Source organism: Paeniglutamicibacter antarcticus (genome assembly GCF_039544305.1).
Taxonomy (GTDB): domain Bacteria; phylum Actinomycetota; class Actinomycetes; order Actinomycetales; family Micrococcaceae; genus Paeniglutamicibacter; species Paeniglutamicibacter antarcticus_C.
In genome coordinates this window covers 112962-169395 of record NZ_BAABLK010000022.1, presented here as the reverse complement: position 1 = coordinate 169395, position 56434 = coordinate 112962, and the positions used below count along the sequence as shown (strand labels likewise).

Annotated in this window: 54 protein-coding genes, 1 pseudogene and 1 riboswitch (2 of these 56 only partly in view); of the genes and pseudogenes, 30 read left to right on the top strand and 25 right to left on the bottom strand. The window is 63.9% G+C overall.

Features of this window, described 5'->3' with window-relative positions:
* The 3 genes from ABEA12_RS05800 to ABEA12_RS05790 form a co-directional block, all read right to left on the bottom strand.
* Positions 1-1264 carry the 5' portion of an APC family permease gene (locus ABEA12_RS05800; RefSeq protein WP_210099662.1) on the bottom strand. Its footprint begins 263 nt before the window's first position, so only the first 1264 of its 1527 coding nucleotides appear in the window; the start codon lies at positions 1262-1264; its stop codon lies off the left edge, out of view.
* An 84-nt stretch (positions 1265-1348) separates the two neighbouring features.
* Entirely contained in the window at positions 1349-2221 is an 873-nt protein-coding gene (locus tag ABEA12_RS05795; protein WP_210099661.1) for a universal stress protein, read from the bottom strand.
* Between the two features lie 12 nt (positions 2222-2233).
* Positions 2234-3652: a flavin monoamine oxidase family protein gene (locus tag ABEA12_RS05790; RefSeq protein ID WP_210099660.1), complete on the bottom strand. Its 1419-nt coding sequence runs from the start codon at positions 3650-3652 to the stop codon at positions 2234-2236.
* Between the two features lie 110 nt (positions 3653-3762).
* Here ABEA12_RS05790 and ABEA12_RS05785 point away from each other — a divergent pair, with 110 nt between their 5' ends.
* Positions 3763-4437, top strand: coding sequence for a TetR/AcrR family transcriptional regulator (locus ABEA12_RS05785; protein WP_345466926.1), 675 nt, complete (start codon positions 3763-3765; stop codon positions 4435-4437).
* 62 nt (positions 4438-4499) lie between these two features.
* A complete protein-coding gene (locus ABEA12_RS05780; RefSeq protein ID WP_210099658.1) occupies positions 4500-4715 on the top strand; it encodes a LapA family protein in 216 nt (71 codons plus the stop codon).
* Between the two features lie 695 nt (positions 4716-5410).
* Here ABEA12_RS05780 and ABEA12_RS05775 read toward each other — a convergent pair.
* Positions 5411-5800, bottom strand: coding sequence for a hypothetical protein (locus ABEA12_RS05775; RefSeq protein ID WP_210099657.1), 390 nt, complete (start codon positions 5798-5800; stop codon positions 5411-5413).
* A 188-nt stretch (positions 5801-5988) separates the two neighbouring features.
* Positions 5989-6489, bottom strand: a complete 501-nt coding sequence (locus tag ABEA12_RS05770; protein WP_210099656.1) for a DUF456 domain-containing protein — start codon at positions 6487-6489, stop codon at positions 5989-5991.
* 161 nt (positions 6490-6650) lie between these two features.
* Here ABEA12_RS05770 and ABEA12_RS05765 point away from each other — a divergent pair, with 161 nt between their 5' ends.
* From ABEA12_RS05765 to ABEA12_RS05750, 4 genes are read left to right on the top strand one after another with little or no spacing between them, the layout of a single operon-like run.
* Positions 6651-7409: a LamB/YcsF family protein gene (locus ABEA12_RS05765; RefSeq protein ID WP_210099655.1), complete on the top strand. Its 759-nt coding sequence runs from the start codon at positions 6651-6653 to the stop codon at positions 7407-7409.
* Positions 7406-9058 carry a 5-oxoprolinase subunit B/C family protein gene (locus ABEA12_RS05760; protein ID WP_210099654.1) on the top strand — a complete coding sequence of 551 codons (1653 nt, stop codon included), beginning with the start codon at positions 7406-7408 and terminating at the stop codon, positions 9056-9058. Before ABEA12_RS05765 ends, ABEA12_RS05760 begins: the two co-directional genes overlap by 4 nt.
* Positions 9055-10797, top strand: coding sequence for an acetyl/propionyl/methylcrotonyl-CoA carboxylase subunit alpha (locus tag ABEA12_RS05755; protein WP_210099653.1), 1743 nt, complete (start codon positions 9055-9057; stop codon positions 10795-10797). Before ABEA12_RS05760 ends, ABEA12_RS05755 begins: the two co-directional genes overlap by 4 nt.
* A gap of 41 nt (positions 10798-10838) precedes the next feature.
* On the top strand, positions 10839-11525 hold the full coding sequence (locus ABEA12_RS05750) for a GntR family transcriptional regulator (RefSeq protein ID WP_210099652.1): 687 nt from the start codon (positions 10839-10841) through the stop codon (positions 11523-11525).
* 14 nt (positions 11526-11539) lie between these two features.
* Here ABEA12_RS05750 and ABEA12_RS05745 read toward each other — a convergent pair whose 3' ends face one another.
* Entirely contained in the window at positions 11540-12304 is a 765-nt protein-coding gene (locus tag ABEA12_RS05745; protein WP_210099651.1) for a SurA N-terminal domain-containing protein, read from the bottom strand.
* Between the two features lie 200 nt (positions 12305-12504).
* On the opposite strand from ABEA12_RS05745, the gene ABEA12_RS05740 reads away from it, so the two are divergent.
* From ABEA12_RS05740 to ABEA12_RS05715, 7 genes are all read left to right on the top strand, one after another.
* The gene (locus tag ABEA12_RS05740) at positions 12505-12987 is read left to right on the top strand and encodes an SRPBCC family protein (RefSeq protein ID WP_210099650.1); all 483 of its coding nucleotides are present in this window, start codon (positions 12505-12507) and stop codon (positions 12985-12987) included.
* A gap of 708 nt (positions 12988-13695) precedes the next feature.
* Complete coding sequence (locus tag ABEA12_RS18630; protein WP_210099649.1) at positions 13696-13917, top strand: potassium-transporting ATPase subunit F; 222 nt, start codon at positions 13696-13698, stop codon at positions 13915-13917.
* The gene (kdpA, locus tag ABEA12_RS05735) at positions 13917-15584 is read left to right on the top strand and encodes a potassium-transporting ATPase subunit KdpA (protein ID WP_210099648.1); all 1668 of its coding nucleotides are present in this window, start codon (positions 13917-13919) and stop codon (positions 15582-15584) included. The genes ABEA12_RS18630 and kdpA overlap by 1 nt, the downstream gene beginning before the upstream one ends.
* Before the next feature lie 6 nt (positions 15585-15590).
* Positions 15591-17750 carry a potassium-transporting ATPase subunit KdpB gene (gene kdpB / locus ABEA12_RS05730; RefSeq protein ID WP_210099647.1) on the top strand — a complete coding sequence of 720 codons (2160 nt, stop codon included), beginning with the start codon at positions 15591-15593 and terminating at the stop codon, positions 17748-17750.
* Between the two features lie 48 nt (positions 17751-17798).
* A complete protein-coding gene (gene kdpC / locus ABEA12_RS05725) occupies positions 17799-18413 on the top strand; it encodes a K(+)-transporting ATPase subunit C (protein WP_210099646.1) in 615 nt (204 codons plus the stop codon).
* Between the two features lie 4 nt (positions 18414-18417).
* Positions 18418-20916, top strand: coding sequence for a DUF4118 domain-containing protein (locus ABEA12_RS05720; RefSeq protein ID WP_210099645.1), 2499 nt, complete (start codon positions 18418-18420; stop codon positions 20914-20916).
* Positions 20913-21593, top strand: coding sequence for a response regulator (locus ABEA12_RS05715; RefSeq protein ID WP_210099644.1), 681 nt, complete (start codon positions 20913-20915; stop codon positions 21591-21593). Before ABEA12_RS05720 ends, ABEA12_RS05715 begins: the two co-directional genes overlap by 4 nt.
* Here ABEA12_RS05715 and ABEA12_RS05710 read toward each other — a convergent pair.
* A complete protein-coding gene (locus ABEA12_RS05710) occupies positions 21590-22822 on the bottom strand; it encodes an MFS transporter (RefSeq protein ID WP_345466911.1) in 1233 nt (410 codons plus the stop codon). The two genes, ABEA12_RS05715 and ABEA12_RS05710, sit on opposite strands and share 4 nt — an antisense overlap.
* A 298-nt stretch (positions 22823-23120) precedes the next feature.
* Here ABEA12_RS05710 and ABEA12_RS05705 point away from each other — a divergent pair, with 298 nt between their 5' ends.
* Positions 23121-24110 carry a nucleoside hydrolase gene (locus ABEA12_RS05705; RefSeq protein WP_210099643.1) on the top strand — a complete coding sequence of 330 codons (990 nt, stop codon included), beginning with the start codon at positions 23121-23123 and terminating at the stop codon, positions 24108-24110.
* A 20-nt stretch (positions 24111-24130) separates the two neighbouring features.
* On the opposite strand, the gene ABEA12_RS05700 is transcribed toward ABEA12_RS05705, so the two are convergent.
* From ABEA12_RS05700 to ABEA12_RS05675, 6 genes are all read right to left on the bottom strand, one after another.
* Entirely contained in the window at positions 24131-24946 is an 816-nt protein-coding gene (locus tag ABEA12_RS05700; RefSeq protein ID WP_345466908.1) for a putative hydro-lyase, read from the bottom strand.
* A 42-nt stretch (positions 24947-24988) separates the two neighbouring features.
* Positions 24989-26206: an NRAMP family divalent metal transporter gene (locus ABEA12_RS05695; RefSeq protein WP_210099642.1), complete on the bottom strand. Its 1218-nt coding sequence runs from the start codon at positions 26204-26206 to the stop codon at positions 24989-24991.
* 189 nt (positions 26207-26395) lie between these two features.
* Positions 26396-27244, bottom strand: a complete 849-nt coding sequence (locus ABEA12_RS05690; protein WP_210099641.1) for a DUF1989 domain-containing protein — start codon at positions 27242-27244, stop codon at positions 26396-26398.
* Between the two features lie 53 nt (positions 27245-27297).
* Entirely contained in the window at positions 27298-27792 is a 495-nt protein-coding gene (locus tag ABEA12_RS05685) for an Lrp/AsnC family transcriptional regulator (RefSeq protein WP_210099640.1), read from the bottom strand.
* Positions 27793-28064: 272 nt separating this feature from the next.
* A complete protein-coding gene (locus ABEA12_RS05680; protein WP_210099639.1) occupies positions 28065-28517 on the bottom strand; it encodes a DedA family protein in 453 nt (150 codons plus the stop codon).
* Positions 28518-28635: 118 nt separating this feature from the next.
* Entirely contained in the window at positions 28636-29901 is a 1266-nt protein-coding gene (locus ABEA12_RS05675; RefSeq protein WP_210099638.1) for an MFS transporter, read from the bottom strand.
* Positions 29902-30106: 205 nt separating this feature from the next.
* Between ABEA12_RS05675 and ABEA12_RS05670 the strand changes: the two genes are divergently transcribed.
* Positions 30107-30940 (top strand): hypothetical protein, encoded by an 834-nt coding sequence (locus tag ABEA12_RS05670; RefSeq protein ID WP_210099637.1) that lies wholly within the window; start codon positions 30107-30109, stop codon positions 30938-30940.
* On the opposite strand, the gene ABEA12_RS05665 is transcribed toward ABEA12_RS05670, so the two are convergent.
* The 3 genes from ABEA12_RS05665 to ABEA12_RS05655 all read right to left on the bottom strand — a co-directional run bounded on the left by ABEA12_RS05665 (position 30937) and on the right by ABEA12_RS05655 (position 32993).
* Positions 30937-31311: a non-heme iron oxygenase ferredoxin subunit gene (locus ABEA12_RS05665; protein ID WP_210099636.1), complete on the bottom strand. Its 375-nt coding sequence runs from the start codon at positions 31309-31311 to the stop codon at positions 30937-30939. The two genes, ABEA12_RS05670 and ABEA12_RS05665, sit on opposite strands and share 4 nt — an antisense overlap.
* A 91-nt stretch (positions 31312-31402) precedes the next feature.
* Entirely contained in the window at positions 31403-32614 is a 1212-nt protein-coding gene (locus ABEA12_RS05660; RefSeq protein ID WP_210099635.1) for an NAD(P)/FAD-dependent oxidoreductase, read from the bottom strand.
* A 40-nt stretch (positions 32615-32654) separates the two neighbouring features.
* Positions 32655-32993, bottom strand: a complete 339-nt coding sequence (locus ABEA12_RS05655; RefSeq protein WP_210099634.1) for a bifunctional 3-phenylpropionate/cinnamic acid dioxygenase ferredoxin subunit — start codon at positions 32991-32993, stop codon at positions 32655-32657.
* A gap of 504 nt (positions 32994-33497) precedes the next feature.
* On the opposite strand from ABEA12_RS05655, the gene ABEA12_RS05650 reads away from it, so the two are divergent.
* From ABEA12_RS05650 to ABEA12_RS05635, 4 genes are all read left to right on the top strand, one after another.
* Entirely contained in the window at positions 33498-34814 is a 1317-nt protein-coding gene (locus tag ABEA12_RS05650; RefSeq protein ID WP_210099633.1) for a quaternary amine ABC transporter ATP-binding protein, read from the top strand.
* Positions 34814-35662, top strand: a complete 849-nt coding sequence (locus tag ABEA12_RS05645; protein WP_210099632.1) for an ABC transporter permease — start codon at positions 34814-34816, stop codon at positions 35660-35662. Before ABEA12_RS05650 ends, ABEA12_RS05645 begins: the two co-directional genes overlap by 1 nt.
* 55 nt (positions 35663-35717) lie before the next feature.
* The gene (locus ABEA12_RS05640; RefSeq protein WP_210099631.1) at positions 35718-36629 is read left to right on the top strand and encodes a glycine betaine ABC transporter substrate-binding protein; all 912 of its coding nucleotides are present in this window, start codon (positions 35718-35720) and stop codon (positions 36627-36629) included.
* Between the two features lie 128 nt (positions 36630-36757).
* Positions 36758-37852 (top strand): PQQ-dependent sugar dehydrogenase, encoded by a 1095-nt coding sequence (locus ABEA12_RS05635; RefSeq protein ID WP_345466895.1) that lies wholly within the window; start codon positions 36758-36760, stop codon positions 37850-37852.
* 2 nt (positions 37853-37854) lie between these two features.
* Here ABEA12_RS05635 and ABEA12_RS05630 read toward each other — a convergent pair whose 3' ends face one another.
* The 6 genes from ABEA12_RS05630 to ABEA12_RS05605 form a co-directional block, all read right to left on the bottom strand.
* Complete coding sequence (locus ABEA12_RS05630; RefSeq protein WP_210099630.1) at positions 37855-38247, bottom strand: hypothetical protein; 393 nt, start codon at positions 38245-38247, stop codon at positions 37855-37857.
* Positions 38248-38451: 204 nt separating this feature from the next.
* A complete protein-coding gene (locus ABEA12_RS05625; protein ID WP_210099629.1) occupies positions 38452-39153 on the bottom strand; it encodes a cation efflux transmembrane domain-containing protein in 702 nt (233 codons plus the stop codon).
* A gap of 2 nt (positions 39154-39155) precedes the next feature.
* Entirely contained in the window at positions 39156-39485 is a 330-nt protein-coding gene (locus ABEA12_RS05620; RefSeq protein WP_210099628.1) for an ArsR/SmtB family transcription factor, read from the bottom strand.
* 117 nt (positions 39486-39602) lie between these two features.
* Positions 39603-42290 (bottom strand): multicopper oxidase domain-containing protein, encoded by a 2688-nt coding sequence (locus ABEA12_RS05615; protein ID WP_345466888.1) that lies wholly within the window; start codon positions 42288-42290, stop codon positions 39603-39605.
* On the bottom strand, positions 42287-43495 hold the full coding sequence (locus tag ABEA12_RS05610; RefSeq protein ID WP_210099627.1) for a hypothetical protein: 1209 nt from the start codon (positions 43493-43495) through the stop codon (positions 42287-42289). Before ABEA12_RS05610 ends, ABEA12_RS05615 begins: the two co-directional genes overlap by 4 nt.
* Positions 43492-44202: a helix-turn-helix transcriptional regulator gene (locus ABEA12_RS05605; RefSeq protein ID WP_210099626.1), complete on the bottom strand. Its 711-nt coding sequence runs from the start codon at positions 44200-44202 to the stop codon at positions 43492-43494. Before ABEA12_RS05605 ends, ABEA12_RS05610 begins: the two co-directional genes overlap by 4 nt.
* 134 nt (positions 44203-44336) lie before the next feature.
* Between ABEA12_RS05605 and ABEA12_RS05600 the strand changes: the two genes are divergently transcribed.
* Positions 44337-44657 carry a DUF2249 domain-containing protein gene (locus tag ABEA12_RS05600; protein WP_210099625.1) on the top strand — a complete coding sequence of 107 codons (321 nt, stop codon included), beginning with the start codon at positions 44337-44339 and terminating at the stop codon, positions 44655-44657.
* Here ABEA12_RS05600 and ABEA12_RS05595 read toward each other — a convergent pair.
* The gene (locus ABEA12_RS05595; RefSeq protein ID WP_345466883.1) at positions 44603-45952 is read right to left on the bottom strand and encodes a globin domain-containing protein; all 1350 of its coding nucleotides are present in this window, start codon (positions 45950-45952) and stop codon (positions 44603-44605) included. The two genes, ABEA12_RS05600 and ABEA12_RS05595, sit on opposite strands and share 55 nt — an antisense overlap.
* Before the next feature lie 350 nt (positions 45953-46302).
* Here ABEA12_RS05595 and ABEA12_RS05590 point away from each other — a divergent pair, with 350 nt between their 5' ends.
* The 8 genes and pseudogenes from ABEA12_RS05590 to ABEA12_RS18620 all read left to right on the top strand — a co-directional run.
* Positions 46303-46770, top strand: coding sequence for a DoxX family protein (locus tag ABEA12_RS05590; protein ID WP_345466880.1), 468 nt, complete (start codon positions 46303-46305; stop codon positions 46768-46770).
* Between the two features lie 280 nt (positions 46771-47050).
* Positions 47051-47503 carry a hypothetical protein gene (locus tag ABEA12_RS05585; RefSeq protein WP_210099624.1) on the top strand — a complete coding sequence of 151 codons (453 nt, stop codon included), beginning with the start codon at positions 47051-47053 and terminating at the stop codon, positions 47501-47503.
* 5 nt (positions 47504-47508) lie between these two features.
* Positions 47509-48123: a DUF2238 domain-containing protein gene (locus ABEA12_RS05580; RefSeq protein ID WP_210099623.1), complete on the top strand. Its 615-nt coding sequence runs from the start codon at positions 47509-47511 to the stop codon at positions 48121-48123.
* The gene (locus tag ABEA12_RS05575) at positions 48120-48860 is read left to right on the top strand and encodes a glycosyltransferase family 2 protein (RefSeq protein ID WP_345466876.1); all 741 of its coding nucleotides are present in this window, start codon (positions 48120-48122) and stop codon (positions 48858-48860) included. Before ABEA12_RS05580 ends, ABEA12_RS05575 begins: the two co-directional genes overlap by 4 nt.
* A gap of 81 nt (positions 48861-48941) precedes the next feature.
* On the top strand, positions 48942-49445 hold the full coding sequence (locus ABEA12_RS05570; RefSeq protein WP_210099622.1) for a MarR family winged helix-turn-helix transcriptional regulator: 504 nt from the start codon (positions 48942-48944) through the stop codon (positions 49443-49445).
* A gap of 195 nt (positions 49446-49640) precedes the next feature.
* A riboswitch (SAM riboswitch) is annotated at positions 49641-49759 on the top strand.
* A 40-nt stretch (positions 49760-49799) separates the two neighbouring features.
* Positions 49800-50345, top strand: a complete 546-nt coding sequence (locus tag ABEA12_RS05565; protein WP_210099621.1) for an OsmC family protein — start codon at positions 49800-49802, stop codon at positions 50343-50345.
* Positions 50346-51117: 772 nt separating this feature from the next.
* The gene (locus tag ABEA12_RS18625) at positions 51118-51573 is read left to right on the top strand and encodes an APC family permease (RefSeq protein WP_425571740.1); all 456 of its coding nucleotides are present in this window, start codon (positions 51118-51120) and stop codon (positions 51571-51573) included.
* Positions 51573-52001, top strand: a pseudogene (locus ABEA12_RS18620) (amino acid permease); the annotation flags it as partial. The gene ABEA12_RS18625 and the pseudogene ABEA12_RS18620, both read left to right, overlap by 1 nt.
* A gap of 165 nt (positions 52002-52166) precedes the next feature.
* On the opposite strand, the gene ABEA12_RS05555 reads toward ABEA12_RS18620, so the two are convergent.
* Both ABEA12_RS05555 and ABEA12_RS05550 read right to left on the bottom strand, forming a co-directional pair.
* Positions 52167-53405: an MFS transporter gene (locus ABEA12_RS05555; RefSeq protein ID WP_345466872.1), complete on the bottom strand. Its 1239-nt coding sequence runs from the start codon at positions 53403-53405 to the stop codon at positions 52167-52169.
* 77 nt (positions 53406-53482) lie between these two features.
* Complete coding sequence (locus tag ABEA12_RS05550) at positions 53483-54103, bottom strand: TetR/AcrR family transcriptional regulator (protein ID WP_210099620.1); 621 nt, start codon at positions 54101-54103, stop codon at positions 53483-53485.
* Positions 54104-54309: 206 nt separating this feature from the next.
* Between ABEA12_RS05550 and ABEA12_RS05545 the strand changes: the two genes are divergently transcribed.
* Together ABEA12_RS05545 and ABEA12_RS05540 are read left to right on the top strand one after the other, a co-directional pair.
* On the top strand, positions 54310-55320 hold the full coding sequence (locus tag ABEA12_RS05545) for an NADP-dependent oxidoreductase (RefSeq protein WP_210099619.1): 1011 nt from the start codon (positions 54310-54312) through the stop codon (positions 55318-55320).
* A 283-nt stretch (positions 55321-55603) separates the two neighbouring features.
* Positions 55604-56434 carry the 5' portion of an ROK family protein gene (locus tag ABEA12_RS05540; RefSeq protein WP_210099618.1) on the top strand. It continues 315 nt past the right edge of the window, so only the first 831 of its 1146 coding nucleotides appear in the window; it begins with the start codon at positions 55604-55606; its stop codon lies beyond the right edge, outside the window.

Genomic DNA, 56434 nt, shown 5'->3' with positions numbered 1-56434 from the left:
GGCGGAAGTACCAGACGCAGGCCAGGGCGGTGACGCCGTAGTAGAAGCAGATCATCAGGCCAAGGGCGGTAATGGTGTCCCACAGGGCATTTTCGCTCAGCAGCCGGGTGACAACGTAGAAGACCGCTGCAGCGGCACCGGCGGTGATGGTGGCCTTGGAGGGCGACATGAAGCGCGGTGAGACCTTGGCGTAGCTTTCCGGCAGCGCCTTGTAGTAGCCCATGGCCAGGATGGTGCGGGCCGGGGAGACCAGGGTGGACTGCAGCGAGGCCGCCGAGGAGGAGAGGATCGCCAGCGACATCAAGATCGCGAACGGGCCCATCACCGGACCTGCCAGCACCGCGAAGATCGATTCCTGGTTATCCGGGTTGCCGACGCCCAGCCCGGTGGTGCCGATGCCGGCGAAGGAGATCACCGCGAGCGTGATGGCCAGGTAGATGCCCATGATGATCACGATCGTCAGCGTTGCTGCGCGGCCCGGGACAGTTTTCGGGTTCTTGGTTTCCTCGTTCATCGTCAAGGTCACGTCCCAGCCCCAGAAGATGAAGATGGACAGCGAGACGCCGGCGGCGAAGGCACCGAAGGTCGGAACCGCCATCGGGTTGAACCAGTCCATCGCGATCGGGGTCGGGTCAAAGGCGGTGCCGTTGTTGACGTGGCTGAATGCCGCGACGGCGAACCATCCAAGCACGAGCAACTGGAAAGCGACCAGCCCGTACTGGAATGCCTTGGTGGTCTGCATGCCCCGGTAGGAGATCCAGCAGGCTGCAGCGATGAAAATCAGCGTCGTGGGGATATTGACCCACAGGTTTCGCGTCAGCTCCGCGATGGCGTCATTGCCGGTGAGCTGGGCGATCAGGAGATAAAAGAAGTCCACGGCCACGGCCGCGAGGTTGGAGAGCACGATGATGGTTGCGGCAATCAGTCCCCAGCCACCCATCCAGCCGATCCATGGTCCGAAGGCCCGGGTGGCCCAGGTGAACGAGGTGCCCGAATCGGGCATCGCGTTGTTCAGTTCCCGGTAGCCCAGGGCGACCAGCAGCATCGGCAGGAAGCCTGCGATGAAGATCGCCGGGACCTGGGTGCCGACCTCGGCGACGGTGGGGCCCAGGGCCGCGGTCAGGGTATAGGCCGGGGCAATGCATGAGACGCCGATGACTACCGCACCGAGAACCCCCACGGTGCCCTTGCTCAGGCCCTTCTCCCCCAGGCCCGAATCGGCCATCTGCGAGGAGGTGGCGCTTGTCGCTGTTTCACGACTCATTGTTTTCTTCCTTCATCCAGGCGGCGTCGGTCCTGCTCGTTGGTGGGCAGGCCCGACGCCGTCGTGCGGTGATAGGTGCCGGGGTTATTCCGGGGCACTCTTGTAATTCTTGGGAACCACGAGCAACGGAACCGGCAGGGTCCGCAGGATGCGCTGCGCGGTGGATCCTAGGAACAGCCGGCGCTTGCGCGCCAGGCTGCTCGATCCTACGACGGCGACTTCTCCGTCTTCCCAGTCGATCGACGCGATGGCTTCATCGATGCTGGCACCGGTGACCACGCGGACCTCGGCACTGACCCCGAGGTCGGCCACCACTGCATCGGCAGCCTCCTGGGAACGCGAGACGGATTCGCGCATCCGGGTTTTGCCGACCTCGGCCAGCTCCTGGATCACCAGGGAAACCACACGGACTTCCAGGGACTGTTCGGCAGCGAACGCCGCTGCTGCCTGGACCACGCTGCGGGCCGCGGCGCCGTTGGAGACGAACGCGGTGATCCTGCTCAGCTTGCCCTCGGCCTTCTCAAGTGCGGCAACGGCACCGGGGGTGCTCATGGCCACGGGGAACGGCGAGGCGTGCAACAGCGAGCTGGTCACCGAGCCCGGGGCGAAGAAGCCTGCCACGTGGCGCTTGCGCCCGCCAAGCACAATGGCGTCCGCGCCGGTTTCCTCAGCCGCGGCAATCAGCCCGGCTGCTGGGGACGTCACGGAGCGGGCGACCACCCGGGCACTGGTCCCCACCGGAACCAGGGAGAGTGCCTCGGCGGCCCAGGAATCGACCTTCTCGGCCAGGATCGAGGAGTAGCCGTGGTCCCCGCCGGGGTAGTTCGCCGAAAACGGGGTGCTCTCGGGCAACACGATGGCGATGTCCAGGTGTGCATCCGGTCCGCCCAGTGCGGCGGCCAGGGCCACCGCTTCGGCGCCGCGACCATCTGCGGTGTATCCAATCAGGTAACGCATGGGTGATTACTCCTACAGGTTAGAGAGAGTGCCGAACCTTGACGCGACACCGTCGTAGTCTAGGTCGTCCTGCGTGCCATCGACCGCTGCGACGATGCGGGCCGCCGTGCGTCGTCCCATGCGTACCGCGCCGTCCACATGCTGGTAGCCCTCGCCGGCAAGGTCCGAGGAGGAGAAGTAGATCGGGCCGACGTTCTTGTTCTGTTCGGGTCCGAAGCGGAACAGGCCACCGAGGTCGTAGCTGGTGGCGTACGCGCCGCGGGTCCATTCCTCGGATCCGAAGTCTGAGAGGTAGAAGACCTTCGCTTCCAGGGCCTTGGGACCGAGGTACTCGGCGATGCCCTTAAGGATCACGTCCTTGCGCTCGGCTTCGGGAAGCTCGAACATGGCGTCTGCCTGCAAATCGGAAATGAAGCCGACCAGGGTCCCGGTGGTTTCGCCGTGATAGGTGTTGTCGTAGAGCTCCTGCACGATCGCCGAGGGGCCGAAGCAGGTGCCCGAGAGCCCTTCCTCGCGCCAGAACGGGGTCTCGTAGACCGCGTGGACCTTGATAACCAGGCCCATCGACTGGTGCTGGTGGGTCACGTGCTGGCGGCGCGGCAGCGGCGGGTTGTAGGAGATCCTCGAGTAGAGGTTCGGTGGAACGGCGATGATGACCTTGGCGGCGTTGACCGTGATATCGGTGCCGTGGGCGGTGACCCCGGAATCGGACCAGTCGAGCTTGAGCACCGGGTTGTTCAGGAAGACGTCATCGCCCAGGCGCTTGGCCACGGCGATCGAGACGCCCTGCATGGTACCCACGATGCGGCGGTCCAGGATGAAGTCCTCGTCAACCAGGTTGCTGAAGGAGCCGGCCGAGGAGGACATCAGCAGCGCCTGGAGCGCGGAGAAGGTGTGGGCGGGCTTGGTGAGCATGCCGCCGGCGATGAACAGGCCGACGTTGTTGCAAGCGACCTCGTCATCCGAGAGGGTGCGCAGCCAGTGGTGGAAGGAGACCATGTCCAGTTCGGCGGCACGCGGGTGGTTCCACGGCGCGTCCGGGTCGACCTGCGCGGTCAACCGGTCCATCTCGGCAACGAGCTTGTTCATTTCGGCAACCGTAGCCTCCCCGACGGGGAAGTCCGCTCCGTCGTAGACGGTGCGGGTGCCATCTTCGGACATGTAGATGGAGGAGCCCTGCTTGTAGCGCTCGAAGGTCTCGATGCCCAGTTCCTCGATCAAAGAGTAGAGCCCGGTCTGGTCCGGGGAGATCCACTGGCCACCGATTTCGATGGTGGCCCCGTCCATGTCTTCGCTCCAGGTGCGGCCGCCGACTCGGTCGCGCGCCTCGAGCACCGCCACGGTCTTGCCGGCCTTGCGCAGTTCGTAGGCTGCGGTCAGGCCCGAGGGGCCCGCTCCGATGATGACGACGTCGCGATCAAGGGTTCTCATGATTTCCACTTCTTCCGATGCACTAAATGAATGACGTTCATTTATTAGACTGGTTACAGCGTAAACCATGGCATACGCTCTTGTGAAGTACACCACGTCAGGAATTGATCTTGCCTAAGGAAATAGCGCCCTCCCCGGGCCCGCCACGCCGCAGGGCCGGGCGCCCGCGCTCGTTGGTGCTCGACGGGGACCTCATTGGCAGGACCGCCCTGAAACTCGTCAACGACGGGGGCTACACCAAACTCACCATGTCCGGCCTCGCGAAGGCACTGGGCGTCTCGCCCTCCGCCCTGTACAACCACGTGGGATCCAAGCAGGAAATCATGCAGTTGATCCAGGAAATCGTGATGGACAACGTCGACTCCTCGGTGTTCGAGTCCTTTCCCTTGACCGAGGCCCTGCTCCGCTGGGCGGAAACCTACCGGGACGTCCTGGCCGGACATGCCCCGCTGATCCCGCTGATCGCGGTGCTGCCCGTCACCGGCTCCCCACGCACTTTGGACATGTATGAAAAAGTCGCGACAGGCTTCACTAAGGCGGGCTGGCACCAGGCCGACATCGTCCCGGCCATTGTGGCCGTCGAATCGTTCATTTTTGGCTCGGCGCTTGATGCCACCGCCCCGCTTGATATCTTCAACCCGGGCAAGAAGGCCGGGCAACTGCCCAATTTCGAAGACGCATTGGACGCCCAGCGGGCGACCGGACGCAATAGCGCCGATGCGGCGTTCCACACCGGGCTGCGCGCCATCGTCGCCGGTCTCCTGGGAACACCGGCAACCAGCTAAGCACCAGTCAATCGCCGATATACCGATAGCCTGAACCAATGAGCGAAACTCCTGGAAACGACATGAACCGCGCAGATGGGTTCTTCTCGCGACTGACGGCCAAGAACTGGGTCGCCATCCTGGGGGCAATCGCCGCACTGGTCTTCATCCTGCAGAACCGCCAGCGGGTACGCATCGATCTGTTGTTCCTGAACGTGAACGCACCGTTGTGGATTTTCCTGGGTGCGGTCCTGCTCATCGGTTGGCTCATCGGGCGCTTCTCGTTCCGCAGGCGCTAGGGCCATTGGCTGAGGCCACCTCGAAGTAACCCCACCGTCCCACCCATGCTTCCCGGCACTGCCCCGGGGCCTGCAGCACGGCTGTGCACGGCCGGCTTAGACGGCGCCATTCAACGGCTTGGGCCAAGGAAAGAACGCGCCGCAATCCCTTTGGCAGGGGAACCACCCGGGGTCCGGGCCGCACTATCGGGTCGCTTCGCAACGGGCGCGCCCAAGGGAAGTGCGGCACTTATCCTCCTGTGGCTCACCGCTGTGCTGCCGATGATGGGAGAGCATGGTTTTCATTGCGGTTCGGCTCGCTCGCCGGTGCGATCCTGGCCGGGGAATTGGCCATGACGTTAATCGAACGACCGTTTGTCCGGCCGCAGTCATTGTTGCGTTGAATGCCACCGGCTTGGCCATCGGGCAAGCGTGAAAACCGGGGGAAACCCAGATGCCAAATGGGACGATTTCAAGGTTGTGACCTGTGGAGCCTTCGCTGAGGATGTGGCGCAGACCAAGAAGCAGCTGGCAAAATACCGGGAACGGATCCAACCAACGCCAGGGAAAGCGCAAGACAAAGGTTGGCCCACCCAGCGGCCACACCGGCACTCGTGGTGGCCGCGTGGGCTCGCCCGAAACCCGGCAAGACCGGCATCTTCTGGTCCACGGGTTCATCAACCCTCAGATCCAAGCAGCAAGCATTGGGTCCAGCCCTAGTAGCCTGCGCCCATCACCTGGATGAGCGAATCGGCATCCCCGTACTTGAAGATGACCCAGGACAGTCCGCCCACGAACACCAGTGACGTCGCGGCCCACGCTCCGGCGAGCTTGGCCATGAAGCGTATTTCCTTGCGGCTAACCGGCAGCTGGTCGGCAGAGTAATCCTCGGCCACCTTGCCGAAACGCGAGGCGGGGGTCTGCGCAACCGCGGACATGGCGTTGAGGTTCACCAGGAAGTTCGAGGCGGTGTCGATGCGCCCGTCCGCCAGCCTGGCGCGGGTGAGGTTGTTTCTGCGGTCCTGGGTCATCTGCACGATGTTGGATCCGTGGCGTGCCAACAAGATGTCCTCGCCCAGCGGCATTGCGTTACGTGCCAACAACATGGTTCTACCCCTTAGTGAAATGACAGACGTGGGGACAGCGACACCCACAAAAATCTTAATCGTTACGATTTTGAGACTACGTCCGATTTTCACGCGGGCGCTTCAATTCGCGCTTTCGGTTGGCAAACTCACAAGCCGCAGTGGCCTGCATCGCAGATAATGCGTGGCGGCGGGCACAATGGCGGGTTTCACCGCGTGGAGAAGTGCACCACCACTCCGATCATCCACACCGACGAGGCAAGCGCGGCACAGCCGAATTCCACAAGCACGCCGATGCCCATGGCTTTCAGCGCCGAACCCGAGGCGCGCAACGCCGCGCCAAGGTCCTTTCGTCGCCCATACTCCCCCAGCACCAGGCCAAGGGCGAACCCGATGAACAATCCCAGCACCGGGATCAGGAACATGCCCACCACTGCCAGTGCTACGGCCAGGGCAACGGAGCCGCGTGGGATCTTTTGCCGCGCCAAGTTCCTGCCGGTAAGCACCGTCGAAGCGCTCCATCCGGCGAGCGCTATCGCCATGCCGATACCCGCACACCACCAGGCAGCGGGGCTGCCCAGGATCCAGCCCCAGGAAAGCAGCGTGACAATGGCCAGCAGGCTGCCCGGGAGCACCGGAAGCACCGTGCCCAGCACGGCAACGACCAAGAGCAGCCCGGCAACAACGGTGGTGATGATTTGAATGTCCACAAGCACAATTCTTGCACCTACCGCCAAGCTCGCCACCGCTCGGGCCAAGCCCCCGCGGGTAGCCCCGGGACTTCGCGGCCGCAAACGGAAAACATATTGTTGAACAATCCTTCGTCATGGTGCATCCTTAAGGGACACACCACACGAGACGGGGGTCACAGATGCCATTCATCGACCTGAATTCCGATGTCGGCGAGTCCATGGGCGGTCGAAACATGGGCGACGACGCAGCAATCCTTACCTCAGTATCCTCGGCAAACATCGCCTGCGGATTCCACGCCGGAGACCCCAGCGTCATTGCCCAGACGTGTCGCGACGCTGCCAAGCTCGGCATCACCATCGGGGCGCACGTGGGATACCACGACCTGGCCGGGTTCGGCCGCCGCTTCCTTGACTGTTCCCCCACCGAACTCGCCGACGACGTGCTCTACCAACTAGGCGCACTCGAAGCCATGGCCCGCGCCGCAGGAGCAAGGATCCAGTACGTCAAGCCCCACGGCGCGCTGTACAACGCGATCGTGCACCACGAAGGCCACGCGCAAGCGGTCATCGACGCCATCCGGGCGTTCGGCTCGGATCTGCCCGTGCTGCTGCTGCCCGGGTCCATCGCCCTGGTCAAGGCCGAGGCCGCCGGGCTGCGCCCTGTCACCGAGGCCTTTGCCGACAGGAACTACAACCCCGACGGAACCCTGGTCTCCCGCCGCGAGGCCAACGCGCTGCTGCACGATCCGGAAACCGTCACCAAGAACATGATTCGCTTGGCCACCGAAAAAACCATCGTCGCTATCGACGGCTCCGTCATTCCCATGGACGCTGAAAGCATCTGCGTGCACGGGGACACCGCGGGAGCCGTCGCCATGGCCGCCGCCGTGCGCTCCGGGCTGCGATCCGCTGGCGTGGCCATCAAGAGTTTCGTATGAGCGTGGGCGCAACGCACTTCGCAGGCACGCGATCGGTGCTCGTCGAGCTCGATGACCTCGATTCGGTGCTGGCCCTCGGCGCACTGCTGGAGGCCAACCCGCTGCCCGGACAACTCGACGTGCTGGCAGCTGCCAGCACCATCTTGATCAAGACGGACAGCTGGGCCAGCGCACGGGACATCGCCGCTGCCCTTCCTACCCTCAAGCTTGGTTCGGCACCCCAAAACACCGGCACGCTGGTCAAGGTCCCGGTGCACTACGACGGCGAAGACCTCGCCGAGGTCGCGCGCCTGACCGGGATGAGTATCGAGGGCATCATCAACGCGCACGTTTCACAGTTGTGGCGCGCAGCGTTCGGCGGTTTCGCCCCCGGCTTCGCCTACCTGCGCGGTGAGAACAAGCTGCTGGAAGTACCGCGCCGCGACAGTCCGCGCACCACGGTGCCCTCCGGGGCCGTCGCCCTGGCCGGGGACTATTCAGCCGTCTACCCGCGCGCCTCCCCTGGAGGGTGGCAGCTGATCGGACACACCGATGCCGTGCTCTGGGACCTTGACCGGGAAAACCCGGCACTGATCCGCCCGCAGGACCGTGTGCAGTTCACCGCCTCGCGCTCCGCGCTCACCCTTGCCGCATCCACCGCGCACGCCCCGGCGGAATCGCGGAGCACGCCTGCCGCCAGGCACCTGGAAATCCTGGAACCGGGACTGCAATCCCTCATCCAGGACCTGGGACGCCCTGGCCTGGGCAACCTCGGTGTTTCTGCCTCCGGTGCCGCCGACACTGCTTCGGCCAGGCAGGCCAACCGCCTGGTGGGCAACGCCCCCGATGCCGCACTGATCGAGAACCTCCTAGGCACCCTGCGTATCCGGGCCCATGGCGACCAAGTGCTGGCGCTCGCCGGGGCCACAGCGCAGCTGCGCATCATCCCCGTGGACACCGACGAATTCCACCTCGAGCGCACGGTGGGCATGGACTCGCCCTTCGCGCTGCTTGACGGGGAAACGCTCACCGTGACCCCGTCAGGTTCCGGGTTGCGTAACTATCTGAGCGTGCGCGGCGGACTGGACGTCGCACCGGTGCTTGGCTCGCGCTCAACCGACTCAATGTCCGGGATCGGACCGGCCGCGCTCACCCGCGGCGCCATCCTTGCGGTTCATGCGGTTACCGGCGCCCACGTAGTTGGCAATCCCCAGCCTTCCACGTTGCCCAAGCCCGACGAACACGGGATCTTCACCCTGCGCATCAGCGCCGGGCCACGCGATGACTGGTTCGGCACTCAAGGACTGGCACGGCTGACCAGCCAGCTCTGGAGCGCCTCGGCCGAGTCGAGCCGCGTGGGTGTCCGGCTGTCCCTGTCCTCCGGCAGCAGCCCGCTTGAGCGCATCCGCACCGGAGAGCTGGCCAGCGAGGGCGTTGCAGTCGGCGCCTTGCAGGTACCGCCCTCCGGTTTGCCCGTGTTGTTCCTGGCCGACCACCCGGTCACCGGCGGCTACCCCGTGATTGCCGGGGTCGTTGCCGAAGACCTGCCCGCGGCGGCCCAAATGCCCCCGGGTTCCTCCATACGCTTCGTCCTTGTCGACCCGTTGACCCATAACCCGCACCAGCCACAGGCCGCCGACCGCCCCGGCCACAAAGGAAAAACAGCATGAAGAAAGTCCTGATCGCCAACCGCGGGGAAATCGCCGTCCGCATTGCCCGCGCCTGCGCCGACGCCTCGCTGGTCTCCGTTGCCATCTACTCCGACCCGGACGCCGACGCGCTGCATGTGCGCCGTGCCGACGAGGCCTATGCATTGAACGGCTCGGCCGGTTCGGAAACTTACCTGGACATGGACAAGATCCTATTGATCGCCGCCCGCAGCGGTGCCGACGCACTGCACCCGGGGTACGGCTTCCTTTCTGAAAACGCCGACTTCGCCCAAGGTGTCATGGATGCCGGAATGACATGGATCGGCCCGTCCCCCGATGCGATCCGGGCATTGGGCAACAAGGTCACCGCCCGTGAGATCGCGGTACGTGCCGGGGCACCGTTGGTTCCCGGAACCGACGGTCCGGTCGAATCAGGTGCCGAGGTCCGTGCCTTCGCACAGGAGTTCGGGCTGCCGGTGGCCATCAAGGCCGCGTTCGGCGGCGGCGGCCGGGGCATCAAGGTCGTGCGCACCTTCGAGGAAATCGACGACGCCTTTGAATCGGCGGTGCGCGAGGCAACCATGGCCTTTGGCCGCGGTGAATGCTTTGTCGAACGTTTCTTGGAGAGGCCGAGGCACGTCGAGGCCCAGGTACTGGCCGACGTCCACGGCAATGTCGTGGTCGTGGGGACCCGAGATTGCTCGCTGCAGCGCCGCAACCAGAAACTTGTCGAAGAGGCGCCGGCCCCGTTTCTCTCCGAGGAGCAACGAGCTTCCATCCATGCCTCGGCCAAGGCCATCTGCCGCGAGGCCGGTTACCAAGGGGCCGGAACCGTCGAGTACTTGGTGGCTCCCGACGGACTGATTTCTTTCCTTGAGGTCAACACCAGGCTGCAGGTCGAGCACCCCATCACTGAGGAAACCACCGGTGTGGACCTGGTTGCCGAGCAGTTCCGGATCGCTGCCGGGAAACCGCTGAGCTTCACGCAGGATCCGGTTCCCACCGGGCACTCTTTCGAGTTCCGGCTCAACGCCGAGGATCCGGCCCGTGGATTCCTTCCCGGCCCCGGTCGCATCACCGCTTTCGAGGCACCCACCGGATCCGGCGTGCGGGTGGATTCCGGGGTCCGCACCAACTCCGTGGTTCCCTCTCACTACGATTCACTCATGGCCAAGCTGATCGTCACCGGCACCACCCGCGCCCAGGCCCTGCGCCGGGCCAAGGTGGCCCTGGATGAAATGGTCATCTCCGGGGTCCCCTGCGTGCTGCCCTTCCACCGTGCGGTGGTGCGCAACCCCGACTTCACCAACAACGAGCGCTACGGCGTCTACACCACATGGATCGAATCCGAGTTTGCCGACGAACTGGCCGCCTCCCCGGAAATCGCCGCTGCCGAGCCCGGTGCAGGACGCGAAACACTGACCATCGATGTCGATGGAAAGGCAATGGACATCGGCCTGCCGGCGAACCTTCTGGCGGCCATTCGCCACGGAGGAAACGGTGCTGCAATGGACGTGGCCACTGCTAACGTGGCTGCAGTGGCGGACGCCTCGGTACTGTTGGCTCCCATGAACGGAAACCTCGTCAAGTGGGTGCTCGCCGAGGGTGCCACCGTGGCCGAGGGTGACACCGTGGCGGTTCTCGAGGCCATGAAAATGGAATCAAACATCACCGCCCACCGTGCCGGGTCATTCACCCCGGGCACCCAGGAGCCAGGCGCAGCCATTGGCCGCGGAGACGTTCTGGGTTCCATCGCTTAATGCTTGTGACGCCCGGGTCCGTGGTGGATTAGATTGGATGGATGCCAGTGAACGCCGCGCTTTCAAACCTGCCCCTGGCCGAGGGGTCAACCCATGCCCATACGGGCGCATGGGTCGCCGCGGTGCTGCGCTCAAGGATTGCCGAGGGGCAGCTGCTTCCCGGAGCCAAGCTTTCCGAGCAAGCACTCTCCGCGGCAATGGGCGTCTCGCGCAACACCTTGCGTGAGGCCTTCGCCGTCCTGGCCCACGAGCTGGTCATTACCCGGATCCCGAACCGCGGTGTTTTCGTTTCATCCCCCGGCACCGCTGGGGTGCAGGAGATCTATGCGGTGCGTCGCATGATCGAACCGGCCGCAGCCGCGTGGGGGCCCGATCTTGACGTAGATGCGCTGGCCGCCGTCATCGTCGAGGCCCGTGCTGCCTTGCAGGACGGGGACATCGACAAGATGGCGGACGCCAACCAGTGTTTCCACGAGGAGCTGGTGCGCGCCACGGGCAGTTCGCATTTACAGGAACTCATGTCCAAGGTCTTGGCGCAAATGCGCCTGGTTTTCCACGGAATGGGCCACGCGCCTGACTTCCACTCGCACTATGTCGAGCTCAACGCCTCGCTGGTTGTGTTGCTGCGCGCCGGCAAGCGGGTCCAGGCTGCGGAGGCGCTCAGTGGATACCTTGACCGCGCTGAAGCAGAGTTGCTGACCCATCTCCGGGACGCGGAAGACCACTAGGGAACCAGATGGAACTACATCTTCATCTCGACCTTGGCATCCTTGCGAAGGACAGCGGTGTACTCCTTGACCGCGGCCCCTTCCTTCTGAAGCTTGAGCTGCTGTTCAAGCTCGGGCTTGATTTCCTTATAGCTCGGGACCTTGGGGGCTTTCGTCTCGGCTGTTCCCTTGCCCTTGTACTGGTCCTTCACGACCTCGTACGCGGCCTTGACGTCCTTTTCACTGGGCGTGAAGTCACCCACTTCCTTGGAAATCAAACGCTCGACCTCAAGCTGGGTCTTCAATTGTGCGCGCACCGCGTCCTCGTCAACGCCCTGCCCGTCCATTGCCGCCAAGAATTCCTTGGAATCCATGTCGTTGGATTTGGCCACGTCAAGAAGCGCCTTGTCCAGGTCCTTTGAGGTTGCGAAGATCTTCTTCTTGGAAGCCTGCTGGATCAACAACTCCGTGTTCACCAGGCCTTCGGTCGTTTGCTTGCGCAACTGGTCCTGGTCGAGTTCCTGGCCGGAGAGCTGCGCCTGTTGCATCACCTGGGCGAATTGGCCTTCGTAGATGCGCGTGAAGTCGGCCTTGGTGATTTCTTCGCCGTTGACCGTCGCGACTATTTCCGGAACCCCGGAAATATCGGGTGTCGGTCCGGAGGCCTCTTCCTGCCCTGGTTCCTGGGCAGTGGAGCTCGAAGCGGGCGCGGATTCGGGATCCGCGGTGGAACTGCACCCGCTCATGAACAACAGCGAGGCGACCAGTGCCACGGAAAGGACCCATTTTTTGTGCAACATAAACTCCCAGCTCTTGAATCAACCCTTAAAACGCTAGCAGGAGAAACTGGCCCGGAGCTGGGTGCTCCACCCGTGGGCAGGATCCCGGTTCATGCATCTGCCCTTGGCAGCAGGTGCGTTCGTGCGACATCTCGTGCGATCTGGCCAATTCGCCGGACCAGGGAGTTGCGCTGCATACGGAATCTGCGCAATGCTGAACCATGACTGAAAACGAAGGAAAACTGACCGTTGCCCGCGTGTTCGACGCCCCGGCAAAGGAAATCTTCAACGTCCTCAGCAATCCCGCCAACCATGCCCGGCTTGATGGGTCCGGGATGGTGAGATCCGATGAGAAGACCGACCGCATTACCGGTGTGGGCCAGGTCTTCACCATGAACATGTACTGGGACAAGCTTGGCGGGGACTACCAGACCGATAACCACGTGGTGGGATACGACGTGAACAAACTCTTGGCATGGAAGACGGCAAATGCCGGACAGGAACCCGCAGGTTGGCAATGGGTGTGGGAGCTGGACGCGGACTCACAAGAGTCCACCTTGGTCACCTTGACCTATGACTGGAGCCAAGTCACGGACAAGGAAGTATTGCGAATGGTGTCCTTCCCGGTGGTGCGGACCGAGCAGCTGGAAGGAACGTTGGAGAAGCTGGCCGCCGTGGTCGCGGGCCCGCACCACACGAACTGATCCCCTGCCGTTGGGTGGGCCGTGAAAGGCCGCTGCTAGCCAAGAACTGCCGGGGCACCATGATTTCCGCGCCTGGTCCTCAGCCAAAACTGCAGCTTTCCGCAAGTCCGCGGAAGGCTGCAGTTTTTCTGTCTACCCACCGCAGACCACAACCACTGTCAGGTGCATGCTTGGCCGTCCGCAAATCCCTGTGCGGGCTCTCGGGTTCGGCAACACCTGCTACGCCGGTTCCTTTTACCCGGGCAAGGAGCTGCTGCAGCCTGCAGGCTTGTGTGCCCACCTCCCGCCAATAACCGGGATTGGCCGGTTTCGGCTGTGCAGATCCCAGCAGGAATCCACCCATTCAATGCCAGGCACCTCCACGGGGCCGCGGTCCTGGATCCGTACGGCACGGGAATGGTCCGGGTGCATCCCATTTTCCCAGCCATGTCGACCACGAACGCTGGAAGCAGCTGGCGACCTGTTTCGCTTGATCCATGGTTCGGTCACTCTTGGTTCGGCCCATGCCCGTGGCCTTCAAAAACACTGTTTTAAGCCAGCTGGCGAACATGACACCAAGAACACTGGTCTCGTTGCCTGCGCCCCGCGACAGGCAGCAACAAGATGAGCTGGTTGCCGTTTTCTCGGCCCTGAGCGTCAGGAAGGCGTAGGTCTTCACGGCCAAGGCGTCAGGAACTCGTTAGGGACCGGCTCTCAAGGTCGCACAGGGTGTCTGATGGAGATCTCACCAAAGATCCCATCGAAAGGGCCATCACCCATCATGCTCGATATCTTGTATCTGCTCATCCCCTTCGCGGTTTTCGCTGCGTTGGGACTTGTGGTGCGGGCGGTGGAGAAGCTTTGATCGTTTTCGAGCTGGTTGCCGTCGTCCTGGGAATCGCTGCGATCGGTTATCTACTTATCGCCTTGCTGAAGCCGGAGCGATTCTAATGTGGTTCACCATTGCCCAAGCAGGCGCATTGGTCGTAGTGCTCGCGGTTCTCTACCGGCCGCTGGGCGACTACATGGCACGGGTCTACACCTCCCCACGGGACACGGGAGCCGAACGCGGGATCTATCGCGCCATGGGAGTCGATCCGAAATCCAACCAGACCTGGCAGTCCTATGCGCGCTCCGTCCTGGCCTTTTCGCTGGTCGGCGTGGTGCTGCTCTACACCCTGCAGCGGCTCCAGGAGCGGCTCCCCCTGGCACTTGGGCTGCCCGCCGTACCGCACGGGATCGCTTTCAACACCGCAGCCTCTTTCGCCACCAACACCAACTGGCAGTCGTACGCGGGCGAATCCACCATGGGTTACCTCGTCCAGGCAGTGGGCCTGGGCGTGCAGAACTTCGTCTCCGCTGCGGTGGGCATTGCCGTGGCAGTGGCATTGATCAGGGGCCTGTCCGCCCGACGCACCTCCACCATTGGCAACTTCTGGGTTGATCTGGTGCGCGGAGTGTTGCGTCTGCTTCTTCCCATTGCTGCTGTCGCCGCCATCGTGCTTCTGGCCGGTGGTGTCATCCAGAACCTGAACGGATTCACCGATGTGAATACCATCAGTGGCGGCATCCAGTCCATACCGGGCGGTCCGGTGGCTTCCCAGGAAGCGATCAAGCTGCTGGGGACCAACGGCGGCGGGTTCTTCAACAGCAATTCCGCCCACCCCTTCGAAAACCCCACGCCGCTGACCAATCTGTTCCAATGCGTGCTCATGCTGGCCATTCCCTTCGCACTGACCCGCACCTTCGGTGTCATGGTCGGGAACAAGAAGCAGGGCTACACCCTCCTGGCCGTGATGGCAGGCCTGTTCCTGATTTCGCTGACCACGTTGACACTGCTGGAATACGCCGGCTCCGGTTCAGGTCCGCAGGCAGCAGGCGCGGCAATGGAAGGCAAGGAACAACGCTTCGGTATCGGCGGATCCACGCTCTTTGCCACCACCAGCACACTGACCTCCACCGGCGCCGTGAACTCCATGCACGATTCGTTCACCGCACTGGGCGGCATGCTGCCGATGCTGAACATGATGCTCGGCGAGGTGGCGCCAGGCGGGGTTGGCTCCGGGCTATACGGGCTGCTGGTGCTGGCAATTATCACGGTATTCATCGCCGGGCTGCTGGTGGGCCGCACACCCGAGTACCTTGGCAAGAAGATCGGTGCCCGCGAAATCAAGCTTGCCTCGCTCTACCTGCTCACCGTGCCCACCCTGATCTTGGGCTTCACCGCGCTGAGCTTCGCGATTCCCGGCATCCGGGCAGAAATCGAAGCGGTCTCTATCCTGAACCCCGGTCCGCACGGATTCTCCGAGGTGCTCTACGCCTTCACCTCCGCGTCGAACAACAACGGTTCGGCATTCGCCGGCCTGACAGCCAACACCCCCTGGCTAAACACCACCTTGGGCCTGGCCATGCTGCTTGGACGTTTCCTGCCCATCCTCTGGGTGCTGGCGCTGGCGGGAACCTTCGCGGCACAGGACCGCGTCCCGAGCACTGCCGGAACCCTTCCCACCGACAAGCCCCAGTTCTCCATGATGCTGGGAAGCATCACCCTCATCGTCACCGCGTTGACGTTCTTCCCGGTCCTGGTATTGGGACCCCTCGCCGAAGGATTGCTCTAGATTCCCATGTCCACACTTATACTGCCCCCGGTGGAACCCACAACCGAAATCCTCCACGAGCCCCGTCACCCACGGACCGGTGCCTTGGACCTGGCGCAACTGCGTGCGGCGCTGCCCGGCGCCTTCAAGAAGCTGGACCCACGGGTGATGTGGCACTCACCGGTGATGTTCATCGTCCTTCTTGGTGCGGTGTTCACCACCGTGCTGGCCCTCGCCGAGCCCTTCCTGGCCCCGGTGCCCGATGCCGGAAACGCGAAGACACCTCTGGGTTTCACCGCTCTGGTGGCCGTTTGGCTGTGGCTGACGGTGATCTTTGCCAACCTCGCCGAATCCGTGGCGGAGGGCCGGGGCAAGGCACAGGCCGCGTCCCTGCGCGAGTCGCGCACCAGCACCATGGCAACGCGACTGGAGGCCTACGATCCTTCCATCGACCCCGCCCGGGTCACCTGCCCCAAAACCCTTGTCCCCTCCTCTGAACTGCATATCGGGGACTACGTGCGTGTGGTCGCCGGGGAAGTGGTCCCCGGCGACGGGGAAATCGTCAACGGCATCGCTGCAGTGGATGAATCGGCCATCACCGGCGAATCGGCCCCGGTGATCCGCGAATCCGGCGGCGACCGCTCGGCCGTCACCGGCGGCACCAAGGTCATCTCCGATGCGATCATCATCAGGATCACCACCGCGGTGGGCAACTCGCTGGTTGACAAGATGATCGCCCTAGTGGAAGGCGCCCAGCGCCAGCGGACCCCCAACGAAGTGGCGCTGAACATCCTGCTGGCCACGCTGTCGATCATCTTCCTGGTGGTGGTCCTGGCACTGAACCCCATCGCCGCCTACTCAAACGCCCAGGTGGGGCTTCCGGTGCTCATTGCGCTGCTGGTCTGCCTGATCCCCACCACCATCGGGGCGCTGCTTTCGGCCATCGGCATCGCCGGCATGGACCGGTTGATCCAGCACAACGTACTGGCGCTATCCGGACGTGCCGTCGAGGCCGCCGGGGACGTGACGACCCTGCTGTTGGACAAGACGGGCACCATTACCTACGGCAACCGCCAAGCCGCGGCGTTCCATCCGCTGCAAGGGACCAGCGAGACCGAGCTCGCCTTGGCGGCATCCACCGCTTCGCTGGCCGATGCAACCCCCGAAGGCCAGTCCATCGTGGCTCTGGCCTCAACACTTGGCATCAGCCCGGTCCTTGGCGAATCGGGGCGCCCCGTGGAATTCACTGCACAGACCCGGATGAGCGGCATCGACTTCTCCGACGGTTCGGCGCTACGCAAGGGCGCCGGCTCGGCGATCCTTTCCTGGGCCGGGATCAACGCCCCGCTTGATGCGGACAGGCGCCAGGAACTGGACGCAGTGGTGGAGAAGATCGCCGATTTGGGCGGCACTCCGTTGGTGGTTGCGGCACGCGATGCGACCGGGACCCGGGTGTTGGGCGTGGTCTACCTCAAGGACGTGGTCAAGGAGGGGCTCAAAGAACGCTTCGCCCAGATGCGCGCCATGGGCATCCGCACCGTGATGATCACCGGGGACAATCCGCGCACCGCTGCGGCGATCGCCGCCGAGGCCGGGCTGGACGACTTCCTGGCCGAGGCCACCCCGGAAGACAAGATGGAGCTGATCAAGGCCGAACAGGCCGGGGGCAACCTGGTCGCGATGACCGGGGACGGGACAAACGACGCCCCCGCGCTGGCCCAGGCGGACGTGGGAGTTGCCATGAACTCGGGCACCTCGGCGGCCAAGGAAGCCGGGAACATGGTGGACCTGGACTCGGATCCCACCAAGCTCATCGACATCGTGCGCATCGGCAAGCAACTGCTGATCACCCGCGGTGCACTGACGACGTTCTCCATCGCCAACGACGTGGCCAAGTACTTCGCGATCATCCCGGCGATGTTCTCTTCGGTGTTCCCCGGCCTGGCGGTGCTGAACATCATGGGCCTTTCCACCCCGGCCTCGGCGATCCTCTCCGCGGTGATCTTCAACGCCGTGGTGATCATCTTCCTGATCCCCCTAGCGCTGCGCGGGGTGGCATACCATCCGCGTTCGGCCGCCGCCACGCTGAACCGCAACCTGCTGATCTATGGCCTGGGCGGGGTCATCGTGCCGTTCATCGGCATCAAGCTCATCGACATGTCCATCTCGCTGATCCCCGGTTTTTGACCGCGCGCCGCACCCCGATACCCACACACCACGGAAAGAACCGCACTCATGTCCACCACACGATCCTGGCCCCGCACCCTGTGGGTCGCCACCCGCAGCATGCTCCTGCTGACCCTGGTGCTGGGGGTGCTCTTCCCCGCAACGATCCTGGGCGTGGGGCAGCTCGCTTTCCCTGCCCAGGCCAACGGCTCCATGGTCCATGACCCCGCACACGGCCAAGGGGCGCTGGGCTCTTCGCTGATCGGACAGGGCTTCAACGACGCCGCGGGCAATCCGGACCCGGCATTCTTCCAGCCCCGGCCCTCGGCGGCCGGGGACGGCTACGACGGTGCCGCTTCCTCCGGATCCAACCACGGTCCGGAAAATGCCGTCTTGATCGAGGCCATCGCCGCGCGCAAGGCGGCCTACTTGGCACAAAACCCCGGCACCGAGGTGGCGGCGCCAGACGCGCTGACCGCGTCCGCGTCCGGGTTGGATCCACACATCTCCATCCAGAACGCGTTGGGGCAGGTGGCCCGGGTGTCCGCCGCACGGTCGATGGATCCGGAACGCGTCTCGGTGCTGGTCGCCGAAGAAGCAACGGGCAGGGACCTCGGGTTCCTCGGAGAGCGCCGGGTGAACGTGTTGGAACTGAACATTGCCCTGGCCGGGCTGGATAATTAGCCACATGAGACGCGGAACGCTGCGGGTATTGCTGGGTGCCGCCCCCGGAGTCGGCAAGACCTACGCCATGCTCCAGGAGGGCCACCAGCTCCTGGCGGATGGCCACGACGTGGTTTTGGCCGTTGTCGAGACCCACGGGCGGGCACCCACCGCAGCCTTGGTGACCGGCCTGGAATTGGTTCCCCGTCGCATCTTCGAGCACCGCGGGGTGCAGCTCAGCGACATGGACACCGCCGCGGTGCTGGCCCGAGCCCCGCGAACCGCGTTGGTGGACGAGCTCGCACACACCAACGTGGGAACAGGCGGGCACGAAAAACGCTGGCAGGATGTCCAGCAGCTGCTCGAGGCGGGGATCAACGTGATCTCCACGGTCAATGTCCAGCACATCGAGTCCCTCGCTGACGTCGTTCACGAAATCACCGGGGCGGCGCAACGCGAAACCATCCCCGACGCCGTGCTGCGTGCAGCCGATGCGATCGAGCTCATCGACCTGACACCCCAGGGCCTGCGCACCCGGCTCGGGGAGGGGCTGATCTATCCGCCAGGACGCATCGATGCGGCGCTGTCGAACTACTTCAGGCTGGGGAACCTCACTGCGTTGCGCGAGATCGCTCTGCTCTGGCTGGCCGACGAGGTCGACTCCGCCCTGGAAAAATACCGGGCCGAACACGGGATCTCCAGCCGCTGGGAGACCCGAGAGCGCGTCATGGTCGCACTGACCGGCGGGGAGGAGGGCGAGACGCTACTGCGCCGCGGGGCACGGATTGCCGCAAGGACCAGCGGTGGGGAACTCTCCGCGGTGCACGTCACCACCCCCAACGGGATGCTCACCTCCAAGCCCGGGGTGCTGGCGGACCAGCGGCTGCTGGTGGAGCGGCTCGGGGGCAGCTACCACCAGGTGGTCGGGGAGGACATCGCCACCGCCCTTGTCGAGTTCGCCCGCGCCTCAAACGCCACGCAACTGGTCATTGGGGCCTCTCGGCGCTCCAAGCTGGCAACCGCCATGACCGGGCCGGGCATCGGGGCGGGCATCGTGCGCCTGAGCGGGGACATCGACGTGCACATGGTCAACCACGCCGCTGCCGCCGGACGCAAGCTGCCGCGCCCACGCGGGGCACTGACCCGCTGGAGGCTGCTGGCCGGATTCGCATTGGCCCTGGCCGGGGGGCCGCTTTTGACGTGGTTCCTTCGCCGGCTGCCCGAGAGCGAGGACTCGATCACCGTCGACGTGCTGGCCTACCAGTTGCTCGTGGTCCTGGTTGCACTGGCCGGCGGCGTCTATCCGGCGGTCCTTGCCGCGCTGCTCTCCGGGTTGACACTGGATTACTTCTTCATCGACCCGCTTTACACCATCACCATTGCCGAGCCCACCCACTTGGTGGTGCTCATCTTGTACACCCTCATCGCCATCCTCGTCAGCGTGGTGGTGGACCGGGCAGCGCGGCGACACCGGGCAGCGACCCGGTCGGCTGCCGAATCGGCGCTGCTTGCCACGGTGTCGGGCTCCGTGCTGCGAGGCGCCGACGCGCTGGAGGCGTTGGTCAACCAGACCCGCGAGGCCTTCGCCCTTACCGCGGTGCGCTTGGTGGAACATGACGGGCAGGTGGTTGGCTCCGGGAACCCCGGCAACGCACCGCCGCGCACCACGCTACCCGTCGGGCCGCACGCAAGCCTCCAGCTCTACGGCAGGGACCTTCCGGCCGCGGACCGCCGGGCACTGGCCGCCATCGTCTCGCAGTTGGAGGCAGCACTTGATTTTCGCACCGTCAGCCAAAGGGCCAGCGAGCTGGGGCCGCTGGCCGAGGCCGACAAGGTCCGCAGCGCCTTATTGCAGGCCGTCGGCCACGACCTGCGCCGTCCGTTGACCGCAGCCACCATGGCGGTGACCTCGCTGCGTTCCACGGCGGTGACCTACAGTGACGCAGATCGGACCGAACTGCTGGAAACGGCCGACGAATCCCTCCAGGCCCTCTCGGGCTTGGTCACCGACCTGCTGGATGTCTCTCGCGTGCAAGCAGGAATGCTCGGTGTCATCAAGACCAGCATCTCGGTCGGGGACGTGCTGCTTCCGGCGCTCGAGGAAACGGGGTTGGGGCCAGCGGACCTTGAGGTGGATGTGCCCGGGGACCTTGAGCCGTTCGATGCCGACGCCGTCCTGGCCCAGCGCATCGTGGTGAACCTGCTCGCCAATGCCCTGCACCACGGCGCCGGATCCAGGCGCCCGATCCTTGCCGCAAGCCAGTTTGCCGGGCGCACCGAGATCCGGGTCGTCGACTTCGGCCCGGGCGTGCCCGAAGCACACAAGGATGCGATCTTCGTCCCCTTCCAGCGGCACGGGGACATGGACAACCTCACCGGCCTGGGCCTAGGCCTGGCGCTCTCACGTGGCTTCGCCGAGGGCATGGGCGGCTCCTTAGATGCCGAGGCAACCCCCGGCGGCGGACTGACCATGGTCTTGTCGCTGCCCGGCGCCCCCGGCCCCGCAGAAACGGCCACGCCATGAAGATCCTTGTTGCCGACGACGATCCACAGATCCTGCGCGCCCTGCGGATCACTTTGGGAGCCTACGGCTACGAGGTGGTTCCGGCGACCGACGGTGCCGCAGCCGTGCGCCTAACGGTCTCGACCCACCCCGATTTGGTCCTGCTGGACCTGGGCATGCCCAAGCTCGACGGGTTGGAAGTTATCGCTGCCCTGCGCGGCTGGTCGACCGTGCCGATCCTGGTCATCTCCGGACGCATCGGTGCCGCCGACAAGGTCGCTGCACTGGATGCCGGCGCCGACGACTACGTCACCAAGCCGTTTTCCACCGAGGAGCTGCTGGCCAGGATCCGTGCGCTCTCCCGACGCACCCCCGGTGCGCCGGAGGTGCCGGTGATCCGCTTTGGAGATGTCAGCGTGGATCTGGCCGCCAAGCAGGTCACCCGCGGTGTGCCCGGAAAACCCGTCAGGCTGACCCCCACGGAATGGCGCGTGTTGGAAGTGCTGCTGAACAACCCCGGCAAGCTCGTCACCCAGCAGAACCTGCTCGCGGAGGTCTGGGGACCGCATCTGCTCAAGGAAACCGGCTACCTGCGCCTCTACCTGGGCCAGCTGCGCAAGAAGCTGGAACCCGTTGCCGCGCATCCGCGCTACCTGGTCACCGAAGCCGGCATGGGGTACAGGTTTGTGCCCGATTAGGCCCGGGAACCAGCTTTCGCATCGACCTGTTCAAGGGCGTGCGGCAGGTACTTGCGTGAATTGAGCACCACGATGCACAGCGAGGCCACACACAGCACGGTGATCCCGGCGATGATCCAGAGCGCATCGACCCACTGCCCCACCAAAGCGGCAACCGTCGGGGCCAGGAAGCCTACATAGGCCAGGGTGTAGAAGTACCCGGTCAGCGCACCGAGCTCGTGGGCGCGGGCGGACCGCTGGATTTCCAGCAGGCCCCCGACCATCAGCAATCCGTTGCCCGAGCCCAAGACCGCTGCGGCGATGAGCCCCAGTGCCGGGTTGGGAAACACTATCGCAACCAGCAACAGGCACAAGCCGGCAAGCACCACGCCAACCCCGGTGATCAGCGAACGGGCGCTGAGCACCGAGTCAAGACGTCGCGCCAACGGTTGGATGAGCACGCTGCATCCAAGGGTGATGGCCACCGCGGCGGTGGCGTAACCGAGGCGGGCGTCCCCCAGCCCGGGGATCACCGCCGGGATCACGGCGAAACCGATGGTTCCGGCGGCGAATACCCAGGGTGCCGCCGGCGCCACCACCAGCCAGAACCTCTTGCGGCCCGGCGCCCTGCCCGCCGCCACCTCGGGAAAGGGGACCTGCGGGGATTGCCGCGGCCGCGTTTCGGGAAGGCGCGCCACGACGGCCAGCAGCGGTATGCACAGCACCATGTGCACCGCATAGGGAAGGATCTCGGGGCCCGGGGCCGATGCTGCCAGCAACCCGCCGACCACCGGTCCCAACCAGAAACCGCCGGAGGTCAGCAACGAGGCACGTCGGGCACCGGAACCTGCCACCGAGGTGGTGTCCCAGGGTGACTGGGAGAGCTCCTTGACCCAGCTGGTGGCCGCTGCCATGGCCAGGCCGGTCGCCGTTCCTGCCAGCAACCTGCCAACAAACAACGGCGCTGCGCCGAAGACCGAACCCATCATGGCGGCACTGGCGGCCATGGACAGCCCCACGGCGAGGATAGTGGCACCCTTGCGGCCGGCGCGGTCCGAGTATCGTCCGCCCAGCAGCAATGCGGGCACCAAGCCTGCGACGTAGATGCCCAGCATGGAGGTGACCATGACTTCCGAAAAGCCGTGGGCGTTGCGGTAAATGACCAGCAAAGAAACGAATTGGTTGGCGCCCCACCCGACCATCATCAGGCTCAGCGCTGCGGGCAACCATTGTTTTTTCGCGTGGGACACGGCGGAGGGACTCGACTTTCGGTTCGTACGGGACGTTGCGGGCCATGATCTCTTGGTTTGGCAGCGAATGAATCGCCCACAGGCGTTGCAGGCAAGTGTTTCACGCCCGCTGCCGCTGCACCGGGTTCATGACTTCGAGGACCAAGGAAAAGTTGCGACCAACCCGGCGTACCGACCGCGTAGGATTGGTGAGTATTTTCAGTTCCCTCCGTGATGGATGACCCCTCGTCCAATGTCCCGTCGTGCTCCGGCTGCGCGGGATTCGGATCCCGATCTTTCCACCTCCAGGAGCAGCCCCATGAGCAGCGTCGAAACCCACGCACCATTCTTCCTTGATTGCGACACCGGGATCGACGACGCCCTGGCCTTGGCGTACCTGCTCGGTGCCGGGGCCAATCTTGTGGGCATCGGCTCGGTCAGCGGGAACACCGACGCGTTGCAGGGCGCACGGAACACCCTTGATTTGCTGGCCATGGCCGGCCGGCCGGACATCCCCGTCGCCTTAGGGCTCCATGATCCCCAAGCCGGCACCTACGCCGGGGGTGCCCCGCACGTGCACGGATACAACGGCATCGGCGAGGTCCAGCTGCCCGAATCGGGCCTCGAGCTTGCACGAGAGTCCGCCGCGGAGCTGCTGGTGCGCCTGGCTCGGGAGAACCCGGGCACGCTGGGCGTCATCGCCATCGGTCCACTGAGCAACATCGCCGCGGCCCTGCGCCTTGCCCCGGAGCTGCCTTCGCTCGTCCGTGAGATCACCATCATGGGCGGATCGGCACTGGCCCCGGGCAACGTCACCGCCGCGGCCGAGGCAAACATCCACAACGATCCCGAGGCTGCCGCCGAGGTCCTGGCCGCGGACTGGGAAATCGTCTTGGTGCCGCTGGATGCCACGATGTGCCACGTCCTGGAGGAGCCGGACCTCGAGGCGCTGCTCGGCTCGGAACAGGGCGCCGTGCGCGCCGTGGGGGCGATGCTCGGGCACTATTTCAACTTCTACCTTGGCGTCTTCGGGCGGCGCTGCTCGGCCATGCACGACCCGCTGGCCGCGGCCATCGCGCTGGGGCGCGTCGAGCTTCTCTCCGCCCCCTACGCACGCGTTGTCGTGGACACCACCCAGGGCCCCGGCCGTGGCCAAACCATTTGCGACTTGCGCGGTCTCTACAAGGGAAGCCCTAAGCCCGCCGGCTCCCGTTGCCGCGTGGTGCTGGACGCCGATCCCGGCGCGATGGCCGAGATCATGCGCGGCGCGCTGCGCGCAGGTGCTCCCGGGCGCATTCCCCTGGCATAACGCGTTGGTGCGCCACGGTGCTACGGCACCAGGTAGGTGCTGTCCTTGGCGTCGGTGATGAGCATGTAACCCGGGGCGTGGCCGATCGCAAGCGCCGGGCGTGATTCCATGACGGCCGCCTGGGGTGTCACCCCGCAGGCCCAGAATACCGGGATGGATCCCTCGGGGATCTGCACCGGGTCCCCGAAGTCCGGGGCGGACAAGTCGGTGATCCCGATTTCCTCGGGGTTTCCGATGTGCACCGGGGCCCCGTGGACCGCCGGGTAGCGAGAGGTGATGCGCACTGCGTCGGCGACCTGTGACGCCGGGATCGGGCGCATGGAGAGAACCATGGGCCCTGCCATGGATCCTGCCGAGGCACTGCGGATGTTCGATTTGAACATGGGCACGTTCACGCCCTGGTCGATGTGGGCGATCGAGATCCCGGCCTCCATCAAGGCCGTTTCGAAGGTGAACGAGCAGCCCACGATGAACGTCACCAGGTCATCGCGCCAGTATTGGTCCAGGTCCGTGGGTTCGGCGACCTTCACCCCGTTTTCATAGACCACGTACTTGGGCACGTCGCTGCGGATGTCCCCGCCGGCCAGCAGCTCGCTACTGGTCTCCCCCGCGTCCAGGACCCCGAGCACGGGACAGGACTTGGGGTTGCGCTGGGCGAAGAGCAACACGTCGAAGGCCTGGGCCTTGGGTACGATGATTAAATTTGCCTGCGCAAAGCCCGCACAGAAGCCGGCCGTCGGCACGGAGAGCCCGTTGCGGAAGAGTTCACGGGCCTTGGCCGGGGCCAGAGAGGCCCGCTCGCGGGTTGTCATTGTCGGGGATCCAGTCGGTGCCATCTTTGGTTTTTCCTTTCGGTGATCGGTTCCTGGAGCGTTTGCCTAGACCCAGAGCTTGGAGAGCCCGGCAATGGAGTTCCAGCCAAGGAAGAGGGTCAGCAACCAGGTGGCCACACCGATGACCAACAGCCACTTGGGGTAGACGTAGCCATGGAGCAGGTCCCGGCGGCGCCAGGCAACCCAGAGCAGGATCGCGAAGCCGAAGGGAAGGATCAGCCCGTTGAAGGCGCCGGCGAAGATCAGCAATGTCTGCGGCGCCTGGCCCAGCACCAGGTAGATCACTGCGCATGCCGCGATGAAACCCACCGTGATGAGGTTTCGGGTGCGTTCACGCGTCGTCGACCGCGTGATGAAGGATACCGAGGTGTACGCGGCACCGATCACCGAAGTCAGCGCCGCGGCCCACAGGACCACGCCGAAGGAGCGCATCCCGATTTCGCCGGCGGCGTGGCCAAAGGCCTCTGCCGCCTTATTGTCGCTGGTCAGCACGGCTCCGCCGGCCACGACCCCGAGGATCGCCAGGAACAGCAGGACGCGCATGATGCCGGTGACGATGATGCCCAACACCGAGCTGCGCGCGATGTCCGAGACGTTCTCGATGCCCACGGTGCCCGAGTCAAGCATCCGGTGCGCACCGGCATAGGTGATGTAGCCGCCGACGGTTCCACCAATCAGCGTGGTGATGATCAGGAAGCTCATTTGTTCGGGCATGACAACGTTCTTCAGCGCCTCGCCAACCGGAGGCGCGGCAATGATTGCCACGTAGAGCATCAACAGGATCATGATGGCACCGAGCATGATGACGATGCGGTCAAGTGCCATTCCCGCGCGCTTGGACAGGAAGATCAGGATGGCCACTGCCGCGGAGATCGCACCGCCGATCTTGGGCTCCAGGCCCAGCATGGCGTTCATGCCCAGCCCGGTTCCGGCGATGTTGCCCACGTTGAAGACGACGCCGCCGATGAAGACCAATGCCGCCAGCACCCAGCCGATGCCCGGAAGCACCTTGTTGCCAAGTTCCTGGGCGCGCAGGCCCGAGACGCCGATGATCCGCCACACGTTCAGCTGGACGGCGATGTCCACCAGGATCGAGATGACAATCGCGAAGGCGAAGGACGCCCCGATCTGGACGGTGAATTCGGTTGTTTGGGTGATGAAGCCCGGACCGATTGCACTGGTGGCCATGAGGAACATGGCGCCCAGTAGGGCTGTGCGCTTGGCGGATCTGCCGAGCGAGGGCTTGGTGCTGGGATTGGCCATGTTTCCGTCCATCCGGGGTTCGGTGACTGTTGTCACAGGTATAGGCGACCTACGGAACACTACATGTTGTTGAACAATACTGGCAAGGGGTTGTTCAACAACTTCGTTTGGCTTTTTATCCCTGCCTGCCACCCCCCGCCAACAGGCCAGCACCCGCGGCCAAATCGCGACGATGGCCCCGAGGTCCCGCTAGCTCCAGCCCGTGGCCCTGAGCCCGTGGTTTCCGGCGTATTGCGGCAAACCGGGCGATGACCAGTCCCCCAAAACGCCGGTATCGATCTTGTGGATCTCGATGCCGATGGGCCGGCACACCTCAACGGGATCATGGGCACCCTCGCCCCACATCGGAACGGAAAGATCACCACCGGGGCACGTGGACAAGGCGACGAGCAGGTCCTGCTCGGCGAAGAACTCGAAGTAGTCCCCGACCTTGGCCGGGCAACTCTTCATGAAGTATTGGTCCTTGTCGTTGAGACCGGTGCATTGGAACACGTTGAGCACATCGTGCACATCAAACTCGGTCAGGCCGAACGGGAGCACCGCTCGGGTCAGGTTTGAGTGGCAATGATAATCAAAGTCGTCGCCGGTAAGCATCCGGTTGACGTACGGATCGCACCTGGTACCCAGGGTGTCGTGAACCCGTCCCCCGTCGTCATCGACGCCGTAGTTCTCCAAGGTGTCCGCCGTGATGGTGGCCAGCGGTCGCAGGAAGGGAAGATTGGACCACAAACGGTCGAACGTGGTGACATGCGCGGCTTGAAGCTGGCGGGTACGGGCCGCCCAGAACCGTTCGCGGGGGTTGTCGTAGTTCCACAGGTTCAGGTCCCCCACCTGGGGGCCATCGACCGTAAGGATGCGGCACACGTGTCCGGCAGGCACTTTCCATGCCTTTCCGGATCGAATGGGGATGTCAAAGGAGTCGACCAGTGTCCGCGATTCCAGCCTGTTGGCGATGTTGCCGTAGAACTCCCTGTTCACCTCGAGCGCGGGCCCCTTGTATGCGGCATCTGTCAGCGGGGCCTGGGAATTCTGATTCATGGGGTTTTCCTTTCGGGACTTCATCGGTTTGACGTTGTGCGCGGGCTGGGACGCTACAGCCAGGGCACGGCACCCTGGCTGTGCTCGAAGACCAGCGAGGTTTGGGTGGTGGACACCGCTTGGTTCGCCGAGAGGTTGTCCAGCACGAACTGGCGCACGTCCTTGGAGTCCCGCACCGCGACGTGGATCAGGAAGTCATCGGCACCACCAAGGAAGAACAGCTGGGTGACCCCGGGCTTGGCACGCATCTCCTCGGCAAAGGAGGACATCAGATGCCTGGCACCCGGGCGGATCTTCACGAAGATCAACGCCTCGAGCGCATGGCCCAGGACCTCGGGATCGATATCGAGGGTGAACCGACGGATGACCCCTGCCGAGCGCAGTGCGTTGAGCCGGGCCAAGCAGGTCGAGGGGGCGATGCCCAATTCCTCCGCGAGCGAGTTGTTGGTGCGGCGCGAGTTCTCCGTGAGCATCCGCAACAACCCGCGGTCGATGTCGTCAAGCTCCACGGGGTTGACCTGACGGACGTTCCTTTGGGTGATGGCCACAACGGTACCGACTTTCGCAGTGATTCTATGGTTTCCTGAATCCTACTGATGAATATTCGTCAGAGCACCAAACGTGCCGCAATAAGTGCACGGCTGGCCGCCAAGGCTGTTGATATAGCTGTCCATTTCATCGGTGCAATTCTTGCGAATCCACGAAGCGCACACGCCTTCGATGAACCATCCCTCGCCGCTGCGGAGCATCGTGTAGTCCGTATGGTCCAGAGCGCGAGCGAATCGCTAAACACGGACCGACGCGCCTTGCCTCCGAAGATTCAGGCGCTATGGCGGCGGTGGCGGATCCACGCCAGCGTCACGATGACCAGGACCAGTGCGCCGGCAACGATCCACTGCCAGCCCAGGGCAAGCCAAGCATAAACCACCGCCATGCCGACGGTGGAATAGATCGTGGCCCAGATCAGGCATCCGACAAAAACGGCCGGAAGATAACGCACCAGCGTCATCCGTGCGACGCCGGCGCTGGCGTTGACTGCCGTCTGGATTCCCACGGTCATGAAGGAGAACGGGATCGCCAGGATGCCCCAGCGTTGGATGAAGCGCTCGGCACGCCGGTAGATCGGGCCGGTGAGGACATGTTGGAAACGGGTGTGCTTCACCCCGGCGGCAATGCCGCGTCCGAGCCAGTAGGTGGTGTTGGCCCGTGCCATGGACAGCAAAAAGAGAAACAAAAAGGCCCAGCCGAAAGGGGCGTCCCGTAACCAGTCCATGGGCAACAGCTTATCGCTGCGCGTGCGGCGTCCCCGGCTTTAGTGAGCCACCAGACACCGCCGCTGCCCGCGGCTTTCCGGTATCCGTGGATCCAGGTGCGCCGAACGCCCTTCCGGGTCAGGGAACCGAACGGATATTTCGCACTAGGAAGGCACCCAGGAGGCCGATTGCCGCGGCAACAATGAACAATGCGGTGTAGCCGCCGAGCATGCTCACCGCCAGGAATGCGAGCATGGGGGCAACGACCTGGGGCAGGGAGTTGGCCACGTTGATGACTCCCATATCCTTGCCCCTGCTCTTGGCCGAGGGCAACACCTGGGTCAGCAGCGCGAAGTCCACGGCCAGGTACGCGCCGAACCCCAGTCCCAGCACCGCCGCCCCGACAATGGCTCCCGTGAAGTTTTGCGTGAAGGCAATGATCAGGGCGGAGCATGCCACGACGACCGAAGATCCCGAAACGAAGATCTTGCGCTTTCCCGATTTGTCGCTGATCGGCCCGAGCAGCACTGCACTGATGATGACCATTACCGCATAGGTTCCCGTCAAGACCAGTACGCCGCCGGCGGGATCCTCTAGGTGCACCACGTCGGTGAGGAAGAACAGCAGATAGACGATGGTCATCTGGTTTCCGGTATTCATCATGAACCGGGTCAGCCAGGCCCAGCCGAAGTCTTGATGCGTCAGCGGGTTGATCCAAAATCCCTTGATGAACTCCAGGAATTTGAACTTCGTCCTGAACTCCCGCGGCAGGACCGGGTCGTTGGGCCGCAGCACGTAGGGAATCACGCCCACCACCAGCGCCACAGCGCAGATGATGTAACCGACGGTGATATTCCCTGAGATCACGAACCCCACCACGGCTCCCAGCAGGATCCCCACCGTCTGGCCCATGGCAGCCAACCCGCCGATGGCGCCGCGGCGGCGTTCAGGCACCCGGTCCGGGATCGCGGCAGTGACCGAGGAGTAGGCGGCATTGGCGCCGGCTTGCAGGAGGCACCAGCCCAACAGCATCAACCCGACGGTGGTTGCACCGGAGAGCATCAACAGGGCCGCAGCACCCAGGATGGCACCGGCCAGGATCCAGGGAGAACGACGCCCCATCTTCGAAACCGTGCGGTCCGACAGCGCACCGAACAGCGGGTTTGCCACCAACGCCACCGAAGCGCCGCACGCGGTGACCAGCGAGAGGATCGCTTCCTTGGACCCGGCGTCGATGGCGGTGGCCTGCAATCCGAGCAGCACGTTGATCGGGGCGAAAAAGACGACGTTGATGCCGATGTTGATCGCCACCACCGAAGCCACCCAGCCACGGGTGACGTCCTTGGTGGGGCTGCGCAGCGCCTCGGGCAGGGCAGCTTCACCACCGGCTGGGAGCCGTGGCAACTAGATCACGCCCGAGAGCACGCCGGCCCCTGTTCCCAGAACGAGGGCGCCAACAAGCAGCCAGGTGATCACTTTTACACGCTTGCGAATCGATTCCATAGTTCGTTTATCGTAGGCGAAATCCGCCGCAGGCACCCCATTTTCCTGCGCTCGTGGTTGCGGGGCCTTCACCGGGTTTCGGTATGCCGCAGATTAGGCTATTGGCATGAGCAAACATGGATCCGAAGCAAGGCTGTGGGCCCCACGCCACAGTGGCTGGAACCTGGCACACCACTTGCTGCCCTCCTTCGTGCTGTTTGCCTTCCTTGCATCCTCCGGGACCTACGCGCTGCTCCATGCCCGTCCGGTGCTTTCCACCGCGCTGTTGGCGAGCGCCTTGGCCATGCTGATGGGTGTGGTGGCAGCCTATCGCCGCCCCACCCGCGACCGGGCCGCGGGAACCGCGGCAGTTGCCACCAGCACCGGGCCGCGCGCCGCCACCTGGTTCCCGATGTTCCGTAGCTCGGCCCGGTGGGCCGCTGCCATCATGGGCCTGGCCGTGGTGATCCTGGTGGCCACCGTGGCGCTGAGTGCCCGACTGTTGCTGGCCTACACCAATGACACCTCGATCCTCATCGTCTTGCTGGCGGCGTTCCTGCTGGCTACCGGCGTATATGTGCTGAACAGGGGACTGCACATGGCGCGCATCGGCGCCACCGCGCAGGAACCGGGCCTCTACCTGACCCGTAGCCGCATCGTGCTTTACGATTCCCGCGGCACACGCGAAATCTATTGGAACGACGTTGCGGGAATCGAAGCCGGCGACCCTGCCGGGCGCAAGCCGCTGGGCAAGCGCGGTCCGGCATGGATCACGGTGGAGCAGCAGCCCCGCTCCTCGCAAAGCCCCGAGCGGCTTCTCATCCTGATCCATGAGCTCACCGCCAACCCGGACCAGCTGCTGCGCACCCTCGAGCACTATTGGAGGTCCGCCGCGGACAGGGCAGAGCTGGGAACCGACGCCGCGTTGGGTCGCGTCAAGAATTTCGCCGAACTGGACTAGGCTCCGATTGCCGGTGTCCCCGGGTACAGCAGCACGCGCCCGTTGGTGATCTCGATCTTGTGGGTGGGTGCATCGCGGACCGCCGGCAGGCAAAGCACCTTGCCGTTCTTCAGGCAGAAGCGCGAGGAGTGCAACGGGCACTCGATTTCATCGCCTTCAATCCAGCCCTCGGAGAGTGAAGCGACCTCGTGCGGGCATTCATCGTCAAGTGCGTAGTAGGTGCCGTCTTCGGTGCGAAAGAGCCCGATGTCCTCGGTGTACCCGCTGTCCTCCGCCGCGATGAACAGTGTCGTTCCCGGCTCCAGCAGTTCCACCTCGCCCACGTCCATCGCGCGTGCTTGCCCAAAAACGTCGTTGGCTTCGCTTCCCATGTTGAATCGGCCTTTCGCTGGGTTTCCGGCTCGCAATGTGCTGTGCCCAGTCTTCCCCGGCAGCGGCACTGAGGGCAAGGCCGCCGCCGGATCAGCGGGCCAGTTTGCGCAGCGGCACCTGTGGATCGGCGAGCGCCGCTGGATCCACGATGATGCCCCTGTCGATGATGCGCCGGGCGGCCCTGATGGTCAGCCCCCCGTCGATGGCTGCCGCCCCGAGCATCCGGCCGTCATCGGAAAGCTTGAATGCCGCCACCGGTTCCCCATCAAGGAGCCGCAGGACCGTGGTTCCGGGTGCGTTCATGTCGCCGGTCCCCTCGAGATGGGTTCCGTGCCGGTCGGACCAGAACCATGCGGCGCCGTGCGCCGGCAGCTCTTGGCCCAGGATCGACGCGGCCGCGGTCGCCCCGGTGTTCAGTGCATGCTCCCAGTGTTCCCCGCGGCGCAGCAGAGTCCCGTCGCCGCCCCTGCTCCTGGCCACGTCCCCAACGGCGTAGATGCCCGGGTGGGAGGTGAGCTGGTGCGTGTCGACCAGCACCCCGTTGTCGGTGGCCAGGCCCGCCTCCTGCGCCAGTGCGGTGTTGGGCCTGATCCCGATTCCCACCAACACCTCGTCGCAATCGATGAACTGCCCGTCGATGAGCTCCAGCCGGTGGCCGGACTCCGTCCCGATGATCCGGGCCGGGGCCCCCAGGATGACCTGGATCCCTGCGGTGGCATGCATCTTGTGCAGACGCCTGGCCAATTCTTCTCCAACGGCCGGGGCAAGGGGTGGGTCAATGGGGTCGATGAGGATGACCTCTGCCCCCAGTTGGCGGGCAGCCGAGGCGACCTCGGCCCCGATGAGCCCTGCCCCGACGATTGCCAGCCTCGTTCCCGGGACGATCTTGGCCCGCAATTTATCGGCATCGGCCCTGTTGCGCAATACCAGTACCGATTCCAGGTCCCCTCCTGCCACGGGCAGCACGGTGGCCGAGCCGCCGGTGGCCAGGACCAGGCGGTCAGCGCCCAGGCGGCGGCCGTCCTGGAGCTGGACGCCCGGCGGATCCGTTTCCAGGGCGGATACCGTGGCCTCAATGATATCGATCCGGTTCTCGGCGAACCAGGAGGCTGGTGCCAGCTCGATGCCGGCGGCGTCCTTGTCCCCCAACAGGTAGCCCTTGCTCAAGGGCGGTCTGTCATAGGGGATTCCCGCCGGGTCGATGATCCCCAGTGTCCCCGGGTAGCCACCGGTACGCAGGGACTGCGCGACGGTGAATCCTGCCAATCCTCCGCCGACGATCAGGATGGATTCAATGCTCATGGGTGTTCTGGGTCCTTGGTCGTGGCGATCGATGGGTGTTCTAGCTTGCCGGGGTGTCCGGGTAGAGCAGCAGTTCGCCGTCCTGGACCTCGATCTTGTAGGTGCGGGCGGCGACGGTGGCCGGCAGGCACAGCGCGGTGCCCGACTTGAGGCAGAACTTTGCCGCGTGCACCGGGCATTCGACCTCGACGCCTTCGATCCAGCCGTCGGCCAGCGAGGCGGTCTCGTGGGTGCACTCGTCGTTGATGGCGTAGAAGTTTCCGTCTTCGGCGTGGAACACGGCGATGTCGTCCTGGGTGCCGTTCTCCTCGGACGTGATGACCATGGCCTCGCCGGCTTCGATGCTGTCGACGCTACCGATGTTGATTGCCTCGCTCATGAGGTGCCTCCTGGATTCCTTCCCGCCGCGGCGCGGAGCCCGGCGGAAGTGGAAGTGATGAATAGGTGTCCTTCCATCATCTCGCGGATGGCGCCCTGCGCGTAACTAGCCGACCGATTCGGTTGCCGTTGCCGACGCAAGCAAGTGCCCGCCGACGCCCTTTTTCCCGAGGAATGCATCTGATCGCCCTTTTCCAGGCACTGGGTATCGGTGTCGCTTTGCGCGCGGAATAGCGTCAAGGATTCGGCATTTCCCTTCTCCGAGTATCACGATGTCGTAACGTCGTTTTTATACCATGGATATGCGGATCGCATACTCGTTTTTGGTATAAAAACCCCTGAAACCAGCTGTGAATCCGCTAAGACTATTGTGCCTGCTGTTAGCGTTGGCTTTCTAAGTCTCATCCATCGCGTGCGGCCAATGGCCGAACCCGGCGGCCCTGTGATCCAGAATGCACAAATCGTGTCGCCGGATCTTCTGCGCGACACGTGGACGGAACGACGCATGAAATCAGCACCTGGGACGGCAACACCGGCCCTACGTGTCTCCAACGCCTTCAAGGTGTTCGGACGCAAACCGCAAGAAGCGGTGAAAGCCCTCAAGGACGGCCAATCGCGCAAGGACGTTGCCGCACTGGGTACGGCGGCAGTCATTGACGCGTCGTTCGAGGTCCAGCCCGGCGAGATCTTTGTTGTCATGGGGCTCTCCGGGTCGGGCAAGTCGACATTGATCCGGATGCTCAACGGCTTGTGGCCAATGACCAGCGGATCGGTCCACATCGGCGACACCGACATCAGCAAGATCTCCGGCAAGGCCCTGCGCGAGGTCCGGCAAAAAAGCGTTTCCATGGTGTTCCAGCACTTCGCGCTGCTTCCGCACCGCACCGTGCTGGAAAACGCCGCCTACGCACTGGAAATCCAGGGCGTCGAGAAGAAGAAGCGCACCGAGCTCGCCACCAAGATGCTCGACACCGTGGGATTGACCGGTTGGGGCGAGAAGTACCCTGAGCAGCTCTCCGGAGGCATGCAGCAACGCGTCGGGCTGGCCCGTGCCTTGTGCTCCGAAACCGACATCCTGCTGATGGACGAGGCGTTTTCCGCACTTGACCCGCTGATCCGCCGCGACATGCAGGAGCAGCTGGCTGCGCTTCAGGCAAGCATGGGAAAGACAATCGTCTTCATCACCCACGACTTGAACGAGGCGATGTTCCTTGGGGACCGCATTGCTGTGATGCGCGATGGTGAAATCGTGCAGATCGGCACCCCCGATGAGATCCTCACCAACCCGGCCAACGAATATGTGGCGTCCTTCGTCCGAGACGTGGACCGCACCCGCGTGCTGACCGCCGGCACCGTCATGGAGAACCCGCGAGCGGTTGTCAGCCTCAGCGGAGGCGCACGTGCCGCCCTGCTGACCATGCGCGAGCAACAGACCACCGGGGCCTTCGTCATCGACCGTAACCGCATCTTCCGCGGCATCGTCACCGATCGCGAGGTTGCGGCCCTTGCCGACGGTGGCGCCTCGGACCTTACCGAGATCCTGACGCGGCAGGAGGAAGCGGTCTCCACCGACACTCCGCTGAACGACCTTTTCGGCCGCGCAGTGGAAAGCAACACTCCACTGCCAGTGGTCGATGAAAAAGGACAGCTTGTCGGGGCCGTGGCCAGGGCAACGTTGCTGGCCGCCCTGGGCAACGTGCCTTCATCAACCGAGTCCATGGATATCCTCGCGCAGGAACAAAGCGCGGGACGCCACGACGGTAGCCAACGAGCAGAAATATTCACCCAGGAACCATCCGGTGAAATGGGAGGCACTCACTAATGGCCAATGACTTATTCCGGATTCCCGTCGGTAAATGGGCGCAAACGGCCCTTGACTGGGTCATCGATAATCTCGGTGCCTTCTTCGACGGACTCAAGGCCTTTTTCCAACAGTTCTACGATGCGCTCGACTGGGTTTTGGTGACCCCTCCGTTCTGGGCAGTCATCATCGTGCTCGCCGCGTTGGCCTTCTGGGTCAAGGGCTGGAAGCTGGCATTGGGCACCATCGTTGGTTTCCTGCTGATCTACGGCATGAACCAATGGGAAAACGCGATGGACTCGCTGGCCTTGGTCCTGGTGGCCGCCTTGGTCGCGGTGATCATCAGCGTGCCCTTGGGAATCGCCGCCGCCAAGTCGGCTGCCGTTTCCAGTGTGGTGAAACCCGTCATGGACTTCCTGCAGACCATGCCCGCATTCGTTTACCTGATTCCGGTCATGCTTCTGCTCAGCGTCGGACCCGTGCCGGGCATCGTAGCGACCATCGTCTTCGCGTTGGCCCCGGGCGCCCGTTTCACGGAACTCGGTATTCGTTCCGTGGACAGTGAAGTAGTCGAGGCCGGCCAGGCCTTTGGCGCCTCACCCATGCGCATCCTGCGCCAGATCCAGATCCCGTTGGCGATGCCCACCATCATGGCCGGCATCAACCAGGTCATCATGCTCTCACTGTCCATGGTGGTCATCGCGGGCATGGTCGGCGCCGGCGGCCTTGGTGGCGCCGTGTACGCGGCACTGACCAGCCTGAACACACCGCTCGGTGTGGAATCAGGTCTCTCGGTGGTCATCCTGGCGATCTTCCTTGATCGCATCACTGCCTCCCTGGGCAGGCCCAGGGACCACGAACAAGCTTAACCACTCACCAAGTTGCGGCCCCGGAACGCTGGGGGTCACCAAGAAAGGCAAAACCATGAGGAAGAAACTCGTATCTTTGATGGCCGTGGCTGCGGCCTCGGCCTTGGCCCTGACCGCCTGCGGTTCCGGCGGCGACGCCGATGCAGGAGCCAGCGGCAGCTCCGGAAATGACGACAAGAAGGAACTGACCATCGGCGTTTTCGCTGGCTGGGACGAGGGCCTTGCCGTTTCCCACCTCTGGGATCGCATCCTGAGCGAAAAGGGCTACGACGTCACGCTGACCAGCGCCGATGTTGCTCCGGTATTCACCGGCATTGCCTCCGGCGGCTTCGACATGGCGATGGACGTCTGGCTGCCGGAAACCCACGCCGACCAGCTGAAAACCTATGGTGACAAGATCCAGGAACTGGGAACCTGGTACGACAACGCCAAGTTGACGGTTGCCGTAAACGAGGATGCAGACATCACCTCGTTGGACGAGCTCGCCGACAAGGCCGACATGTTCGATAACCGCATTGTGGGAATCGACGCCGGTGCGGGCCTGACCAAGGCCATGAACGAACGTGTCATCCCGCAGTACGGCTTGGACAAGATGGACTACGTGCTTTCTTCGACTCCCGGCATGCTGACCGTCCTGAAGAAGGAAACGGATGCCAAGAAGAACGTCTTGGTGACCCTGTGGCGTCCGCACTGGGCCTACGACGCGTTCCCCATCAAGGATCTTGAGGACCCCAAGGGCACGCTGGGCACCGCTGAAAAAATCAGCACCTACGGCAGCCTCACCTTCAACGACGACTTCCCCGAGCTTGCCGGTTGGATGAAGGACTTCAAGATGAACGACGAGCAGCTCTTCTCCCTGGAGAACGCCATGTTCAACGACACGGATACCCAGGACTTCGATCCCATCGTGGACAAGTGGATTTCCGAAAACCAAGAATGGGTGGATTCGCTGACTGCCTCGAAGTAGTCGAGCAACACCCTCCACGGCCCCGGGCCGGCCGGGACAACAGCCTACAAGCTGTTGTCCCTGCCGGCCCGGGTTTTTCGTGCCCGCGGTCCTTCCACACGTCAACGAACAAATAGTAGACTCTGGCCATGACCACACGCGGGCCGACTGCCGGCAGGGACATGGATCGCCGTAGGGTGCTGGCCTTGGGCGGTGTTTCCGCGCTGGCCGTACTGGGCGCGTGCTCCGCTCCCGTGAAGCCCGCCGCCACCGGATCCGCGGACACCGGCGACGGGCCCGAAACCAAGGCCTCGGACCTGGACACACCCTGGTCGATGGTGGTCCGCAAGGACGGGAGCATCCTGGTCTCCGAGCGCGACACCGCGCGGATCATGGCACTGCACCCCGATGGGACACTCAAGCCACTGGTGCACCTGCCACAGGTGGTCCCCGGCGGCGAGGCCGGGCTGCTGGGACTCGAGATCCTCGATGCGCCTAGCGGGGATGAATGGCTCTACGCCTACCTGGGGACCACGACGGATAACAGGGTGGTGCGCTTCGTATTGGATGGCTCCTCGGTGGGGCCTGCCCAGGACATCATCACCGGCTTGCCCCGGGCCAACATCCACAATGGCGGACGCATCAACCTGGGCCCCGATTCCCTGCTCTACATCGGCACAGGGGATGCCACCGACCAGGCTGCTGCGCAGGACGTCTCCCGGCTCAACGGCAAGATCCTGCGCATCGATCCCACCGGCGGAATCCCGGATACCAACCCTTTTGCCGGATCCCCCGTGTATTCCTACGGGCACCGCAACGTACAGGGCCTGGCTTGGGATTCGGCGGGCCGATTGTGGGCCAGCGAACTCGGCCCGGAGAAGGACGACGAGCTGAACTTGATCGAACCGGGCAAGAACTACGGTTGGCCACGGGTCACCGGGGTGGCGAGGGACGAGCGCTTTGTGGACCCAATCCACGTGTGGCCGAACACCGCAGATGCCTCACCCAGCGCCCTGGCCATAGCCGGGGATATTGCATATGTGGCATGCCTGCGCGGCGAGCGCCTGTGGGAGTTGCCCCTGCCAGGATCCGTGCTTCCATCCGATGGCAGGTTGCCAGGCGCCCGGCAGTCCCTTGCCGGGCAGGAAGGGCGGCTGCGCGATGTGCTGGTGGTGGAGAACCGGTTGTGGGTGGCCACCAACGAGGGTCCCGGTTCCAGGATCATTTCGGTGCCTTTTGCTTGAACCTAGGACATGTTGGCGACAAGGCGCAGGACGCGGCTCAGCACGAAGACCGCAGCCAGTGCCCCTGCTGTCCAATACAGGAAACGCACCTGTGAGCGCGGCTTCTCCAGTTGCCACGACCCGGTCTTGTCCTCCCGGTAGTAGACCAGGTCCTCGCCCGCGGGCTTCGGACGGTGCTCAAGAACCAGCAGTTCGCTGCGGATCGTGCCGTCGGAGGTGTGGAACACCAGGCATTCCTGCCCTTCGAAGACCGTGATCTTGTAGCTCGTGCACTTCCAGCCGGCATCCTTGCGGCTCTCGGCCACCGCAAAGGCATAGAACCCGGCCGCGGCAATCAGCGCCACCCACCCCAGAAGGTCAAGTGTCGGGCCCAGGGAGCTCAGCAGGTTTCGCACGCTCTCATCCTATGGTTCGCCGCTGCGAGTCCCTGCATCCGAGGGTGCACTGCACGGTTTCCCCGCTGTGGGTCCGGGCCGGGAATGGACGGTTTTTCCCAACGAGAACGGGGTTCTCCGCCGGTTTCGGGATTCCGCCGGACACTGCGGTTATTCGCTCCCGGTTCCGGATGGATCAGGCTCGGACCCGCGCTTCCGCCTGGCTTACGTTTCGATGCCAGTACCGCAGCCCTCGTTCCCTACCTCCGGGGCACCCACGTGCAGCCCCGCGTTGGGTGCGCAGCAGCCATCGCCCTTCCCAGCCTTGCGCCCTTCGTTGAGGGCAACCGCGGCAATAACCAGCGCCACCAGTGGATCCACCCACGACCAGCCGAGCCAGACGTTCATGAGAAGTCCCACGAGCAGTACGGCCGAAAGGTAGGTACAGAGCAGCGTTCGCTTGGAATCGGCAGCGGCCGAGCGGGAACCGAGTTCCCGACCAGCACGTCGCTGCATCCATGACAGGAACGGCATGATTGCCAGGCCCAGTGCGGCCAGCACGACTCCGGGCATCGATTCCACCGCCTGGGTACCACCTAGCAGCGAGCGGATTGCGTCGGTGGCAACGACGGCAGCAAGTACGAAGAAGGACACCGCAATGACACGCAGTGCTGTTTTTTCGCGTGCTTCGGGGTCCTTGGCACTGAACTGCCAAGCGACCGCCGCGGCGGAAGCCACCTCCACCATCGAATCCAAGCCAAAACCGACCAACGCACTGGAGGATGCGAGTTTCCCCGCGGTAATTGCAACAATGGCTTCGATCACGTTGTAGCTGATGGTTGCCGCAACAAGGAGCCTGACCCGGCCGACAAGCACGGCGCGCCGCTCATCGGCCAAGGCTCCGATGCGGCCGTTGACGCTCTCCATGCTCAGCAGCAGCCCTCGGTGGCTGCATTGGCGCAATGCCGGGGATCCACCATCAGGACCACGCCGAGCAGTTCTGTCAAGGCTTTGGCCAGCAGCGGGTTGGCCAGTTCTTGGCGGGTGCGGAGCCCCTCGGGAAATGCGGCCACCAGTCCGCAATCGCGCAGGCACGCCAGGTGGTTGGAGAGCTTTTGTCGTGAGACTCCCACAAGGTCAGCCAGTTCACTGGGGTAGGCCGGCGCTGTCCGCAGGGCCAGCAACACAACCGTTCGGGCCGGGTCGGACAGGGCATATCCGAATCGGGTCAGTACATTGGCATGAGTTTCCGTTTCCACAAACTGATAGTGCAACAATTTCTGTATTCAGGTTTTGGTGTACTCGTTTCGGATCCCAAGAAGCGTTGCAAGGGCAAACCGGCAACCCCGCGGTTCAAGAGCGTTGAACCGCGACAGTCATTTCACGACCTTGAACACTCCTTGTGCTCCGCGTTCGGCATCGACCATGACGTGCGAGACGAAGGGATAGTGTCCTGGCTCGGGGAAAACGAGCTCCACGAACCCGCCCTGGGCCACGCCCATGGCCAGTGCCTGGCTTCCGCCCTGGCCCTTGCCCCGCCCATCGAGCAGGTAATTTCCCTCGAGCCATGTGGTGTCGAACTGGCCACCGATCACGTGGAACGACGATGCCCGGTTGGGGCCGATGTCCAACAGCCAGATCCGGACCCGTTCGCCGACCTTGGCCTCCAGCGGCCGGTGCACGTATTGGTTCGCATAGCCGTTGAAGACCACCAGGTCCGGCTTCTCCGCTGCCAGCTTGGCGGTGTCCACCTCGGCGTCCTGGGCGCCCAAATAGAATTCGGACTGGGCCAGGACGTAGGACTCATCGACCACCGGCAGGTCATCGGGCTCGATCACCACGGTGCCGAACATCCCGTTGGCGATATGGGCGCTCATGGGCATGGTGGAGCAGTGGTACATCCAGATCCCCGCCTTGGAGGCGGTGAACTTGTAGAGCAGTGATTCCCCGGGCTGGATCGTACGCATCGGCTCATCCGGTGCCAAGGCCCCGGCGTGGAAGTCGATGGAGTGGCCCATGGAACCGTCGTTCCGAAGCGTGATCTCGAACTTATCCCCTACCCGCCCGTGCAACAGCGGGCCCGGCGCGGTGCCGTTGAAGGTCCAGAGCTTTTGCCGCACCCCCGGGGATACCTCGAGGACCGCTTCCGTCGCGGTAAACGTCGCTTTGTGCACGGCGGGCTTTGAATCCTTGGCCTTCGCCGGCAGCCTTGGCAGACGGGCATCGTGTGCCGTGAACGCCTTCTCCGGGGCGGCCAGCAAATCGGGCGTTGCGGCGGCGGGCATCTGCATCGACCCATGCCCGGATTCCGGTTCGTTCCCCTCGGCGCGTGGCGCAGCGGGGGCACCGGTGGCCTTGATGTCCAGCACCATGCCCATCTGCTTGTGGCCCACTATCGAACACCAGGCAGCAACGTGCCCGGTGATGACCCCGGCGTCGATGGTGGCGCTTTGCCCCGGGGCCAACCGTCCGCTGTTCGCCCCCGTGGCCAGCACCAGGTCGTGGGTCTCTGCCGCGTCGGTGTTGGTCACCTCGATGACCAGATGCGTCCCGGGCTGAACCTCGATCAAGGACGGGGAGAATCGCATGTCGGCGGCCTTCACCTTCACGGTCTTTCTCTGTGTGGCAGCCACCGGCCCTGCCGTGGCCGCGCCGGCCGCCGGAGCGGGTGCACCCAGGCCCGAGGCCGCGGGGTCGAGGGCAACGCCCATGGCGATAGCTAGCACCACCGCGATGAGCCCGGCCATGGCCTGCCCGGCGCGCTGGCCCGCCGGGCGTTCGCCTTCCGGGGCCATGCGCACCCGCGGGGGCGGGAGCCCGGTGGAAGTTACCTGGTTCTTGGCCTCGGCTGCGACCTTCGCCTTGGCTGTCTTGTGGGATCGAAGCGCCATGAAGAGCAGGGGCAGGAAGCTGGCCATGGCCACTAGGTAAAGCGCCGAACACAGCACCCGCACCAGCGAGGGAACCGGAAGCGCACATACAAGCAGTGCGGCGTTGGCCGTGGAAACCCGTAGCACTGCGCCGCGGTCCAGCATGGTGGTTGCCGCGCGCACCGGCGCAGGCCCGCCGCCCAGTGCCACCGGCACCAGGTAGGACAGGGCCCCAAGCAGCACCTGGGCGGCGAACCCGGCAACGAGGAAAGGGGTGATGGAGGAGAAAAGGCGGCTAAGCACCTGCCAGTCCCCGGTGCCCAGCATGGAAACCAGAAGCGCAACCAGGGCACCGATCCACCAACTGACGGCCCCGAGGACAGAGAGCGTCGAGAAGGTCTTCGGTGGCTTGTTCCTGGCCACCTGGATGAATGATGAGGCCATGAGCCCCAGACCGGTGATGTAGCCAAGCAGCCCAAGGGCAGCGACCGGGATGAGCCCGAATCCCGCACCGATCCCCGCGGTGAGCGCCGAGGAGATGAGCACCGGCAGGGCGCGCTGGGAGTTCCTTGCCGCGGCGTCGGCGATCTTGGTCCGCAGCATCGTGGGCCACAGAGTAACCAGTGTTCCGGCCACCGTGAGCCCCACCCATCCCAGCACGTTGATCAATGCGTGGGACAAGGTGAGCTGCTCATGGGTCGGTGAGCCGGAGCCGTGGGCCAAGATGGTCCCAAGCACGGCCCCGACGGGCAGGAAGCATGCCGCGGCAATGTAGTACTTCACCGTGGCGCCAAAGCGCGAGGGCAGCGCGCGCCTCATGCGGGTGAAGAGGTTTGCCCCGTGCCAGATGACGGCGCCGGCAATCAGCGCCGCCCCGAGCGCGGTGATGGGCCAGAGCCCGGAGAGCACCCCGATGATGACCACCGAGGTACCGGCGTTGAGCATGACCAGCCGCCAGTTCTGGGTTGCCCTGTCGTGTTCCCTCGGAGGGGTTCGCAGCAGTGCGATGGCAAAGTACTGGGACCAGACAAGGATGGCGTGGGACAGGGCTCCGAGCAGGAGCAGGTGGATCATGAGCCAGCGGGGTGCCGGGATCTGCCGGTGGACCAATGTGGCAACTACGAGCACCACCAGCCAGAACGCCACCGGCAAGTCGCGCATGGGCCAGAATCCCCTGGCCGGGTTCTTGCTCATTTTTTGGTCTCCGGTATCGATATCGTCAGGCCCGTGCGCGGTGGTTGCACGGAGGGGTTGGCGTACGGCAACGGTTTGCCCATCCCGGGCGGCTGCCTGAGTTCCGGCTTGGGCTCACCCATCAGCACCGAGGCAACGGCCAGGAGCAGGAAGAGCAGCAGCGCGATGATGTTTGCCGCTCCGCCGGCCTGCCAAGCCCAGTCGATGCCCAGTCCGTTTCCGATCCAGAGCCGCAGCAGCAGCCCGGCCCACAGCAGGGCTGCCGGGGCCCACATCATCCGCCGGTAGGGCAGTGGCCGGCGAAGGATCGCCGGAAGGATCGTCGAGGAGTGGGCAATGATCATCGAGAGGGTGAAGCCCAGGAATACCGCGTGGATCACCGTGTCGTAGGCGGCCCTGCTGGAGGGGAACCCGAAGCACCAGGTGATCGCGGCAACCAGCAACCAGGCATAGCCGGCCAGCATGCAGGCGGCCATGAACCGGGTGGCCCCGGTGGCCCCGATGGTTCGACGAGCCACGTCATGGGCCCCCATCCAGATGGTCAAGATGGCCAATGCCACCCCGAAAGCAACAATGCCCCACTGGGCGTCGAGCAGCGAAGCCACGACGGCGAAGGCCAGGAGCCAGGAAAGCTGCAGTGCCCGCATCCCGGCCAGCGGGCCCATCGTGATGCGCGCCAGCTCGATGCGCTCGCCCACGATGGTCAGCACAAGGAAAGCCACCAGCCAGGGCAGGAGCAGGGACATCCCTACGCCTCCGAGCCACAGGAGCGCCGCTCCGGTGCCCAACGCCGCTCCCAGGAGCTGGATCAATACCGCGTGGTCTCGTTGGCGGCGCCAAAGCGGCAGGTAGACCCACACCAGTACGGCCATCCCTGCAAGTAGTCCGAGCTTTCCGGCGAATTGCGGCAGGCCCATGAGTAGGAGGATGGAACCTGCCCCGAGCAAGAGCGGGCTCAGGTAGCCGAGCCGTGTTCCCAGGGCCACCGCCCGTTCCAATGCGATCAGCGTTCCCACGAAGCCAAGGGCCAAGACCATGCCGTGGATCTGGGACCATGCGGTGGCGTTGATCGGGGCAGGCAGGCCAAGCAACACGAGCGCGGCGTTGAGCCCTGCCAGCAGGCTTACGGCTGCGGGCAGCATGAGCAGGGTTCGTGCCGGGATCCGCCTGGGTTTGCGTCGGGCGGCTTGGCGTGCGGCGCTCATTCGGGATTCTTTTCGGCGTTGGTTGCGCGAAGGTGCAGCGCACACTGGCCGGGGGCCGAAAACGGGACGAGGGTACTGGCGGCACCGTCGAATCCCATTTCGGCAAAACTTCCCTGGATGATCCCCAGGTGGACACCGCAGACGATTTCCGGGTGCTTGCTTGCCGCTTCAATGAGCGGGCAACGAGTCAGGAGAACCTGTTCGTTTGCGGCATCGGGATCGGGTGCGAATCCGACGTCCTCGAGCATCTCCACGATGCGGGAGCGGGCCTGGTCAACGCGGCGGTCCCCTTCGAGGGGCTCGACCTGCTGCTTGCCGGCCAGCTCCCTGCCCCACGCACGGCCAGCAACCACTGCGTCCTTCACGGGGTCCGCGCTCGATTCGTGCAGGACCGCGGCCAGCGCCGAGGCCAGACCCGCATAGGGAGAAGGCTCAATGGGCCTATGCGCCTCCCAGAGCCAGGCCGGACGACCACGGCCCTCGGAGGTGGCACGGCGGCGCTGGAGGTATCCGTCGCGCAGCAGATCCTCGAGGTGGGCCCGTACGGTGTTTTCATGAAGTCCGCAGATGTTCGTGAGCGCGGCAAGGGTCGTGGGAGTCGATTGCGCCTCGAGCAATTCAAGGATCCGCAAGCGCGTGGGTGAGAGCGGGCGCCCGAAAGACGTGCGCCTGGTGCCGGTCCCGGATCGATCTGTCGGGGGGTTCACGGTGCGACCAAGGCGGCACATGACATGCTGCGACTACATAAATTGTTTTCCACGTAGTTAACTGTAATAAAATGATTGGCAGGTTACCAGTCGAGTCTGGAAACCGTGACCACCCCGAGCAAAGGAACCCCACCATGGCTGACATTGTTATTTCTTCCAGCAAGGAAGAAGCCGAGAAGCAGAACCAACCAGCTGTCCATGAGTGCGCATGCGGAGACCACGACGCGGGTTTCCCGGAACTTGATGCCCGGGTGATCCCGCATGCGATCCGCCATGCAACGATCTTCGGCGCCTTGGACTCCATCGCCTTAGGCGGCGGCCTGATCCTGCTGGCACCGCACAATCCGTTGCCGTTGCTCGAGCAGATCGAAACCCGCGCACCCGGCGCCTTTGAGATCAGCTACCTCGAAGAGGGACCGGAAACCTGGCGCCTGCAGCTGCTTCGCAAGGCCTGAGCGCATTTGGGGGGAAAGCCGTGGGAACGGTCCGGATGACCGCTCCCACGGCTTTTGTGCCCCCGCGGACAAGACCTTGGCCGCTTCTGTCTACTGGAGGTCAGCCATCCACAAATCGGGACCGAGACCTCGTACTGGATGTCCTTGGCCGGCACGCCCCTGGCCACCAGCGAGCTGCGCACATGCTGCATGAACGGCAGCGGCCCGCACAGGTAGTACTCCGCGTCGTCATCCAGCTTGGTGTCTTCCAGATTCATGAAGCCCACATGTTCGTTGCCCGCGCTGGACTCCCCGGGATTCTCGAACCAGGCATCGAGGCGCCCGTGCTGCAGTGCAGCGAGGTCCTCCTCCACTTGGGCGCGCAGCGCGAACGAGCCCGGATGTGCATCGGCGTGCAATACATGGACCTTGCGGGAGGCCCCGGCATGGACCATGTGCGAGAGCATCCCGGCCATGGGGGTGATCCCGATTCCGGCGCTGGCCAGCACCACGGGACGGTTGGAGTAGTTCAGCACCACGTCGCCGAACGGTGCCGAGAGCATGACCCGGTCCCCGGGAACCAAGGAGGAATGCAGCAGGTTGCTCATCTCCCCGTCGGGGTTGCCCTTGATCCCTGATACCCGCTTGACCGCGAACTGCCGGTGCTCCCCGTCATCGGCGCGGGTGAGGCTGTACTGGCGCAATTGATGCACGCCGTCGGCCATCTCCCGCTTCAGCGAAACGTACTGGCCCGGCAGTGATGACTTGGTGGGCCGGGGGTCGTTGCGCCGCACCACGAACCTGACGACGTCCTCGGTTTCCTCGATCCGCTCGGTGACCTCCCAGGTCCGCCAGATCTCATCCGGGGTCAGGTTGACGGCCGAGTAGAGCCCGCGCTCCTTGTTGATCAGCATGTTGGCCATGATCCAATAAACCTCGTCCCAGGCGGCCGCGACTTCCGGGGTCACTGCCTCGCCCAGGGTGTCGACGATGGCCCACATCAGGTTTTCATGGACGATTGCATATTGGTGCGGTCGAAGACCCAGCGAGACGTGCTTGTGGGCGACCCTATCCAGCAGCTGGTCAGGCAACCGGTCAGGGCGCTCAACCAGCGCCACCGCAAACGCGGCTATCGATCCGGCCAGCGCCTGCTGCTGCTTGCCATCAGCCTGGTTGCCGCGGTTGAACATCCCGTCAAGCAGTTCGGGACGTCCTTGAAACATGTGCCGGTAGAACCGGCTTGCGATCTCTTGGATATTTTCCGCAACCACGGGAAGCGTGGCCTTGATGAGTGGTAATGAAGAATCGGAAAGCATGTCCTCGGGGCTCCTCGGTCGAATCCGTTCCACCGGCAGGTTCCATTCCCCGCGCGACGTTGGCAGAACCTATCACCGGCGCAGCGCAGGAAGACAGGATCCGGTTCAACGTGACTCCAAGAATGCATCGGGTCCCGATCACGGGTGCTTCGGGATCCCACCGGGCACCGGTGGATGACGTGCACGTTCGAAGCCCGGAGCCGAATCAACCATGCTGCGGCCGGCACATTTGGCGCCCTCCTGGCCCGCCGATGTTATGTCGCCCCAACCGGTGTCCACCCCGTTCCACATCCGGTGCAAGTGGCAAGAACAGCGGTGGCGCCAAACCCGTCGCGTGCTAAGTTACGGGGATGAACAGACGCATTTCCAGGTCCTGGTCCTGGTCCTGGCTCACGGAACCGGCAGCACGTCTTTCTCCGGCACGCAGGATCGGGGCGGCCGCGCTTGGCGCCTTTCTCATCTTCGCCGGAACCAGCCACCTGAGCTTCGCCAGGGAGGAGTTCCGGTCCCAGGTCCCGGGCTGGGTCCCCCTGGATGCTGATGCGGTGGTCTTGGCTTCCGGTGTCGTGGAAATCGGGCTCGGGGCAGGCCTGGTCCTGTTGCGAAAACGCAGGGCTCCCCTGGGCCTTGCCGTGGCATTGTTTTTCCTTGCCGTCTTCCCGGGCAATATCGCCCAGTACCTGGATCAACGGCCCGCCTTCGGCTTGGACAGCGATGCCGCGCGGCTGACGCGACTGTTCTTTCAGCCACTGCTAGTGATGTGGGCGCTGTGGTCCACCGGGGCCTGGCGGGAGATGCGCCGGCGAAACAAGCCCTAACGGCCCTTTGCGCCGCATACCGGTTCGATTCCCTCATTCGCTTTATTGGCAACTGTTCCGGGAAACCAGCTTGCCACCGCTGCGCCATGGTTCCACAATGGAAGTACATGATCGGCCAGGATGTTTTGGCTTCGCCCATTAACTTTTTGCCCATGCGACGGTAGATTCATGATGCCACCCACCCGGGAGGTGGTCCTACGAAGCGTCCAAGACGTCACGGGCGGAGGGTCCTGACTCTGCCAGCCCCAGATAGAAAATCCCCCTTTGGAAAGAGACCGGAATGCGACAGGAACGTGAGAAGCCCTCACCTGAGCACTTGGTTCCGCAAGGAATCTCCGACCAAACCGTGCAAGCCTTGGGGAAACTCTCAGAGGCCTTGGAAGTCGTTGAGGACGCCCGCGGCAGCCTGTATCGATTCCATCGCCTCACTGGCAAGGCTGATTTGGCATTGGGAGAAGCTGTGGAGCTTCTCCGGGACGCCGGCCACGGCGACATTGCCTCCGAACTTGACGCTTCGATGGTAGGCCGAAACGTCCTGGACGGCAGATGGACCTTCCAGATCGTCGAGGAATACGACGATGGCTACTATGCCGAGCTCAAGGAGCGGGAACGCGGGATCAGGCAGGAACTTGCCGAGGGAAAACGCCACCTCTTCGAAGCCCGCATGAAGGAAGAGCGACGCACACGCGGACGGGCGCAGCACGAATCCGTGCCCCCAAGGGAACAAGCTTGATTTCCATGCCATCTTCCCCGACCCATCAACCGGCCACACGCCTGAAGGCTACATACGCCCGGGCCTACGAGTCGACTTTTGTTCCGCACGCCACCGACGCGCTGCGCCTGCTCGCGCTGCTTGCCGTTCCTGCCGCCTGGATCGGCTTCGGCCCGCTTCCGGCACTGACCATGCTCCTGGTATCCGGCGGCACCTGGATCATGCGCGTCTACTCGGTCACGCGCCTGCAGGACGTTGCGGGCCAAATCACTTTGTTGCTCGCGGGAACCTTCAGCACCCTGAGCACCTACAAGCAGGTCCAATGGCTCGACAACGTGGTCCACTTCGCCGTGCTGATGGTGCTGACCATGATCCTTCACGACCTTCTGGTCCAACACCGGATGCTCCCGGTGCCCGGCTCTCCGCGCATGGCCTTCGGCTCACTGCTGAGCGTCACCGGGCTGGGCGCCTTGATGGCGGTGCTCTGGGAGATCGGGGAATGGATCGGGCACGAATTCATCAATGAGGAGGTTGGGGTCGGATATTTCGACACCATCATCGACCTGCTCTGCGGCGTCGCGGGAGCCGTGGCCGGGGCACTGTGGCTCGGGCGTTCCTCGCGACGTCGGGCGGTGGCATGACAAGCATCACCGTGGTGGTCCCGGTGCTCAACGATGCCGGGCACTTGGCGGTCCTCCTCGATTTGTTGTCCCGGCAGAGCCGGGTCCCGGACGAAATCATCATCGTGGACAATGGCTGCACCGATTCCAGCGCGGAGTTGGCCAGGGCCGCCGGAGCCCGAGTCATTTACGAGCCGGTACCCGGGATCCCGGCGGCGGCGGCCGCTGGATACGATGCCGCGGGCTCCGAGATCATCGTGCGTTGCGATGCTGACACACGTCCCGCTCCCGACTGGCTCCAATACATCGAGGAGCATTTCATCTCCTCCGGACGGGTGGATGCGTTGACCGGCCCGGGCAGGTTCTACGACCAACCGCGCGGCCTGGGCTACGTGGCGTCGGTCTTCTACGCCGGAGCGTATTTCTTGGCACTGGGCGGCGCAGTGGCCCGCATTCCCCTGTGGGGGTCGAACATGGCGTTTCGCCGCGAGCTATGGCCCAACGTGCGCGCACAACTGGACCTTGGCGTCGATGGCATCCACGACGATCTGGACTTCAGCTGCAAGCTCGAAGACGGAACAGCGGTCCTTTTTGACAGGCGGTTGCGCGTGGGGGCCGCCGGACGGGTTTTCTCCGGTCGTGGGACGTTGCGCGGGTCCATCCGCATGGCCCTGCGAACACTGGTCCACAACGGTTCCGGACCGGGGGTTTGGAACCGCTGGCGACGTCGATTGGTTCCACCGCGCCAGCAGCGCTAACCGGGCTGATTTGTGTAACATGATCTCCCTGCTTGATGCCGCGGAGCGAAAATCCGTTCCATCGAGACTAAAATGGTGGCCATGACCTCCCCATACTCCGACCCCATGCCGGCGCCGGAAATAACTTCCGTCGGATCACAACTTGAATCTCTGGTCTTGGAAGTGGAACACGAGTTCTCCCGGATAGCAGTCACGGCCCGACGGGGAATCCGCAAGAAAGCCACCTCCATCCACCCGGACCTTCAGCCACTGGGATACAACGTGCTTTCGATTTTGGTCCGCGAACACGCCCAGCAGCAAATAACCTTGGCAGAGGAACTGCAAGTGGACAAGGCCACCATGAGCCGGACGATCAAGTGGCTCGAGGCCCATGACCTGGTCACCCGGGTCCCGGACCCGCAGGACGGCCGGGCAATGCTGGTCAGCGTCACCAATCTGGCCAGGACCGGATTCCTCGATTCGAGTGCCGCCTCCCGCCAACGCTTGCGCAACCGCCTGGCATCCTGGGACGCCGGTGAAATCAGGCATTTCGCCGACCTGCTCTCGAAGCTGAACGACAGCGATTCCCAGCACCGCTCCGGCTGAGGGCAGCGGACCCTACCGCACGGCGTCTTGCGGTTTCTTCGCCACGAGATCGGAGATCCACCCGGAAAATCGTCAATACAGGGCCAAACGCCACCGTCATCCGGCCAACATTCGATATGATCCCGAGCTGTCATGACGAACCATTAAGGGCCCCTTTTGCTCCCGTGCCACGGATTCGGGAAGACTCAATAGCAGAATCACGAGCTCCAACCATTCACGGCCCTGGCCGGTTGGACCGCAACCCCCTTCGTCATAGCGGGGTGCGCCAGGTGAGGATTCGACGCCGCCTGCCTGGTTCGGCGTAAGTATGGCGTTGTGCTTGGTGCGCGCCAGCCACGAAAGGATCAACTTCCCATGTCAGAAATCCTGCTTGAAAACACCCTTGAAACGGTTCGCTCCCAAAAGCTCATTGCCGCCGGCACCGCCTGGGGCGATCGCATTGCCGCCAACACCGCAAGCGCGTCGCTGACCTTCACCACAAGCGGCGTTTCCACCGGATCGGTATCCAGTCAGATCACCGCCGGGAAGCACAGCTTCACCGTTGACGAGCCGGCGGCATTGGCCGGAGACGACGTGGCAGCCAGCCCCGTCGAGTTCGCCCTCGGCGCGCTCATTTCCTGCCAGGTTGTTGTCTATCGCCTGTACGCCCAACAGCTGGGCCTGAAGATCGATTCCCTGGAAGTCAACGCGGATGCCGACCTGGACGTGCGCGGGCTCTTCGGCATCGAGGCAACCGTTCGTCCTGGTTTCGGCGATGTGCGCCTGAAAGTGAAGATCGACGGACCGGAAACCCGCGAACGCTACGAGGAACTCCAAGCAGCCGTGGACACGCACTGCCCTGTGCTCGATATCTTCACCAACCCCACGCCGGTGAGCGTCGAGTTGGTCACCTCGAACTAGCACCACCAGGAACACGGCCGCGGGCCGGTGCCGATCATGCCGATCGGCACCGGCCCGCGGCTTCTTGCGTTGTTCCACCGGGGTTCTTGGCAGTCGCCACAGAAACCCCCGCTGTTCGCCCAAGCAGGATTCCAGCGGATATATCCCCCGGAAACATCCAGGGCAATCCCCGATTCAAGTTTCGCGGCACTACCACGACACAATGGATCGGTTCTGTTTTCTGCTCAGCAGCGTCGTTTGTGCTTCACACCGGTCGCCGGACTGGGTGCGGACCCGAACCCGGGTACTCAAGCAGTTCCCCGGCTCAGCGGCTGCGGCAAGGCCCAGGTCCGGGTCCCGATAGACCATCAGCCAGGGAAGCCGCCAGTGCAGCAGAAAAGCAGTGCATCATCCCCGGCATTTTCGCCACGTGCTTCGAATTCCGTAGCGGGTGTGGCCTGATAACGGGCAGCGGCACTTCGACGAGGATTGACCCGGCCGCGCCATCCGCGGGGTAAGAAGCGGATCCGTCCGCAGGCGGAAACGACGTCCACCAGGCCCAGGACGCGCTCAAGCGCGGGCTCGGCAGCCGACACCTGCAGATGACCACCATCGGCACCGGGCTGTTCGTCGCCTCCGGCGGCGCATTGGCCATCTACGTGATGGTTGGCCTGATGGTGTTCTTGCTGATGTAGTCCTTGGGCGAGATAGCCGCCAAGATTCCCGTCGCCGCGAAGCTGGTCGCAGCCGGGATCCTCATGGACTTCTGGTTCCCGGCTGGGTCTGGGCGGGAGTGTTTCTTGTCGTACTGACCGGGCTCAACGCGCTCTCGGCCAAGGCCGTTGGCGAATCCTGGTTCTGGCTTTCGCTGTTCAAGGTTCCCGCGGTGGTGTTGTTCCTGATCGCCGGGGTGCTGATGATCCTCGGGATCTTGGTCGAGCACCTGCCCGGGTTCAGCAACCGGCAAAACCGTGAGGATCTCTTACACGGCGGGTTCTCCTTCCACGGCACCGAACTAGTCTGCGTTACCGCCGGCGAGGCAAAGAATCCCAAGCGCGAGATACCGCGGGCAATCCGCACGTTTTTCTGGCGCAGCATGATTTTCTGCATCGGTTCCATCGTCGTCATCGGTTGCCTGGTTCCCTTCACCGATCGCAGTTCTCTTGGCTTCGGGCCTCGGCCGACGTCGCCGCTTGCCCGTTCACACTGGTTTTTGAGCGTGCAGGCATCGCATTCGCCGCGGCATTGATGAACGCCGTCATCCTCACCGCGATCCAGTCGGCGGGAAAGTCCTGGCTATATGCCTACACCCGGATGCTTTACGCCATGGGCCACGTCGGCAAGGCACCCAAGGTTTTGACCGCACCAGCGCACGCGGCGTCCCCACCTTCGCACTGCTGGCCACCTCCGTTGTGGGGCTCTTTGGATTCCTGTCGGCCATCGTCGGGCAGGGCGCCGCATACACCTGGCTGTTGAATGTCTTCGGGGCTCAGCGGTTTTATCCTCTGGGCGGGAACAGCCATCTCGCACTACAGGTTCAGGCGCGGTTTCTTGGCCCAGGGCAACAAGACAAGCGACCTGCCCTACCGGGCGACGCTCTTGCCCATCGGGCCATTGCGCGGCTTCGCCGTGCTGATCCTGGTGATCTCCGGACAAAACTTCGCGGCGGTCGTGGCCGGAGGGTCCTTGGCGGTGCTCTCCCCCTACAGCGGCATCCCGATCTTCCTGGGCTGTGGCTCATCCACCGGCACGTCATCAAGTCCAGGGTCTTGCCGTTGCTTGAGATGGACTTCGAGGCGCCTCCGCCAACCAATAGGCCCGCCGGGACCGAGAACTTCGGGACTACTGCACGCGCTCCGGAATAGTCTTGCGGTAGGAAGCGGCAACAACGCCCAAAACCAGTTGCACTCCCGCGATACAGATCAGCAGGATCAACGGGAGCGTCCAGGACCCTGTGGCCGCAAAGAGCAACCCCATGCCGAAGGGACCGCTGGTCGCCAACAAATAGCCGACGGACTGGGCCAGGGTGCTCATCGCCGTGGCTTCTTCCGCCGTGTCGCCGCTGTGGGAAATCACCAGCAGCACCAGCGGGAAGACAGCGAATCCGACGCCCATGGACACCGCGCACAGCCAAGCCAGCGACAGCGGCAACACCAGCAGGCCCGCGATCCCCAACGCCACCCCAACCGAACACATGATGATGGCCCCGCGCAGCATGTTGTGCTTGTTCACCAGCCACAGCGCGAAGATCGTTGCCGGAATCGAGGTCAGCTGCAACACGCCCAGGATGACCCCGGCCTGCGCCGGGGACATTGAGCGGAAAATCAAGACGCTGGGAAGCCAGCTCATCAGCGAGTACGCCATCAACGCCTGGACGCTGAACAGCCCGGTGATCACCAGTCCGCGCTTGGTGCGCAGCAGCGAGAGCGGACTGGTTCCGGCAGGCTTGGGCGCGGTGCCCTTCTCGACGCGGGTCATGAACACAAAGGGGATGAAGGCCAGGACCGCAGCAAAGGCCAAGAGACTCCAGGTGGCCAACCCGATGGTCGGGGACCCCGACGCCAGTGCCAGCGGCACGCTCAACGCCGAAGCCGCCGTGGCACCGATGGACATGGTGATCGTGTAGACCCCGGTCATCATGGAAGTCTTGTGCGCGAAATGCTGGCGGATGAAGGAGGGCATTGCCACGTTGCACAGCGCAATCCCGCACATCGCAACCACTGTTCCGGCCAGCAATGCCCAGGTGGTGGGCAAGGCGCGGAAGCCAAGTCCTGCAGTGAGCACGCACAAGGCCAGCAGCAGCGTCCCGGTGAGTCCCAGCCGACGGGCCAGCCATGCCGTCGCTGCACCGGCAGCGGCAAAAACCAATGTCGGGATCGATGGAAGTAGCGCGGCAACGAACGGACCGTAGCCCAGGTAGAGCTGCAGGTCATGGAAGAGCGCCGAGGCGCTGGTGATCCCGGCACGCAGGTTGAATCCCACAAGAACCACGGCGGTGAGCGAAATCAGCATGAATCCGCGTGAAACGGGACGTGCGCTTGCGGGGGTCACCGCGGGGTTGGGTTCTGGTGCGTTGGGCATCCTTATAGGTTACGACTCCCGGTGGCCGGGAGCCGGCAAGTTCGTCACATGGAGGGATTTTTCACAGCGGTCCGGCTTCACAACGGGCGTTTGGCCCGCTGCGGCTGGATCGATCCGTCCCAGTCACGAACCTGTGCGCGAGCCGCTCCAAGGGTCGCCACGGCTTCCTCGAGGTTGATGCGTGCCAGCAGCAGCGCCGACATGATCAGCCCTGCAACGATCCTTGACCGGGCAGCGACCCTGGAATCCGTTTGGCCGGGGTCCGTGGTTTTCAGCGCAAGTCCCACGCAGTGGCGTAGTTCAAGCTGGTATCCGCTGATCAGTAGCTGAAGCGTTGCATCGGTACCTGCGATCCCGGCCGCGGTGTTCAGCAGCAGGCAACCCCGGCCGCCCGCCGTCTCTGCGGCATCCTTCAAGGATTCAGCCAACGAGGCCAGGTACCCGTCAATGCCGCCACCTAGGGCTTCCTGGTGCGTGAGCAGTTCGAGCCTTGGACGCAGGACCGTGTCCATGTAGTCGTTGATGACGGCGTCGAAGAGGCCTCGCTTGGATTCGAAACCGTGGTAGATGCTCGATCGGCCCAGTCCGGTGGCAACCTCGAGGTCTGAAATCGTGGTTGATTCGAATCCCTTGTCCCAAAAGACCGCACGGGCATCGCAAAGCGCCTTGGCCGTATCGAATTCCTGCGTCCTGGCCATGAAGCGGGCACTCCTTGATTTGTGTAATGGTCGTTCCAGTATATATTGGAACGACCATTACACAATTGCGGGACAGCCACGGCGGATGCCTCCCGGAGACGACCTACACCTTCGCAACCGATGCGGCCGTTGTGCGTTGCGCTTCCAATCCGGCTGCACCGCGGCGTTGTGATTCACAGACCTCCAATGCAAGGGACACGTTTTCCATGACAATCCAGTCCAGCACCCAGATCCACTTGGCCCATCGTCCTACCGGATGGCCAGCCCCCGAGGACTTCGGCACAACCACGGTTGAGCTTCCGGACCTGGCTGAAGGCGAGGTCCGGGTGGCCAACGAGTTCATCTCCGTTGATCCATACATGCGTGGACGCATGAACGACGCCAAGTCCTACGCCACGCCCTACGCGCTCGATGAGGTCATGACCGGCGGCGCGGTGGGCCGTGTTCTCGAGTCCCGCGCCGAGGGCCTCCCTGTTGGCGCCCCCGTGCTGCACCAACAGGGCTGGCGGGATATTGCCCAGGGCCCGGCCACCGGCTTCCGCTTGGTCCAGGTTGTTCCGGGCCTGCCGCTGTCGGCATACCTGGGCACGCTGGGCCTGACCGGCTTGACCGCCTACGTCGGCCTGCTGCGCATCGCCGGGCTCAAGGAAGGGGACACGGTCTTCGTTTCCGGTGCGGCCGGTGCCGTCGGAAGCGCCGTGGGCCAGATCGCCCGCCTCAAAGGCGCATCGAAGGTCATAGGATCGGCCGGGAGCGATGAAAAGGTCAAGCTCCTGACCGAGAAATACGGCTTTGATGCGGCATTCAACTACAAGGACGCCCCGGTTCGCGAGCAGTTGGCCAAGGTCGCACCGCAGGGCATCGACGTGTACTTCGACAATGTGGGCGGTGACCACTTGGAAGCTGCGCTGGATGCCTTCAACCAAGGCGGACGCGCGGCATTGTGCGGTGCGATTTCCACCTACAACGCTACCGAGCCAGTACCGGGCCCGGACAACATGGGCAACATGGTCACCCGCAGCCTGAAGCTCCAGGGGTTCATCGTAGGCGACCACGCCGAGCACATGACCGACTTCATGACCGAGATGACAGGGTGGATCGGTGAGAGGAAGATCGCGATGGATGAAACCGTGATCGACGGCCTGGACCATGCGGTGGAGGCTTTCCTGGAATTGATGCGCGGAGCAAACACCGGCAAAATGGTGGTCAAGCTCTAAGGAGCCAACCTCGGTCGGCGCGGCTGCACCAAGTACCCTGTGCCTGTTGGAGACGACGCCTTGTCTCGTCCCCAACGGGCCCCGGCCGCCTAGACTGGATATTCATCGGCCGACGAAACCAAGGATGGGTATGTTGAATCCACCTCGACCGCTTGGGTCAAGCGGTGGTTCAATTGCACATCTTCGCGAGCACAATCTCTCCCGGATACTGCTCGCCCTTGCCTCCGGAACGCCCCTGTCCCGCTCTCAGATCGCCGCACGCACTGGACTTGGCATCACTGCCATGACAAAACTAATTGCCGAACTCCGCGAACGCGAGCTAGCCATCGAGGTCCCGGACACCAGCCCGGGAGCCATCGGAAGACCGTCCCACCACATCGCACTGGCCGACAACCGCTGGAGCACCGCCTCGCTCAACCTCGATAACGGCGCCATCCATGTAGCAACCGGCGGCATCGCCGGGGAATACGACACCTCGTACTCCATTCGAACACCCGAGTCACTGGAAATCGACGAATACATGAACTATGTCGCCGAGGCGCTGAACCACATTGCTTCGGCCAACGCCAAGGAAGGCAAGGAGCTGCTTGCCCTGGAAGTTGCCGTACCCGGCGCGGTAAACCGCGCCTCGGGTGTCATGATGCGCTCGATCCTCAACGGCTGGTCACGCCCGTACCCTCTGCGCAAGGTCCTGCTCGACCTGCTGCAGGCGATCAACAGGGGCATCGCCCCTACCGTGCTTGTGGGGATCGACAGGGCAACAAACTACTCGCTGCTGGCCCGGCTCAGGGATTCCCCGGCTCGAACGCAAACCGGTACCGTCGCCCACTTGGGAGGGTTGTATGCGGTCAGCGGTGGCATCTACAGCCGATCGGCACTTGAACACGGTTCCACCGGGCTGGCCGGCGAGTTTGGGCACTTCGTCGTTGACCCCACGGGCGCGCAATGTTGGTGCGGTAGGCGGGGGTGCGTTGAAACACGCATTGGACTGGCCAGCCTCTACACCCGTTGCAACGGGGAACATGACAGTGCTGTGCGCCTGCTTCCCCAGCTGGCACTGCGTCACGAACACTTTGTCCGCCAGATCCTGTCCCGTGCCGAAGCCGGAGACGAG

Bases quoted from the DNA above. Each gene is read 5' to 3' on its own strand.
- ABEA12_RS05795 (WP_210099661.1), bottom strand. From the start codon at position 2,221: ATGCGTTACCTGATTGGATACACCGCAGATGGTCGCGGCGCCGAAGCG.
- ABEA12_RS05790 (WP_210099660.1), bottom strand. From the start codon at position 3,652: ATGAGAACCCTTGATCGCGACGTCGTCATCATCGGAGCGGGCCCCTCG.
- ABEA12_RS05780 (WP_210099658.1), top strand. From the start codon at position 4,500: ATGAACCGCGCAGATGGGTTCTTCTCGCGACTGACGGCCAAGAACTGG.
- ABEA12_RS05775 (WP_210099657.1), bottom strand. From the start codon at position 5,800: ATGTTGTTGGCACGTAACGCAATGCCGCTGGGCGAGGACATCTTGTTG.
- ABEA12_RS05765 (WP_210099655.1), top strand. From the start codon at position 6,651: ATGCCATTCATCGACCTGAATTCCGATGTCGGCGAGTCCATGGGCGGT.
- ABEA12_RS05760 (WP_210099654.1), top strand. From the start codon at position 7,406: ATGAGCGTGGGCGCAACGCACTTCGCAGGCACGCGATCGGTGCTCGTC.
- ABEA12_RS05755 (WP_210099653.1), top strand. From the start codon at position 9,055: ATGAAGAAAGTCCTGATCGCCAACCGCGGGGAAATCGCCGTCCGCATT.
- ABEA12_RS05750 (WP_210099652.1), top strand. From the start codon at position 10,839: ATGCCAGTGAACGCCGCGCTTTCAAACCTGCCCCTGGCCGAGGGGTCA.
- ABEA12_RS05745 (WP_210099651.1), bottom strand. From the start codon at position 12,304: ATGTTGCACAAAAAATGGGTCCTTTCCGTGGCACTGGTCGCCTCGCTG.
- ABEA12_RS05740 (WP_210099650.1), top strand. From the start codon at position 12,505: ATGACTGAAAACGAAGGAAAACTGACCGTTGCCCGCGTGTTCGACGCC.
- kdpA (WP_210099648.1), top strand. From the start codon at position 13,917: ATGTGGTTCACCATTGCCCAAGCAGGCGCATTGGTCGTAGTGCTCGCG.
- kdpB (WP_210099647.1), top strand. From the start codon at position 15,591: ATGTCCACACTTATACTGCCCCCGGTGGAACCCACAACCGAAATCCTC.
- kdpC (WP_210099646.1), top strand. From the start codon at position 17,799: ATGTCCACCACACGATCCTGGCCCCGCACCCTGTGGGTCGCCACCCGC.
- ABEA12_RS05720 (WP_210099645.1), top strand. From the start codon at position 18,418: ATGAGACGCGGAACGCTGCGGGTATTGCTGGGTGCCGCCCCCGGAGTC.
- ABEA12_RS05715 (WP_210099644.1), top strand. From the start codon at position 20,913: ATGAAGATCCTTGTTGCCGACGACGATCCACAGATCCTGCGCGCCCTG.
- ABEA12_RS05705 (WP_210099643.1), top strand. From the start codon at position 23,121: ATGAGCAGCGTCGAAACCCACGCACCATTCTTCCTTGATTGCGACACC.
- ABEA12_RS05700 (WP_345466908.1), bottom strand. From the start codon at position 24,946: ATGGCACCGACTGGATCCCCGACAATGACAACCCGCGAGCGGGCCTCT.
- ABEA12_RS05695 (WP_210099642.1), bottom strand. From the start codon at position 26,206: ATGGCCAATCCCAGCACCAAGCCCTCGCTCGGCAGATCCGCCAAGCGC.
- ABEA12_RS05690 (WP_210099641.1), bottom strand. From the start codon at position 27,244: ATGAATCAGAATTCCCAGGCCCCGCTGACAGATGCCGCATACAAGGGG.
- ABEA12_RS05680 (WP_210099639.1), bottom strand. From the start codon at position 28,517: ATGGACTGGTTACGGGACGCCCCTTTCGGCTGGGCCTTTTTGTTTCTC.
- ABEA12_RS05670 (WP_210099637.1), top strand. From the start codon at position 30,107: ATGAGCAAACATGGATCCGAAGCAAGGCTGTGGGCCCCACGCCACAGT.
- ABEA12_RS05665 (WP_210099636.1), bottom strand. From the start codon at position 31,311: ATGGGAAGCGAAGCCAACGACGTTTTTGGGCAAGCACGCGCGATGGAC.
- ABEA12_RS05660 (WP_210099635.1), bottom strand. From the start codon at position 32,614: ATGAGCATTGAATCCATCCTGATCGTCGGCGGAGGATTGGCAGGATTC.
- ABEA12_RS05655 (WP_210099634.1), bottom strand. From the start codon at position 32,993: ATGAGCGAGGCAATCAACATCGGTAGCGTCGACAGCATCGAAGCCGGC.
- ABEA12_RS05650 (WP_210099633.1), top strand. From the start codon at position 33,498: ATGAAATCAGCACCTGGGACGGCAACACCGGCCCTACGTGTCTCCAAC.
- ABEA12_RS05645 (WP_210099632.1), top strand. From the start codon at position 34,814: ATGGCCAATGACTTATTCCGGATTCCCGTCGGTAAATGGGCGCAAACG.
- ABEA12_RS05640 (WP_210099631.1), top strand. From the start codon at position 35,718: ATGAGGAAGAAACTCGTATCTTTGATGGCCGTGGCTGCGGCCTCGGCC.
- ABEA12_RS05635 (WP_345466895.1), top strand. From the start codon at position 36,758: ATGACCACACGCGGGCCGACTGCCGGCAGGGACATGGATCGCCGTAGG.
- ABEA12_RS05625 (WP_210099629.1), bottom strand. From the start codon at position 39,153: ATGGAGAGCGTCAACGGCCGCATCGGAGCCTTGGCCGATGAGCGGCGC.
- ABEA12_RS05615 (WP_345466888.1), bottom strand. From the start codon at position 42,290: ATGAGCAAGAACCCGGCCAGGGGATTCTGGCCCATGCGCGACTTGCCG.
- ABEA12_RS05610 (WP_210099627.1), bottom strand. From the start codon at position 43,495: ATGAGCGCCGCACGCCAAGCCGCCCGACGCAAACCCAGGCGGATCCCG.
- ABEA12_RS05600 (WP_210099625.1), top strand. From the start codon at position 44,337: ATGGCTGACATTGTTATTTCTTCCAGCAAGGAAGAAGCCGAGAAGCAG.
- ABEA12_RS05595 (WP_345466883.1), bottom strand. From the start codon at position 45,952: ATGCTTTCCGATTCTTCATTACCACTCATCAAGGCCACGCTTCCCGTG.
- ABEA12_RS05590 (WP_345466880.1), top strand. From the start codon at position 46,303: ATGAACAGACGCATTTCCAGGTCCTGGTCCTGGTCCTGGCTCACGGAA.
- ABEA12_RS05585 (WP_210099624.1), top strand. From the start codon at position 47,051: ATGCGACAGGAACGTGAGAAGCCCTCACCTGAGCACTTGGTTCCGCAA.
- ABEA12_RS05580 (WP_210099623.1), top strand. From the start codon at position 47,509: ATGCCATCTTCCCCGACCCATCAACCGGCCACACGCCTGAAGGCTACA.
- ABEA12_RS05575 (WP_345466876.1), top strand. From the start codon at position 48,120: ATGACAAGCATCACCGTGGTGGTCCCGGTGCTCAACGATGCCGGGCAC.
- ABEA12_RS05570 (WP_210099622.1), top strand. From the start codon at position 48,942: ATGACCTCCCCATACTCCGACCCCATGCCGGCGCCGGAAATAACTTCC.
- ABEA12_RS05565 (WP_210099621.1), top strand. From the start codon at position 49,800: ATGTCAGAAATCCTGCTTGAAAACACCCTTGAAACGGTTCGCTCCCAA.
- ABEA12_RS05555 (WP_345466872.1), bottom strand. From the start codon at position 53,405: ATGCCCAACGCACCAGAACCCAACCCCGCGGTGACCCCCGCAAGCGCA.
- ABEA12_RS05550 (WP_210099620.1), bottom strand. From the start codon at position 54,103: ATGGCCAGGACGCAGGAATTCGATACGGCCAAGGCGCTTTGCGATGCC.
- ABEA12_RS05545 (WP_210099619.1), top strand. From the start codon at position 54,310: ATGACAATCCAGTCCAGCACCCAGATCCACTTGGCCCATCGTCCTACC.